Source organism: Acinetobacter sp. CWB-B33 (assembly GCF_039655955.1).
Taxonomy (GTDB): Bacteria; Pseudomonadota; Gammaproteobacteria; order Pseudomonadales; family Moraxellaceae; genus Acinetobacter; species Acinetobacter bouvetii.
The window spans coordinates 55640-113310 of record NZ_JAGFEU010000008.1; the positions used below are offsets into that span (position 1 = coordinate 55640).

The 57671-nt window shown below is 45.4% G+C and carries 50 protein-coding genes and 1 tRNA gene (2 of these 51 running past the window's edge); 26 read left to right on the top strand and 25 right to left on the bottom strand.

The genetic code is table 11. From position 1 onward, the window contains the following. The 8 genes from secF to queA all read right to left on the bottom strand — a co-directional run. Positions 1-553, bottom strand: partial view of a protein translocase subunit SecF gene (secF, locus tag JZ784_RS16605; protein WP_171065536.1) — the 5' portion only. The gene continues 425 nt to the left of window position 1, outside the view; only the first 553 of its 978 coding nucleotides appear in the window; the start codon lies at positions 551-553; its stop codon lies beyond the left edge, outside the window. Positions 554-561: 8 nt separating this feature from the next. Continuing rightward, positions 562-2460, bottom strand: a complete 1899-nt coding sequence (secD, locus tag JZ784_RS16610) for a protein translocase subunit SecD (RefSeq protein ID WP_005012621.1) — start codon at positions 2458-2460, stop codon at positions 562-564. Between the two features lie 54 nt (positions 2461-2514). After that, on the bottom strand, positions 2515-2844 hold the full coding sequence (gene yajC, locus JZ784_RS16615; RefSeq protein WP_005012622.1) for a preprotein translocase subunit YajC: 330 nt from the start codon (positions 2842-2844) through the stop codon (positions 2515-2517). 103 nt (positions 2845-2947) lie between these two features. Then, entirely contained in the window at positions 2948-4078 is a 1131-nt protein-coding gene (gene tgt / locus JZ784_RS16620; RefSeq protein ID WP_005012625.1) for a tRNA guanosine(34) transglycosylase Tgt, read from the bottom strand. 162 nt (positions 4079-4240) lie between these two features. Further along, positions 4241-5089: a DUF4303 domain-containing protein gene (locus tag JZ784_RS16625; RefSeq protein ID WP_346315659.1), complete on the bottom strand. Its 849-nt coding sequence runs from the start codon at positions 5087-5089 to the stop codon at positions 4241-4243. Positions 5090-5134: 45 nt separating this feature from the next. After that, a complete protein-coding gene (locus JZ784_RS16630) occupies positions 5135-5701 on the bottom strand; it encodes a LemA family protein (protein WP_130146235.1) in 567 nt (188 codons plus the stop codon). A gap of 51 nt (positions 5702-5752) precedes the next feature. After that, complete coding sequence (locus JZ784_RS16635) at positions 5753-6781, bottom strand: hypothetical protein (protein WP_346315660.1); 1029 nt, start codon at positions 6779-6781, stop codon at positions 5753-5755. Between the two features lie 15 nt (positions 6782-6796). Further along, positions 6797-7837, bottom strand: coding sequence for a tRNA preQ1(34) S-adenosylmethionine ribosyltransferase-isomerase QueA (gene queA / locus JZ784_RS16640; RefSeq protein WP_346315661.1), 1041 nt, complete (start codon positions 7835-7837; stop codon positions 6797-6799). Between the two features lie 177 nt (positions 7838-8014). Here queA and JZ784_RS16645 point away from each other — a divergent pair. Further along, positions 8015-8101, top strand: a tRNA-Leu gene (locus JZ784_RS16645). Between the two features lie 172 nt (positions 8102-8273). Further along, positions 8274-8957: a hypothetical protein gene (locus tag JZ784_RS16650; RefSeq protein WP_346315662.1), complete on the top strand. Its 684-nt coding sequence runs from the start codon at positions 8274-8276 to the stop codon at positions 8955-8957. 81 nt (positions 8958-9038) lie between these two features. Here JZ784_RS16650 and JZ784_RS16655 read toward each other — a convergent pair whose 3' ends face one another. Further along, positions 9039-11273, bottom strand: a complete 2235-nt coding sequence (locus JZ784_RS16655; protein ID WP_346315663.1) for an NADP-dependent isocitrate dehydrogenase — start codon at positions 11271-11273, stop codon at positions 9039-9041. A gap of 1007 nt (positions 11274-12280) precedes the next feature. On the opposite strand from JZ784_RS16655, the gene JZ784_RS16660 reads away from it, so the two are divergent. The 8 genes from JZ784_RS16660 to JZ784_RS16695 all read left to right on the top strand — a co-directional run bounded on the left by JZ784_RS16660 (position 12281) and on the right by JZ784_RS16695 (position 22092). Next, complete coding sequence (locus JZ784_RS16660; RefSeq protein ID WP_346315664.1) at positions 12281-13558, top strand: HAMP domain-containing sensor histidine kinase; 1278 nt, start codon at positions 12281-12283, stop codon at positions 13556-13558. 84 nt (positions 13559-13642) lie between these two features. Beyond that, a complete protein-coding gene (gene glnE, locus JZ784_RS16665) occupies positions 13643-16402 on the top strand; it encodes a bifunctional [glutamate--ammonia ligase]-adenylyl-L-tyrosine phosphorylase/[glutamate--ammonia-ligase] adenylyltransferase (protein ID WP_346315665.1) in 2760 nt (919 codons plus the stop codon). Between the two features lie 18 nt (positions 16403-16420). Further along, the gene (locus tag JZ784_RS16670; protein ID WP_130146248.1) at positions 16421-17347 is read left to right on the top strand and encodes a branched-chain amino acid transaminase; all 927 of its coding nucleotides are present in this window, start codon (positions 16421-16423) and stop codon (positions 17345-17347) included. A 90-nt stretch (positions 17348-17437) separates the two neighbouring features. Next, positions 17438-18331: an ELM1/GtrOC1 family putative glycosyltransferase gene (locus tag JZ784_RS16675; RefSeq protein WP_346315666.1), complete on the top strand. Its 894-nt coding sequence runs from the start codon at positions 17438-17440 to the stop codon at positions 18329-18331. A 176-nt stretch (positions 18332-18507) separates the two neighbouring features. Next, positions 18508-19536, top strand: coding sequence for a glycosyltransferase (locus JZ784_RS16680; protein ID WP_346315667.1), 1029 nt, complete (start codon positions 18508-18510; stop codon positions 19534-19536). Then, positions 19533-20288, top strand: a complete 756-nt coding sequence (locus JZ784_RS16685; RefSeq protein WP_346315715.1) for a polysaccharide deacetylase family protein — start codon at positions 19533-19535, stop codon at positions 20286-20288. The genes JZ784_RS16680 and JZ784_RS16685 overlap by 4 nt, the downstream gene beginning before the upstream one ends. After that, on the top strand, positions 20285-21058 hold the full coding sequence (locus JZ784_RS16690; protein WP_346315668.1) for a glycosyltransferase family 2 protein: 774 nt from the start codon (positions 20285-20287) through the stop codon (positions 21056-21058). The genes JZ784_RS16685 and JZ784_RS16690 overlap by 4 nt, the downstream gene beginning before the upstream one ends. Further along, a complete protein-coding gene (locus JZ784_RS16695) occupies positions 21055-22092 on the top strand; it encodes a glycosyltransferase (protein WP_346315669.1) in 1038 nt (345 codons plus the stop codon). The genes JZ784_RS16690 and JZ784_RS16695 overlap by 4 nt, the downstream gene beginning before the upstream one ends. A gap of 9 nt (positions 22093-22101) precedes the next feature. On the opposite strand, the gene JZ784_RS16700 is transcribed toward JZ784_RS16695, so the two are convergent. The 3 genes from JZ784_RS16700 to JZ784_RS16710 are packed head-to-tail and all read right to left on the bottom strand — an operon-like array spanning position 22102 to position 24985. After that, complete coding sequence (locus tag JZ784_RS16700; protein WP_346315670.1) at positions 22102-22992, bottom strand: hypothetical protein; 891 nt, start codon at positions 22990-22992, stop codon at positions 22102-22104. A gap of 38 nt (positions 22993-23030) precedes the next feature. Further along, positions 23031-24134, bottom strand: a complete 1104-nt coding sequence (locus JZ784_RS16705) for a glycosyltransferase (protein WP_346315671.1) — start codon at positions 24132-24134, stop codon at positions 23031-23033. A 2-nt stretch (positions 24135-24136) separates the two neighbouring features. Beyond that, positions 24137-24985 (bottom strand): glycosyltransferase family 25 protein, encoded by an 849-nt coding sequence (locus JZ784_RS16710; RefSeq protein WP_346315672.1) that lies wholly within the window; start codon positions 24983-24985, stop codon positions 24137-24139. A gap of 271 nt (positions 24986-25256) precedes the next feature. Between JZ784_RS16710 and rfbB the strand changes: the two genes are divergently transcribed. From rfbB to JZ784_RS16740, 6 genes are read left to right on the top strand one after another with little or no spacing between them, the layout of a single operon-like run. Further along, positions 25257-26315: a dTDP-glucose 4,6-dehydratase gene (gene rfbB / locus JZ784_RS16715; RefSeq protein WP_346315673.1), complete on the top strand. Its 1059-nt coding sequence runs from the start codon at positions 25257-25259 to the stop codon at positions 26313-26315. Next, on the top strand, positions 26315-27214 hold the full coding sequence (rfbA, locus tag JZ784_RS16720; RefSeq protein ID WP_346315674.1) for a glucose-1-phosphate thymidylyltransferase RfbA: 900 nt from the start codon (positions 26315-26317) through the stop codon (positions 27212-27214). The genes rfbB and rfbA overlap by 1 nt, the downstream gene beginning before the upstream one ends. Then, positions 27201-28061 carry a WxcM-like domain-containing protein gene (locus JZ784_RS16725; protein WP_346315675.1) on the top strand — a complete coding sequence of 287 codons (861 nt, stop codon included), beginning with the start codon at positions 27201-27203 and terminating at the stop codon, positions 28059-28061. The genes rfbA and JZ784_RS16725 overlap by 14 nt, the downstream gene beginning before the upstream one ends. Beyond that, on the top strand, positions 28058-29107 hold the full coding sequence (locus JZ784_RS16730; RefSeq protein ID WP_346315676.1) for an acyltransferase: 1050 nt from the start codon (positions 28058-28060) through the stop codon (positions 29105-29107). The genes JZ784_RS16725 and JZ784_RS16730 overlap by 4 nt, the downstream gene beginning before the upstream one ends. Beyond that, positions 29104-30231 (top strand): DegT/DnrJ/EryC1/StrS family aminotransferase, encoded by a 1128-nt coding sequence (locus JZ784_RS16735; RefSeq protein ID WP_346315677.1) that lies wholly within the window; start codon positions 29104-29106, stop codon positions 30229-30231. The genes JZ784_RS16730 and JZ784_RS16735 overlap by 4 nt, the downstream gene beginning before the upstream one ends. After that, positions 30232-31074 carry a glycosyltransferase gene (locus JZ784_RS16740; RefSeq protein WP_346315678.1) on the top strand — a complete coding sequence of 281 codons (843 nt, stop codon included), beginning with the start codon at positions 30232-30234 and terminating at the stop codon, positions 31072-31074. A gap of 55 nt (positions 31075-31129) precedes the next feature. On the opposite strand, the gene JZ784_RS16745 is transcribed toward JZ784_RS16740, so the two are convergent. The 3 genes from JZ784_RS16745 to JZ784_RS16755 form a co-directional block, all read right to left on the bottom strand. Then, complete coding sequence (locus JZ784_RS16745; RefSeq protein ID WP_005012693.1) at positions 31130-31351, bottom strand: hypothetical protein; 222 nt, start codon at positions 31349-31351, stop codon at positions 31130-31132. Between the two features lie 130 nt (positions 31352-31481). After that, positions 31482-33266 (bottom strand): aspartate--tRNA ligase, encoded by a 1785-nt coding sequence (aspS, locus tag JZ784_RS16750; RefSeq protein ID WP_346315679.1) that lies wholly within the window; start codon positions 33264-33266, stop codon positions 31482-31484. Positions 33267-33408: 142 nt separating this feature from the next. Further along, complete coding sequence (locus JZ784_RS16755) at positions 33409-34206, bottom strand: DUF4184 family protein (RefSeq protein WP_346315680.1); 798 nt, start codon at positions 34204-34206, stop codon at positions 33409-33411. Positions 34207-34354: 148 nt separating this feature from the next. Between JZ784_RS16755 and znuD the strand changes: the two genes are divergently transcribed. Both znuD and JZ784_RS16765 read left to right on the top strand, forming a co-directional pair. Next, positions 34355-36460 (top strand): zinc piracy TonB-dependent receptor ZnuD, encoded by a 2106-nt coding sequence (gene znuD, locus JZ784_RS16760; protein WP_346315681.1) that lies wholly within the window; start codon positions 34355-34357, stop codon positions 36458-36460. A 103-nt stretch (positions 36461-36563) separates the two neighbouring features. Continuing rightward, on the top strand, positions 36564-38027 hold the full coding sequence (locus JZ784_RS16765; RefSeq protein WP_346315682.1) for a phospholipase D family protein: 1464 nt from the start codon (positions 36564-36566) through the stop codon (positions 38025-38027). Between the two features lie 114 nt (positions 38028-38141). Here the strand turns inward: JZ784_RS16765 and JZ784_RS16770 are convergent, their stop codons facing one another. Further along, positions 38142-38600, bottom strand: a complete 459-nt coding sequence (locus JZ784_RS16770) for a hypothetical protein (RefSeq protein ID WP_346315683.1) — start codon at positions 38598-38600, stop codon at positions 38142-38144. Between the two features lie 183 nt (positions 38601-38783). On the opposite strand from JZ784_RS16770, the gene JZ784_RS16775 reads away from it, so the two are divergent. Further along, a complete protein-coding gene (locus JZ784_RS16775; RefSeq protein WP_346315684.1) occupies positions 38784-39224 on the top strand; it encodes an RcnB family protein in 441 nt (146 codons plus the stop codon). 105 nt (positions 39225-39329) lie between these two features. Here JZ784_RS16775 and JZ784_RS16780 read toward each other — a convergent pair whose 3' ends face one another. Next, positions 39330-39827, bottom strand: coding sequence for a phosphate-starvation-inducible PsiE family protein (locus JZ784_RS16780; RefSeq protein ID WP_346315685.1), 498 nt, complete (start codon positions 39825-39827; stop codon positions 39330-39332). Between the two features lie 147 nt (positions 39828-39974). Here JZ784_RS16780 and JZ784_RS16785 point away from each other — a divergent pair, with 147 nt between their 5' ends. After that, a complete protein-coding gene (locus tag JZ784_RS16785) occupies positions 39975-40604 on the top strand; it encodes an FMN-binding negative transcriptional regulator (RefSeq protein WP_346315686.1) in 630 nt (209 codons plus the stop codon). 64 nt (positions 40605-40668) lie between these two features. Here the strand turns inward: JZ784_RS16785 and JZ784_RS16790 are convergent, their stop codons facing one another. The 3 genes from JZ784_RS16790 to JZ784_RS16800 form a co-directional block, all read right to left on the bottom strand. After that, entirely contained in the window at positions 40669-42450 is a 1782-nt protein-coding gene (locus JZ784_RS16790; RefSeq protein WP_346315687.1) for an acyl-CoA dehydrogenase C-terminal domain-containing protein, read from the bottom strand. Positions 42451-42632: 182 nt separating this feature from the next. Further along, positions 42633-44435 (bottom strand): acyl-CoA dehydrogenase C-terminal domain-containing protein, encoded by a 1803-nt coding sequence (locus tag JZ784_RS16795; RefSeq protein ID WP_005012714.1) that lies wholly within the window; start codon positions 44433-44435, stop codon positions 42633-42635. Positions 44436-44731: 296 nt separating this feature from the next. Beyond that, on the bottom strand, positions 44732-45373 hold the full coding sequence (locus tag JZ784_RS16800; RefSeq protein ID WP_346315688.1) for a hypothetical protein: 642 nt from the start codon (positions 45371-45373) through the stop codon (positions 44732-44734). A gap of 134 nt (positions 45374-45507) precedes the next feature. On the opposite strand from JZ784_RS16800, the gene baeS reads away from it, so the two are divergent. The 5 genes from baeS (at position 45508) to JZ784_RS16825 (ending at position 52586) form a co-directional block, all read left to right on the top strand. Continuing rightward, positions 45508-47178 (top strand): sensor histidine kinase efflux regulator BaeS, encoded by a 1671-nt coding sequence (baeS, locus tag JZ784_RS16805; RefSeq protein ID WP_346315689.1) that lies wholly within the window; start codon positions 45508-45510, stop codon positions 47176-47178. A 10-nt stretch (positions 47179-47188) separates the two neighbouring features. Continuing rightward, positions 47189-47875: a response regulator gene (locus JZ784_RS16810; RefSeq protein WP_005012719.1), complete on the top strand. Its 687-nt coding sequence runs from the start codon at positions 47189-47191 to the stop codon at positions 47873-47875. Positions 47876-47988: 113 nt separating this feature from the next. Next, entirely contained in the window at positions 47989-48495 is a 507-nt protein-coding gene (locus JZ784_RS16815; RefSeq protein ID WP_346315690.1) for an N-acetyltransferase, read from the top strand. A 193-nt stretch (positions 48496-48688) separates the two neighbouring features. After that, positions 48689-50044, top strand: a complete 1356-nt coding sequence (locus JZ784_RS16820) for an amino acid permease (protein ID WP_346315691.1) — start codon at positions 48689-48691, stop codon at positions 50042-50044. Between the two features lie 337 nt (positions 50045-50381). Further along, positions 50382-52586, top strand: a complete 2205-nt coding sequence (locus tag JZ784_RS16825) for a TonB-dependent siderophore receptor (protein ID WP_346315692.1) — start codon at positions 50382-50384, stop codon at positions 52584-52586. Between the two features lie 128 nt (positions 52587-52714). Here the strand turns inward: JZ784_RS16825 and JZ784_RS16830 are convergent, their stop codons facing one another. From JZ784_RS16830 to JZ784_RS16850, 5 genes are all read right to left on the bottom strand, one after another. Next, a complete protein-coding gene (locus JZ784_RS16830; protein ID WP_346315693.1) occupies positions 52715-53086 on the bottom strand; it encodes an MmcQ/YjbR family DNA-binding protein in 372 nt (123 codons plus the stop codon). Positions 53087-53130: 44 nt separating this feature from the next. Continuing rightward, the gene (locus JZ784_RS16835) at positions 53131-53736 is read right to left on the bottom strand and encodes a L,D-transpeptidase family protein (RefSeq protein ID WP_346315694.1); all 606 of its coding nucleotides are present in this window, start codon (positions 53734-53736) and stop codon (positions 53131-53133) included. A 112-nt stretch (positions 53737-53848) separates the two neighbouring features. Then, positions 53849-55294 carry a protein adenylyltransferase SelO family protein gene (locus JZ784_RS16840; protein ID WP_346315695.1) on the bottom strand — a complete coding sequence of 482 codons (1446 nt, stop codon included), beginning with the start codon at positions 55292-55294 and terminating at the stop codon, positions 53849-53851. Between the two features lie 84 nt (positions 55295-55378). Further along, complete coding sequence (locus JZ784_RS16845; protein WP_346315716.1) at positions 55379-55708, bottom strand: DHCW motif cupin fold protein; 330 nt, start codon at positions 55706-55708, stop codon at positions 55379-55381. 93 nt (positions 55709-55801) lie between these two features. Further along, complete coding sequence (locus JZ784_RS16850) at positions 55802-56965, bottom strand: acyl-CoA desaturase (RefSeq protein ID WP_005012733.1); 1164 nt, start codon at positions 56963-56965, stop codon at positions 55802-55804. A gap of 188 nt (positions 56966-57153) precedes the next feature. On the opposite strand from JZ784_RS16850, the gene JZ784_RS16855 reads away from it, so the two are divergent. Beyond that, positions 57154-57671, top strand: partial view of an META domain-containing protein gene (locus JZ784_RS16855; protein ID WP_346315696.1) — the 5' portion only. Its footprint extends 10 nt past the window's final position; the window shows 518 of its 528 coding nt (coding positions 1-518); the start codon lies at positions 57154-57156; the stop codon falls past the right edge of the window.

Below are 57671 nucleotides of genomic sequence, written 5' to 3' on the forward strand. Positions count from 1 at the left end.
TCACGTCATGCAGCAGGGAAAGCACTGCGCCCAGCGCCAGCTTGAATTCAAAGCGGATTGTGACATAAACCAGCATCAGCAGCATGGCCAATGCCACAGCGCCGCCCGAGCGGATGTACAGTTCGTTGCCGACTTGTCCGCCGACGACATCAACTTTATGCACTTCAGCTTTGTTGCCCGGCAATTGCGCTGCCGTGGTGATTTCTTTGGTTAAGTCCGCAGCTTCAGCCGTTTCCTGGACGGGCATACGCACCATCAAGTCGCGGTTAGAGCCTAAAGTCTGCACCACAGAGTCTTTAAAGCCTGCTTTTGCTAAGGCTTCGGAGACATCCGCGGCTTTTACGGGCTGGCTGTAGTTCAGCTCTGCAGAAACACCGCCGGTAAAGTCTAGACCAAGGTTTAGACCTTTGGTGGCAATAAAGAAAATGCTGGCAACCGTTAAGAGGATAGAAATCACTGCCGCAGGCAATGCAATCTTCATAAACGGAATAACACGTTCATTATCTGGTCGGCCGTATTGCTTCGATTTCAGTTGAGTATTTTCAGTCATCATCGATCTCCTTAAATGCTCAACTTATGCAGGTTGCGTTTTTTGCCGTAAATGAGCTGGACAATTGCGCGGGTTACTGTAATGGCAGTAAACATCGAGCAGACAATACCAATCATCAAAGTGACAGCGAAGCCTTTAATCGGGCCTGTGCCAATGGCAAACAGAATAAACGCCACCAAGAATGTGGTTAAGTTGGAGTCGAGAATGGTGTTGTAGGCCCGGTCATAGCCCGCCACAATGGCCTGCTTGGGCGAGGCGCCCCATTTCATTTCTTCCCGTATCCGCTCACAGATCAGCACGTTGGCATCGACCGCCATACCAATGGTAATCACGATACCCGCAATACCCGGCAGGGTGAGGGAAGCGCCAATCCAAGACATGAAGGTTAAAATCATTGCCAAGTTGAACACGAGGGCAAAGTTGGCGATTAAGCCAAATAGGCGGAAGAACACCACCATCCAGATTGCAACTAAGATAAAGCCGACTTCAACTGAAAGAACACCTTTATCAATGTTCTCTTGACCCAGGCTTGGGCCAATCACGCGTTCTTCAACAAAGTACATTGGCGCAGCCAGTGCACCTGCACGCAGCATCAAGGCAAGCTCTGACGCTTCCTGCGGAGAAGACAGGCCGGTAATGCGGAATTGTGAACCTAATACGGCTTGAATGGTTGCCGCATTAATGACGACAGATTCAGTATAAGGGGTACGGACTTCAGTCTGCGCGCCCGTCTTAGGGTCTTGAACATAGCTGATCTTTTGCTTGTTTTCAATAAACAGCACAGCCATGCGTTTGCCGACAGAATTGCGGGTTGCTTCTGACATTAGCTTGCCGCCAGCAGTATCCAGCGTAATGTTTACTTCAGCGCCGCCTGAATCCTGGCTAAAGCCCGATGATGCATTTTGAACACGCTCACCCGTTAAAATACGGTTGCGCTCCAGCAGCAGCTGACGGCCGCTGTCTAAAGATTCATAGGCAAAAGCTTCTGTGCCTGGCGGCAATGAACCTTTTATCTGACCGGTGTATGGGTCAATATATTGATCATTCAAGTCGGAGACTAAGCGGAATTCAAGGTTTGCAGTACGGCCAAGGACACGTTTTGCTTCAGCTGTATCCTGAACACCTGGAAGCTCCACCACAATGCGGTTGCTGCCCTGCGTTTGAACCAAAGCTTCCGCTACGCCCAACTCGTTAATACGGTTGCGCAGTGTGGTTAAGTTCTGGTTGACTGCATAGGACTGAATTTCCTGCTTGCGGGCGTCAGTATAGGTCAAGCGCAGCGTTGAACCGCTGTCGGTTGCAATCGCCTGCTGCGTATACTCATTGCCGTTTCGGCGCAGGAAGTCCATCACTGCTGAGCGGTCATCATTATTGGCGAACTGAAGGGTAATCGCGTTATTGCTGAGCGATAGGCTGTTGAATTTCAGGTTGCTGTCACGCAGCTGGCGGCGCAAGTCTGCAGCAGATGTTTCCATACGCTGTGAAATGGCTTTATCCATATCCACTTCAAGCAAGAAGTGAACACCGCCGCGCAAGTCCAAGCCGAGCTTCATCGGCTTAGCGCCAATTTTCTGCAGCCATTCAGGCGTGGTTGGCGCAAGGTTTAATGCGACAACGTATTGGTCACCCAAGTCGCGCCGCAAAGCGTCTTTTGCTTTTAATTGTGCTTCGCTTGAATCTACGCGCAATAAGGCTGCATTATTGGTGAAGCTGTTGTCGTGTGTGGCAATGTTTTCACTTTTTAAAATCTGCTCTGCTTTTTGCACGATGCTCTGATCAATTTGAGTACCGGCTTTGGCACCCGAAATTTGAACAGCTGGTTCATCTGGATACAAACTTGGCAGGGCATATAATGTGCTGACCACTAAAACGACTAGGATCAGCAGATATTTCCATGCTGGGTAACGCATTTGTTTTCTTCTTAAAATGAAAAAAGCCGTGCGGATGCACGACTGTTTTTTTGATTAAAGGTTGTTTAACGTGCCTTCAGGTAGAACTGAAATCACACTTGCGCGCTGAATTTTTACTTCTACGCCGCGGCTCAGTTCAACGACAGCAAAATCGCCTTCAAGTTTAATGATTTTGCCCATTAAACCGCCGGCAAATACAACTTCACTGCCGACGCCCAGGCTTTCAACCAGCGCGCGGTGTTCTTTTGCGCGCTTAGATTGCGGACGCCAGATCAAGAAGTAGAAGATTGCAACAAACACAGCAATCATTAAGATGTTGGCCATCATACTTGGCTGTTGCGCTGCTTCACCTGCTGCATGTGCAGTAGAAATAAAAAGGCTCATTTCAATTTCCTAAACTAATAAAACGGTATATCAATAACATGATAATAAATTGGCTTGTTCTGCAATTTACCTTGTCTTTTTCCTCAGCGCAAATGCTGAAAGATTAATCTTGCGGACAAGGCGGCACTTCTAAGCCGCGGCGGGCATAAAAGTTCTGAACAAATTCATCAAATGTGCCATTGTCCAGAGCATCACGGATATCTTGGGTAAAACGCTGGTAATAGCGCAGGTTATGGATGGTGCCCAGCATTGAGCCCAGCATTTCACCGCATTTTTCTAAATGGAACAGATAGGCGCGGGTGAAATTTGTACAGGTGTAGCAGTCGCAATCAGCATCCAGCGGACTTTGGTCGTGGCGGTATTTGGCATTGCGGATGCGCACTAAACCGTCTGTCACAAAATAGTGGCCGTTGCGTGCGTTGCGTGACGGCATCACGCAGTCAAACATATCGACACCGCGGCGGATGCCTTCCACAATATCTTCAGGCTTGCCGACGCCCATCAGGTAACGCGGCTTATCTTCAGGCATTTTCACAGGAAGATAGTCCAGCACTTTGATCATTTCTTCTTTCGGCTCGCCCACAGACAGGCCGCCAATGGCATATCCGTCAAAGCCAATGTCCAGCAGGCCATTCAGAGACTCATCGCGCAGGTCTTCGTACATGCCGCCTTGAATGATGCCGAATAAAGCATTGGTATTGTTGATTTCATCATGGTGATGAGTTTTGCAGCGTTTTGCCCAGCGCAACGACAGCTGAAGCGATTTTTGCGCTTCTTCATGCGTTGCAGGGTAAGGCGTGCATTCATCAAAAATCATCACGATATCTGAATTCAATGTTTTTTGAATGTCCATTGAAATTTCAGGAGATAAAAATACTTTAGAGCCGTCAATCGGTGAGCGGAAGGTCACGCCTTCTTCTTTGATTTTACGCATTGCGCCAAGGCTGAAGACCTGGAAGCCGCCTGAATCGGTCAAAATCGGCTTATCCCATTTCATGAATTCATGCAGGCCGCCGTGTTCCTGAATGACTTCCAGGCCTGGGCGCAAGTAAAGATGGAAAGTGTTGCCTAAAATAATTTGCGCTTTAATTTCTTCAATATCGCGCGGGAGCATGCCTTTTACCGTGCCGTAAGTCCCGACGGGCATAAACACAGGCGTTTCCACCACACCATGTGCAAGGGTAAGACGGCCGCGGCGCGCGCGTCCAGACTGACCTAATTTTTCAAACTTCATACAGGTTCCAAATCAAGGCGAAAAAACAGTTCGCTGATCATTAGTGCTAAAAGTACGCTATTTTCCTTGATTCCGCTGCTAAACGCCAGCGTCAGAGCGTACTGAGGCTGTAAATTTCTCATGGATTTGCATTCACATTTGCGCAAGGCCGCGGAAGCGCTTTCAGCTGGCGGGCTGCGCGGTGAAATTGGAAGAATGATAAAACTGATTGATGCGCGTTAAGATTTCATCTTTTTGCATGGCGCAGCTGTCTTTGCTGCCGGTTGCCATTGCTGCAATGGTCTGCACCAGTTTTTGAATATAGGCATTGGTATCCATAAAATTGGACTCAAGCGTCAGCAGATACGCTGCGTGGGCGACCTGAAGCTCGTTATAAGGCTCCACTTTCGCCAGCTGTGCTAAATCAATCAGCAGGTCTTTATCGGCCTGCGAAAGCTTAAAGCGGTTTGAATGCTGAATGGCCTGCTGCTTTGGCGTGCGGTCATGCAAAAAGGACTGCAGCCCGCCGCTGGGCGGATTGAGATACAGCGCGGACTGAATTTCTAGCTCAGGCTGAGAGGGCAGGCCGATAAAAAATAAAATCTGATGCAGATCTTGGCCATGTAAAGTGACCAGCGCTTCTTTGGCCTGCTTAAAGGCATCCAGCAGCGTTTGCAGATTGCTGCTGGACTGACCGGACGCTGCCTGCTGCATGGGGGTGCTGAAACTGTGCTGAGATGCTGCGCTTCCAGCCAGAATATCCCGAAAGCTGTGCAAGGCGGAGCTTTGCGCAGGGCGCAATCTGCTGCGCCACTTGCGGATATTCCAGCGCTCCAGTTCAGATAAATACTGGGCGCGGTCTTCATGCTCTGCATAAATGCTGCGCTGAGTGGAAATGGCTAAATAGTCAATTTGCAAATATTCATTAAAGACCAAGGCGCAGGCATAAATATCATCATTTTTATAGTGCTGATAAAGCTGCTGAAATTCTTCTATTAATACTTGTTTTAATAATGTTGTATGTTCTGGCATGGCCTAAAATCCATAGCGCGGCGCAGGAAAGCCCTGCGCCTGAAATTAAAAGTTTGGCCTATAATCAAAGCTCTGCGTTACGGCATTGTCTTTAAAAGGACGAATTGTTTTTTTGCCTAAAGTCATGGTGTTGACGATATTGTTTGGAAACACTTGAATATGATTGTTGAACAGTTCGACATTGCGGTTGAAAATCGTAATTGCCGCGCCGACATTTTCATTTTGCTCTTCAATTTCATTCATCATTTTCAGATAAATTTCATTGGCCTTTAATTCTGGATAGTTTTCTACCACGACATTCAGGCTGCGCATCAATTCTTTATTTAACGATTCAATGTGCTGCAGCTGCGAAACATCAGCATTTTGCAGGTTCAGATTCATAATGTTTTGACGCAGTTCAGTCACTTTTTCCAAAGTGCCTTGTTCAAAACCGGAGTACTGCTCGACCAGCGGCTGCAAGCCGTCCAGAATTTTGACTTTTTGACGTTCGTAGCTGGCAACATCGGACCATGCGCGGATGGTGGCATTGTGGTGGCGCACAATATTGTTGCGGATGACGATACAGCCAAAAACAGCCGCAATAATCAGTATAAAAAAGATCATCAGCCCCATATTTTATTTTCCCCAAAGATCCTGTTCTTTTGAAAAGCTGAATTTATAAGCTTATTTTAAAAAAATAGTCAGATCTTTTTGCAAGTTCTCTAAAGCAATTAATTTAAACGTTCTTAAATGTCCGCGCAATGCTGAAATATCTTCAATCTTCGATGATTTGCTGGACACTTGAAATAAATCCTGCGGGCCTAAAAAGCACAGGATTTTGCTGACTGGATGAAACATCAGGTCGCCTTGGCGGGACTGGAAAAAATCGGCCGCGCGCAGCACAAAACCGGGGCTCATCAGTTTGGCGGTATTCATTTCATCACTGCCATAGAATTTCAGCTTCTGGTTGATTTGAATGTCGCTGCTGTGCCATGGAAAACTGTAAGGATAATAAAAAGGCGTATTTATGCTGGTAACGGCAATGCCCTGATGCTCAACATCAAAAACAAACACCCCCCATAAGTCTTTATGCACTTCTTTTAAGCGGACTTCGTTGGCATCTTTGTCACGGACTTTAATTTCATTAACGTAGTGGTATTGAAATACCAGCACCTGATGTTGCAAGCCATCCTCATCGTCCCACACTGTACTGGCGTAATTGCTGATGTCATTGGAGATTGAGCCCTGATTAAAGACTGGAAACAGGTTCTTTAAATGCGCCATGAAGTGGGCTTGATTCATTGGAATGGAAATATGCTGCGGCTGGCGGCCGAATTGCAGCTGATACTTCTTGGCAATGCTTTCACGTTCTAAGAATTCAATGACTTCTTCAATGGGGTCATCCTGCTCGTAGCTGATATAGGCCCAAAAAACCATCATCAGCCCGGCAAGAAAACACAGCTGCGCCCAAAAGTGTGAGGCTTGAAAGAATACCGGCACTATGCAGATGATGCCGCAGAGCGCTAAAAGCCGCGGAAGCAGATTTTCAAAGCGCAGGGTGATCGGTGCATTCCATGGATGCAGGCCATCTAAAATATCCTGATGTGAATGGGCTTTGCGCCCAAGATCCCACAGCCGGGCGATATTCTGAAAAACCACAGCATTTTTTTTGCGCCGTATATGGATGGAGCGTTGAACAGAATCGATCGGCATGGGGAGACTCTGAGTTTATTTCACGTTGAGATTGTCAATCAGCATGGCATCGCCATAGCTGAAGAAGCGGTATTGGCTGTCTACAGCATGATGATAGGCATTCAAAATATTGTCGCGGTTTGACAATGCAGACACCAGCATCAGCAGGGTGGATTCAGGCAAGTGGAAGTTGGTGATCAAGCGGTCAACCACTTTAAACTCATAACCCGGATAGATGAAAATTTGCGTATCGCCGGTCCAGCCTTTCAGCTCGCCGCTATTAGCTTGGGCTGCACTTTCAGTGGCGCGGGTCGCGGTGGTGCCGACAGCAATGACTTTATTGCCGCGCGCTTTGGTTTCGCGGATCAGCGCCATCGATTCATCAGATACATCGCACCATTCACTGTGCATGATGTGATTTTCAATATCGGTAGTGCGTACAGGCAGGAAAGTGCCTGCGCCGACATGCAGGGTCACAAAGGTTTTGTTGATGCCTTTGGCTTCTAATTTTTTCAGCAGCGCTTCATCAAAATGCAGGCTGGCGGTTGGCGCCGCGACTGAGGCTAATTTAGTGGGGTCATTAAACACCGTTTGATAGCGTTCGGTGTCAATAGATTCGGCTTCACGGTTGAAGTAAGGCGGAATCGGCAGCGCGCCGTATTTGTCTAGGACATCTAAAATAGATTGTGAAAATTCAACAATAAATAAATTTTCATGACGGCCTTTGACGGTCACTTTCACTTCGTCTGGGCCAATAAACAGTTCGGCGCCTTCTTTCGGCGAGTTGCTGGCTTTGATGTGGCAGTGCGCCACAAATTTGTCCATCATACGCTCAACCAGCACTTCGACAGCACCGCCTGTAGCGCGTTTGCCTTTTAAGCGCGCTTTCATCACTTTGGTGTCGTTCAGCACCAGCAGGTCACCCGGCTGCAGCAGGTCTAAAATATCGGTAAAGTGATAATCGTGATACTGGCCTTGAACATCGAGGTGCAGCAGGCGGGAAGCGCTGCGGGTTTCTAATGGATAGCGAGCAATCAGCTCATCTGGGAGATCAAAACTGAAATCAGAAAGTTGCATGAGAAATGTATAAAACAGTAGGGGAATAAATTGCGCCCATTATATGCGTTTTTCAGTTTTTCGGCTGTTTTTGCTCACTTTTAAGACGAAAAAATATTGATTGATTTAAAAGTAATCAAACACATATATCTGTTGTTGACAGTGCTGTGAAATAGCGTATTATAGCCCTCATCCACTCCCGAGGTGGTGAAATTGGTAGACGCGGTGGACTCAAAATCCACTGTCAGCGATGACGTGTCGGTTCGAGTCCGACCCTCGGGACCAAAATTTAGAATCTTAGGATTCTTGAAAAACCCCAAGCTTATTAAGACTTGGGGTTTTTTATTGCCTGATAATAATAGATAATTTAATTTTATTTGAATAAAAGGTACTTCACATTCTTTAACTCTAGTGATAAATCATAGATTTAGCTTAATTAATTGCTTAGTGAAAATAAATGGAAATAGATTGGAAGCTTGCTGCACCTATCGCTGGCATCATAATAGCGATTATTACTTTATTTCTAAAAAGGCATGAAATAACGAGTCTAAAGCATAAAAAAATTTCAGATAGACTTGCTTCGAGTATCCAATATTTTGAAAAGTATTATGAGCGTGGGCAAACAAATCAGCTTGTTTTGGATAGAGCAGCGCAAGATCTTGCGAAAAGCCCGAATGTAGACCATAACTTGGTCAATAAACTTATAGAACTTCATCAGAATTATTTAATTAATTTTGATCGAATGATTTTTTTATTTGATGACGGTATCCAGTATATTTCTTATCAAAAAGGACAAGCTGTCGATTTGTCGAAGGATTTATTGATTAAACCTTTTTTATATCTTAGTCCAACGCCTAGACGCTATGTATTTATGGTGGGATATTTTATTTTTGCCTTTTTGGGAGGGATGCTCTTTCTTGTTGTAATTAATTCTACTGGTATTCAAGTTGTCATTAACCTTGGATTTCTTGTTATTTCTTTAGCTTTTATTGCATTGGCGTTCTTATGCTTGGTATTGGAGGATAGGCTGAAAAATGCATCTGATTTTATTAAAGAATTAAAGGAAGCTGATGACAAATATAAAGCAATGGAAAGACCTAGAACTATAATTTTGTTGAGCGGGAATAATAAGAAATTCTGAAATTATTGGTTTGCCATAAAAAAAACCAGCGCCGAAGCGCTGGTTTTTTATTTCACTAACTGACGTTAGCTAAGCATTAACTTATTGAGCCGCTGCAAGCGCTGCATTTAACGTTGCGCTTGGACGCATCACTGCATTTACTTTTGCTGTATCAACTGCATAGTAACCGCCGATATCCGCTGGTTTGCCTTGAACGGCAGCAAGTTCAGCAACGATCTTGTCTTCGTTTTCATCCAATGCTTTCGCAAGTGGCGCAAACTTCGCTTTAAGATCTGCATCTTCATCCTGAGCTGCCAAAGCATCTGCCCAGTATTTCGCTAGGTAGTAGTGGCTGCCGCGGTTGTCTAGCTCACCTGTACGGCGTGAAGGAGACTTGTCATTGTCTAAAAGCTTGCCGGTAGCTTGGTCAAGTGTCTTCGCAAGAAGTTTTGCACGAGCATTGTTTTCTTTAATGCCCATTTCTTCTAGAGATACAGCCAACGCCATGAACTCGCCTAAAGAATCCCAACGCAAGTGGTTTTCTTCTACCAGCTGCTGCACGTGTTTCGGTGCTGAACCGCCTGCGCCAGTTTCGTACATGCCGCCGCCCGCCATTAACGGAACGATAGACAGCATTTTCGCTGAAGTGCCCAATTCCATGATCGGGAACAAGTCAGTGAGGTAGTCACGCAAGATGTTGCCGGTTACTGAAATTGTATCCAGGCCGCGCGCAACACGCTCAAGCGTATAACGCATCGCACGGACTTGAGACATGATTTGAATGTCTAAGCCGGCAGTGTCATGATCTTTCAAGTATTTTTCAACTTTCTTGATCAATTCATTTTCGTGCGGGCGGTACGGGTCAAGCCAGAAAATTGCAGGCATGCCAGAGTTGCGCGCGCGCGTTACAGCCAGTTTTACCCAGTCGCGAATCGGTGCGTCTTTCACCTGGCACATGCGCCAGATATCGCCTTCTTCCACGTTTTGTGACATCAATACTTCGCCGGTTTCAAGATCAACGATGTTTGCAACACCATCTTCTGGAATTTCGAAAGTTTTGTCGTGTGAACCGTATTCTTCAGCTTTTTGCGCCATCAAGCCAACGTTAGGAACTGTACCCATGGTACGCGGGTCAAAGTTGCCATTCCATTTGCAGAAATTGATCATTTCTTGGTAGATGCGCGCAAAAGTTGACTCAGGCATTACTGCTTTACAGTCATAAGGTTTGCCGTCAGCGCCCCACATTTTACCGCCGCCGCGGATCATTGCAGGCATAGAAGCATCTACAATCACGTCGTTTGGTGAGTGGAAGTTGGTGATGCCTTTTGCTGAATCCACCATTGCAAGCGCAGGGCGGTGCTCTTGGCAAGCGTGCAAGTCGGCAATGATTTCTTCACGTACAGAAGTCGGCAGAGCTTCGATCTTTTCATAAAGGCCGGCCATGCCGTTGTTTACGTTTACGCCAAGCTCATCAAACAATTTGCCGTGTTTTTCAAAAGCGTCTTTGTAGTAAATTTTCACACAGTGGCCGAAAACGATCGGGTGTGAAACTTTCATCATGGTTGCTTTCACGTGCAAAGAGAACAAAATGCCCGCTTCTTTACAGTCATCCAGTTCTTTTTCATAGAAATCGCAAAGCGCTTTCTTGCTCATGAACATTGAGTCGATGATTTCGCCGTCTTGAAGCGCAACTTTTGGCTTAAGAACAATGGTTTCACCAGACTTGGTGATCAATTCCATCTTCACATTGCGGGCGCGGTCCAAAGTCATTGACTTTTCACCATGGTAGAAGTCGCCTTCATTCATGTGTGAAACGTGAGTTTGTGACCATTGCTTCCATTCGCTCATTGAGTGAGGGTGCTTTTTCACATAGTTTTTAACCGCAGCAGGCGCGCGGCGGTCTGAGTTGCCTTCACGCAATACTGGGTTTACAGCAGAGCCTAGGCATTTGCTGTAACGGGCCTTAATGGCTTTTTCTTCGTCAGTTGTTGGGTTTTCCGGATAGTCAGGAAGCGCATAGCCTTTAGACTGAAGTTCCTTAATGCACGCTGTCAATTGACCAACAGATGCGCTGATGTTCGGAAGCTTGATAATATTCGTGTCTGGATCTTGTGTGAGACGGCCAAGCTCTGCAAGCGTGTCCGGTACCTTCTGTTCATCACTTAGGCAGTCTGCAAATTCTGCAAGCACGCGTACAGCTACAGAGATGTCACTTTTAACGATCTCAACGCCAGCTGGCTTAGTAAAGGTCTCAATGATCGGCAGCAGAGAATAGGTCGCTAACAGTGGCGCCTCATCGGTCAAAGTGTAAATGATTGTTGACTTTCCACCAGCCATATATAGCCCCTTGCTTTGATTGATTTTGTCTGGACCGAGCTTTTGGCTCAGTCCTGAGAACCGGTTTGCTTAAATAAAACATTTAAAGGTATTGGTGCTTTCTGCACCTCAGTCAAACGGCAATATCGCATATTGGCCGCTGGCTGAAAATGTATAGATCGATGCTGTTCACCGATGGCAATATTCTACGTGAAATTTAGCTGCTTTTCGAATTTGGCGAGCAGCAGCAGCTGTCTGGCGGAGGAAAACGTCATGAATGCGCTGAAATGCTGATTGATGTATTTATTTTATTTTAATTGTTATTATTCAAAATCTTACGTTTTATTTTTTGCTTAAACCCCATGAATTTCTGTTTGGCTTTGCGGGTGAAATAGCAAGCTAATTTCTGGCAACATGTTGGGTATCATGGAAATAAATTATTGTACAGGGAAAATCAGCGTTTTTTTATGCCCCAGCCAGTCACCAAAGTTGTCATTAAAATGCAGGCTGTACACTTGAACTTTTATTCAGATAGGCAGAAGGAGTTTTAGATTTGCACAGCAGTTTTTTGATTATTCTTTAAGCGCCTTTTTTAGTTTGGGCGCATCTGCAGGCTGCGGTGATCCCATGGCATTTGGTGTTGGCCAAATGCATCAAAAAAGTGCAAACAGCTTGGTATGAAGTACTGCTAAATGCATTGAATCCAGCAATGGATAATATTCTGTAATTTCAGTCCTGAAGCTTGAAAGCATATTATAGAAACTGTGAACTGAATCATTTTTCTTACAATCTTTTTGTCGGAAGACCTGGCTCTTTTTATGAAATTCTGGATTGCTTATATTATTGATATTTAAGTTTTTGTTTTAGATTTACGCCATTTTGTCTGTTTTTTATAAAATAATTGAATAATTTTGTCAGTTATTGTTGTTGAGATGTTTGTTGAATTTTGTTAATTAAAATAAAATATAAGAATTAAAGTTGAGCGCAAAAGGCGGTTTTACGTTTTGCGCAAACGCAGGTGAAGCGCTATGGCGATACAATTGCTGGAAATTGGCACACAGACGGAACAGTTGGCCGCGTGCAGATTGGCTTTACTGATGGGTGTATTCACCAAAGATAACCGTGTGGCGGAATTCCTGAAATTTTCGAGAAGCATGCTGCAGGCGGATCATGCTGTTTTGGTTTTTCAGAATGAGCCGTATATCTGGTTTTCTTCAGCCGACGGGTGCAAGCCTTTTCTTGCCAGTGGTCAAGCGCAATTAGAGCCCTATTTTGAAGGTGCGGACTGCATTGATCATGCGCACCCCAATTATTCAAACTTTTCTCAGCATATTCAAAGATTGGGCGCAGGCCATACCCGTTTGCTTGCATTTAACCTGACAGATGACGAACTGCCGATAGGGCAGGTTTTATTATTTGATGAGCAGAGCAGCGCTTTTGATGAAAAGCAAAAAAACGTGGTGCAGGAGTTTGTCTTTAGCCTGATTGGCAGCATTAAATTGCGGGCAGAAAATACTGAACTGAAAGAGCTTTATGAGCAGCAGTCGGCGCTGAATTTCAGTAAAACCAAATTTTTTCAAATTATTGCGCATGATCTGCGTGCGCCGTTTCATGGCTTGCTGGGGTTTTCTGAAGTATTGGCGCAAGAGCGTGAAACTTTGGATGAATCCAGTATTCAAAATATCGCTGACTATTTATTCGATACAGCGCAATCAACCTATAATTTGCTGGAAAGCCTGCTGAACTGGGCCATGGCTGAGGGCGGGCGCTTGGTCTATCACCCGATCAATTTTGAATTGAGCCATGCGGTGAAAATTGTCTGCGATGTTTTAAACAGTCTGGCGGTCAAGAAAAATATTCAGCTGCTGAATGACGTGCCCGAAGGCTTGAAGATCTACGCAGATATCAATATGGTCACGTCTGTTATTCAGAACTTGGTGTCCAATGCGCTGAAATTTACCAATACGGATGGAACGGGAAAAGTAACGCTGCGGGCCTGCATGGCTGCAAATGGGGTCTGCCTGTCTATTCAGGACACCGGTTTAGGCATGACGCAGCCTCAGATTGAACAGCTGTTCGATCCTAAAATCACCGTCAGTGTGAAAGGCACCGCAGGAGAAAAGGGCACCGGATTAGGCTTGATTCTTTGCAAGCGCTTTGTCGAAATGAATCATGGTGAAATTAAGGTCGAATCCAAGGAAGGGGCGGGAACCCTTTTTAAAGTCACTTTCCCTTTTGCGCTGAGCCATCATCATGCTTTGGAAATAAGCAGCCAGCACGGCGATAAGCCGGAAGAAACAGCTTAATCTCATGATTAAAATCTTAAATTCTTTTCCGCTATGGGTTTTCAGCTGATATAACTAGAAAAAAACTGGATTATGGGTTTGAAAATGAATGTGGAACAATTGCAGAAGACCTTGCGTGCCAGCCAATATGCCGAGCAAGTGTTGGGGATACACCGCAATTTAATCGAACAGGATTATGCCGTTGACCAATTTTTAATTCCTTTGAGCACTGAGCAAATTCAGGCTTTTGTCCAAGCGGCTTTAAATAATATTACGAATGAAAATGCCTGGATGCGCGAAATGCGCATTCTGCGGGCGCGCCTGATGTTCCGCTGGATTTGGCAGGATGCCAATGCGCTGACTGATGTGGTGACACTGACACGTGAACTTTCCGATTTTGCGGATGCCTCAATTTGTGAAGCGAAAGCTTTCGCTTACCAGCCTTTAGCTGCTAAACATGGCGAGCCGATGGGCTATAACGGCAAAGTGCAAGACTTGATTGTCATTGCCATGGGCAAGCTGGGCGCGCAGGAATTGAACTTGTCCAGCGATATTGATTTGATTTTTGCGTTTGATGAGCAGGGTGAAACCAACGGCCGAAAATGCATTGATGTGCAGCAGTTCTGCATTTTGTGGGGGCAAAAGCTCATCTATTTATTAGACCACATGACTGCAGATGGCTTTGTGTTCCGTGTGGATATGCGCCTGCGCCCTTGGGGGGACGGCTCGGCCTTGGCGATCAGCCATGCGGCTTTAGAAAAATATTTGAGCCAGCATGGGCGCGAATGGGAGCGCTATGCGTGGATTAAAGCGCGGATTGTCACAGGGGGCAAAGAAGGCGCTGAACTGCTGGGCATGACCCGTCCATTTGTATTCCGTAAATATGTCGATTACACCGCTTTTGAAGCCATGCGCGAAATGAAGGCGATGATTGAGCGGGAAGTGCAGCGCCGCAATATTGAAGATGATATTAAGCTCGGGGCGGGCGGCATCCGTGAAGTGGAGTTTATTGTTCAGGTGTTCCAGCTGATTTACGGCGGATCAAAACTGGAATTGCAAGACCGTCAATGCCTGGTGAATCTGCATCATTTGGGTGAGGTCGGCCTGCTGGATCCAAATGTAGTTCTGGAGCTGGAAGATGCCTATTTATTCCTGCGCCGTGTCGAACATGCGATTCAAGCGCTGAATGATCAACAGACGCAGTCTTTGCCGCATGAAGCGGAACCGCGCCAGCGCATGCTGGATACCTTGGGCTATGCCTCATGGGAGGATTTCCTGCAGGTGTTAAATGAAAAGCGCGCCAAAGTCATTTATCAGTTTGAACATTTAATTAAAGAAAAAGAACCCGATCCATTGGTTGAAAGTTTTACGCAACTCGAAAAACAGCTGAACGATGTTTTGGATGAAAACGCAAAAAATCTGGTCCATGAATTTTGGTATGGGCATGCCCTGAAAAAACTGCCAGCCAAAGCCGTACAGCGCTTAAAAACCTTTTGGCCGCATTTGGTTGAAGCAGTGATTCAGTCGGACAATCCGCAAGTGGCTTTGCTGCGTTTGATGCCGTTGGTGGAATCGGTCATGCGCCGCACCGTGTATTTAGTGATGCTGATTGAAAGCAAAGGCGCGCTGCAGCGTTTAGTCAAAATGGCCACCGTCAGCCCGTGGATTTGTGAAGAGTTGACGCACTATCCGGTCTTGCTGGATGAATTCCTGTCCATGGATTTTGAGCTGCCGAAGCGTAAGGATTTGGAAGATTCACTGCGCCAGCAGCTGCTGCGGATTGAATTGGATGATGTGGAAGACTTGATGCGGGTGTTGCGCTTATTCAAAAAATCCAATGTGCTAACTGTGGCGGCCAGCGATGTGCTGGCAGAAAGCCCTTTGATGAAAGTCTCCGATGCGCTGACGGATATTGCAGAAGTTTCTGTGGCCGCCACGCTGAATCTGGCTTATCAAATTACCGCAAAAAAACATGGCTATCCTCTGGATGCTGATGGGCAGCGCTGCTCACTGGATCATATCGCTTTTGCCGTGGCCGGCTATGGGAAATTAGGCGGCATTGAGCTGGGCTATGGCTCAGACTTGGATTTAGTCTTTATTCACTTTATGGATGAACAGGCGGATACCGATGGCTTAAAACCCATCAGCGGATTTGAATTTGCCATGCGTGTGGCGCAGAAATTTATGTCATTAATGACCACGCAAACGCTAGATGGCCGGGTCTATGAAATTGATACCCGCCTGCGCCCATCCGGTGAAGCCGGCGTGCTGGTCACCAGCCTGAAAGCGTTTGAGCAGTATCAGTTCAAGAGCGCCTGGGTCTGGGAGCATCAGGCTTTGGTGCGCGCGCGTTCGATTGCGGGAGAAGAATCGCTGCGGGCGAAGTTTGAGCAATTGCGCTGCCGGATTTTAACCCAGCCGAGAAATGAAGAAAGCGTGCGCGAAGAAGTGCTGAAAATGCGTCAAAAAATGAAAGATCATTTGGGCTCTTCTAAAGAACAGCAAAAAGACGGGATTTTTCATTTAAAACAGGATGCAGGTGGTATCGTTGATATTGAATTTATGGCACAGTATGCGGTATTAGCATGGAGTGGGGCGAATCCAGATCTCGCTCACTACTCCGACAACGTACGAATCCTTGAAGACGCCGCAAAAGCAAGTTGCTTATCCAGTGACGATGCGACAGCATTGATTCAAGCTTACCTTCGTGAACGAGCCGAGAGCCACCGCTTAGCCCTTGCAAATCAATCAATGCAAGTGAATGCTGCGGATTGGCGCGATACCCGAGAGGTCGTTTGCAAGCTATGGCAAAGATTAATTGATCCAAGCGCAGCTGTTGCCTTGGATAAAAATGACTGTGTATAAAAATTTGGAGTGTGTGCCATGAATTTGGCTGATCGTGATGGTTTTATTTGGCAAGATGGACAATTGGTTGACTGGCGTGAAGCAAAAACTCACGTCTTAACACATACTTTACACTACAGTATGGGTGTGTTTGAGGGTGTCCGTGCCTATGAAACTCCGAATGGAACGGCTATTTTCCGTCTAAAAGAACACACCAAGCGTTTGCTCAATTCTGCAAAAATTTATCAAATGAAAGTTCCATTTGATCAGGCAGCTTTGGAACAGGCTCAAATTGATGTGGTTCGTGAAAACAAATTAGCGTCTTGCTACTTGCGCCCGATTATCTTTATCGGTTCAGAAAAGCTGGGCATTGCGGCAACTGATAATACCATTCATGCTGTTGTTGCAGCGTGGAGCTGGGGCGCTTACCTTGGCGAAGAAGCGATGGCGAAAGGCATCCGCGTGAAAACGTCTTCATTTACACACCATCACCCGAACGTGACCATGTGTAAAGCAAAAGCATCTGGCAACTACACGCTGTCGATTCTTGCGCATCAGGAAGTGGCGCATTCAGGCTATGACGAAGCAATGCTTCTCGATCCTCAGGGCTATGTATGTCAAGGTTCTGGCGAAAACGTATTCTTGGTGCGTGACGGCGTGATTCATACCCCTGATATCGCAGGCGGCGCATTGGACGGCATTACCCGTCAAACCATTATCACCATCGCTAAAGACCTTGGCTTTGAAGTGGTTGAACGCCGTATCACCCGTGATGAATTCTACATTGCGGATGAAGCGTTCTTTACGGGTACAGCGGCTGAAGTAACGCCAATCCGTGAATATGATGACCGTCAAATCGGTGAAGGCGTTCGCGGCCCGATCACAACGCAAATTCAAAAAGCATATTTCGATGCTGTACAAGGCAAAGACCCTAAATATGCGCACTGGTTAACTTACGTAAAATAAGCTGATCGGTTAAGATGAAAAGGCGGAATGGAAGTTCCGCCTTTTTTATTGAGATCAGTGTTTATCTTGGCGGAATGGAGCGGTGGCTTTATGCATATTGTCTATGTGAGTGATGGAAAAGCTGGACACCGCTCTCAGGCTGTGGGCTTATATAAAGCCATTCAGCGCAACAGTGCGCAGTCAGCCAGTTTTCAGGAAATTTCCATTGCGCAATTGCCAATACTTGGCCTGTGCGTGGGCATGTTCACTCATCGCATAAATGCCGTGAGCCTGGCGCCGGATTATATTATTGGAGTTGGCAGCCATACCCAGTTGAGGGTGCTGCTGCTGGGTAAAGTTTTTCCGCAAGCCAAAACGGTCATTTTAATGAAGCCGAATTTCCCTTTCAGCTGGTTTGATCATGTGATTATTCCAGAACATGATGGCGTGGCTGAGCTTGGTAATGTGGTTTTAAGCAAAGGGGCGCTGAACCCAATTATCAATGAACAGCGCCATCACCCGAATCGGATTCTAATTGCTTTAGGCGGATCGTCTAAACGGCATCAATGGGATAATGAAAAAGTTCTGCATGCTGCTCAGCAAATTGCAGAACAAAACCCGCAGGCAGAAATTATTTTAACGACCTCGCGCCGTACCCCGACAGATTTTCTGGATCTTTTAAATGAGCAGCCTTTTGCCGGACAGCTGCAGATTTTTCCAGTTGAGCAAACGCCGCAAGGCTGGATTTTTGAAGAAATGCAGCAGGCGGAAGCTGTTTGGGTGACTGAAGACAGTGTCTCGATGATTTATGAAGCTTTAACCGCAGGGTGCCGGGTCGGCGTGATTCAGATTGACCGCTTAAAACAAGACCGGATTGTTAAATCGGTGGATGCGCTGCTGGAAAAAAACATCGTTTCAAAGCAGTTTGAAATCGCGCAGCTTGCAGAAAATACACCGTTTGAAGAGGCGCAGCGGATAGCGCTTAAGCTTTTGCAGCTCAGCTAAAATTTTGTAAAGTCTCAGCATGTTATTCAGTGCGGTGTCTTGCCGCTGCATGGCTTGGCCGCCTTGGAGATGGAAGTTTACTGCTGTCTGCATGGGTGCTTTATGCTATCCTTTTACCCTGAATATTAGAATATGCCGGCTTGGCAATACTACAGTTGATTGTATTTGAGTGATTTATGAAAATCTTACACATTGCGAATTTTGGCTTTAATAAACAGGGCGCCCATTTTTATTGCACAGACCGTAAAATTTCGGCTGGCTTAACTGAAAATGGACATTTTGTTTATGATTTCAGCTTCCGCGATATGGCGCGCATGGGCACAATTTTCAAAACGAAAAAATTAGGCGCCAATTGGGCCAATAAAGAAATTCTAAAAATTGTGAATAATCTAGAGCCTGATTTGGTGCTGATTGGACACAGCGATTTAATGAGCCCCACAGTGCTGAAAGAAATTAAGCAGCAATTTCCGCAGACAAAAATTGCTTTTTGGTATGTCGATCCGCTGTATTTGGAACATAAGCTGGGTTTTGTTCGCGAGTTTTCACCGTATTTGGATGCAATTTTTTGTACAACGGGCGGGGAATATCTGCAGAAATTAAAGCAGCCGCATCTAAAAGTGGCCTATATGCCGAATGTGGGGCACCGCAATGTGGAAGTGCTGAAACAGTTTGAATCAGAGCAGATTAATAAAGAGTTTATTTTCTGCGGTGTGGTGTACAAAGAACCTGAACGCGAAAAATTTCTGAAAGATCTGGCGGCGACCTTGTCAGAGAATAAAGTCCAATATCAATACTATGGCTGTTTTGAACAGCCCGGCGTCTACGGCAAGGGCTATTACAAAGTATTGTCGGAAACCCGCATGGGGCTGAATTATTCACGGAAGAATGATGTGACGCTGTACAGTTCAGACCGTATTGTGCAGCTGACAGGCAATGGCTTGCTGACTTTCAGCCCGCGCATCCCTGGCTTTGACAAACTCTATACTGAGCAGGAAGTGGTGTATTTTGATGACCAGAATGATTTGGCTGCGAAAATTAAGCATTATGCGGATCATCCGGACGAAGCGAAAAAAATTGCAGTAGCAGGCTGGAATAAAACCCGCAGCAGCTTTAATGGCCAGCGGATTACTCAGTTTATGATTGAAGTGACTTTTGATCAGCCTTTGTCAGAAGCGTATGAATGGGCGCACGAGGTGTACGCATAATGTGGTTTTTGTATGCGGTTGCCGGCTTAGCTCTTTTTGCGGCAGTGCTTTATCTGCTGGGCAATTATACCTTTTGGCTGCCGCTGCGCAGCGCAAAATTGCCAAGGGTGGTGATGCTGCATCAGGTGACGCCGCATGCAGAGGCATCAGGCATGAATATGCCGCCGGCTAAATTTGAACAGCTGCTGCAATATTTAGTCAAAAAGAAAGCCACATTTTGCTTTGTTTCTGAACTGGACCAGTATCAAGGTCAGCGCAATGTTTTTGCCTTATCTTTTGATGACGGCTTTTTGGACAATTACCAATATGCTTATCCATTGCTGAAAAAATATAAGGCCAAAGCGACGATTTATTTAGCAACGCAAATAGAAGGCATTGAGAAATTAAATGCTGAACAGATTCGCGAGATGTCTGAATCAGGCGTGATTGAATTTGGCGCGCATACGCAGCATCATGTGAATTTGCTGAAACTGTCTGATGAAGACGCTTTTGCAGAAATGCAGGCATCTAAGCAGGATGTGGAAGCGCTGGTGGGCCGCTGCCCAAGCTTTGCTTATCCTTTTGGCCGTTTTAACGCAAAGCATCAGCAGATGGCGCAAGAAATCGGCTTTAAAAATGCGGTGTCAACGCGCAAAAAAGTAGAAGCCTATACGGCAGAGAATCAATTCAATATTCCGCGCGTTAGTACGCATGGCGCCATGAATGCCCTGCAAATGCGCATTGCTATGGTTAAAGGACGCTATAAATTATGATCCCTTGCAGTGTTTATATTGTGACCTTGAATTGCGGCGCGTGGCTGCAGGATACTTTAGAAAGTGTCCGCGATTTTTCAGAAGTGATTATTCTGGACTCCGGCAGTACCGATGATACTTATGCGATTGCGCAGTCTTTTCCAAATACCCGGATTTTACATCAGGACTGGCAAGGCTATGCAGGTCAAAAAAGCCTGGCTTTGGCGCAATGCAAGAATGATTGGGTGCTGAATTTAGACGGTGATGAAGTGCTGTCTCCTGAGTTAAAAGCAGAGATTGAACGCGCCATTCAAGCCAATCAAATTGATGCGTTAATCACGCCGATTAACGATGTGTTTTTAGGGGTGCCCAACAGCAAGCACACGAAAAAGCATGCCAAAGTGCGCTTTTTCCGCAAAAGCAAAGGGCAGTATGACCTTGAAAATAAAGTCCATGAAAATGTCATTGTCGATGGGCAAAGCATCAAAGCGGAAGGGGACATTTATCATTACGGCGAGTCGAGCATTTTTGTCAAAGTTGAAAAAAATAATCAGTATTCAGATTTAAAGGCCGCTGAAAAATTTCAAAAAGGCAAAAAGCCCAGCCTGCTGAAATTGAGCTTGGTGATGCCCGTGACCTTCTTAAAATCCTACTTTATCCGCCGCAGTTGCTTCAATGGCTGGCGCGGCTTTGTAAACAGCATGATTAACGCCTTCTATGCCTTTTTAAAAGAAGCCAAGCTGTTTGAACAGCATCAGAATGCAGCCAAGAAAAAACAGGGCAAGTCATGAAGATTGTACAGGTTCTGGCAACCAGCGGCGGCATAGGCGGTTTAGAGCAGCATACCTTCAATTTAGCCAATGAAATGTCTTTGCAGCATGACGTGCATATTTTGGCGCATCCCTGCTATGCAGAAAAATTCAATCAACGGGTGCATTTCCATGCCGTTGATTTTGCCCGCAGCCGCTGGAATCTGTTTCTGCTTTGGCAATTAAAAACACTGATTAATCAAATTCAGCCGGATATTGTGCATGCGCAGGCGGGCAAGGCAGCGGAACTCCTGTCCAAAATCCGCAGCTGGCTGAAACCGGTAAAATTTGTCACCACCGTGCACGGCACAAAAAAGAATAAAGCGATTTATGCAGCAGGGGATGCAGTGATTGCGGTGAGTCAAGCACTGACACAAGGCATTCCTGCCGAAAAAGCGCATGTGGTGTATAACGGTGTCTATGCGCAGCCGGCGCTTTCGGATCAGCAAAAACAGTCGCTGAAAGCAGAAATTTATGCACAGCATGCTGAAATGGACCGCACTCAAAAAATCGTCATGTGCATTGGCCGCTTAGAGCCGGTTAAAAATATCAGCCTGCTGTTAAAGGCCATGCAGGGGATAGATGCCAATCTTTGGATTGTGGGGGATGGCTCGTTGCGGGCTTCCCTGCAAGCTCAAGCGGTACAGCAGCAGATGCAGCATCAGGCCGCTTTTTTGGGATTCCGTACCGATGCGCGTGATTTGATTCAGGTTGCAGATATAGTGGTGCTTTCATCAGACCGTGAAGGCTTTCCGCTGGTGATGGTCGAGGCGCTGCAGGCGGATAAGGCCATGGCGTCTACCAAAGTGAATGGGGTGATTGAGTGGCTGCCTGAAGCGTATTTGGCTGAAATTGGACAGGCGGATCAATTGCATCAGGCGATAGAAAATGCGCTGTCTGAACAGGCTAAAAGAGATTATGCTCCTTTATTTTCCCGCGCCAAAAATGAATTGACGGTAGCGGCGATGACGCAGCAAACGCTCAAGATTTATGAGCAGCTGCTGCAGCACGCTTAACCCTTCGAATTATTTTTTGGCTGAAAGCCGGATGGCGTCCAGCACCACAAAATTTTCTTCGGTATTGATGGTATGGCAGCCATCATCTTCAGCATTCCAGTCTGGCAAAACCACTTCTAAAAGCTGTTCTTTGTAGGCAGTTGGACTGAGTTCTAAAATTTCTTTCAGTTCAATATTGCCGCCATAGCGCTTTAATGAGTCTTGGCTTGGACGGACCAGTTTGCCATTATAGATAAAGGGCTTGCCTGCCATGCGGAACTGCTGATGGCCTTGACACACCGGGTTTTGCGGATGCTCTTGCCAGTTGGGATTGAGAATGTCTTCGGTAAAGAACAAATCTAAACGGTCGCCAAACTTTTTACAATTGCGCCGCGTCGATGTAAATAAGTACCACAGGCCTTCATGAAAAAATGGCGTGGTATCGACGGCGTCTATGCCTTCCAAAATATTGGCGTGTTTTTCCCATTTCAGTGGAAACTCAACACATTTCCACAGTTCAACCGTTCTCTTGGCACTGGTTTCTGGAATCATGTACCAGTCATTTTCAACCTTGAAGACGCATGGATAGGAAAGATGGTAATCCAGTTTGAGAATGGTTTGCGGTTCGGTATAGGTGCCGTCTTTAAAGATTTCCAAGACAGATAAAAAGCCGACGGGATGAACATCGTCGACTTCTTCAAAAAAAATGAAATGGCGGTTCTCTTCCTGTGCATAGAAACAGTCAGCAAAAGTGAATTTGCGCGGCGAATGAATTTCAAACAGGTTCTTGAGGTGTTCTTGGTTTTTCAGCGGCTGATCCAGCCAGCCAAAGCGTATGTACCAATGTGAATCAAATTTCTTGGCTTGCTGTTTTTGCTGGTGTTTATACCATTTTTTTAATAATGCGCGTGATAAAGACATAATTTAAAACTCAGTTTGAAGAATGCAATTCAGTTCATTCACAGTTTTTCGAACTGCTCGATCATTACATCCATTCCTAAACGTTGCTGATCTTCTAGGGTAATGCAATACGGGGTTTCAACAATAGACTGAAGCTGCTGGGCAAGTTCCTGTAAATCATTCAAAGGAACGAGGCCGCGCTTCAGTTCTCCAGACGCAAGCTGGTATTCCACGCCTTCACAGCAGTTATAGGCAACAACCGGGGTGCCTAAAATGAGCGCTTCAGGAACGATGAGCGGAGAGCCTTCAGTTCTTGACGATAAAATTAAACAGCGGCTTTGCCGAATAAACTGGCTTGGATGGTTTTGCCAGCCTAAAAAATCCACACGGTCTGCAAGCTTCAGCGCGGCGGCTAATTGTTTTAAATCATGCAGCATCGGGCCATCGCCAACAATTGCCATGCGTCCAGTCAGCTGGGTTTGCGCAAATGCTTTTAAAGCGGCTTCAGGCTGTTTCTCTTCAGATAAACGGCCTACAAAAATGGCATCCCATTTTTTTTCAGAGGGGCAGTGCAGATCAATATTTTGCGTTAGACGCTGAATATGAATGCCGTTATGAATGACTTTTACGGCGGCATTGGGGACATGCTTATGCAGTAAGTCGGCAATATCTTGGTTCACAGCAACCACTTGCTTGCCTTGGAACAGGAAGTTGCAGGCGCGTTTACACTGTATAAATTTTTTCAGCGCTTCCAGATATTTAAAAAAGCCGCGTCCCTTTTTCATCACAAGGCCTAAAGTATCGCCATGCACCCAGTACCAGACATTGCCCGATAAAATAGGAGAGAGCCAAAAAGCGTGAGAATGCCCTGCAAAAATAGTATCCGGTTTTAATTCAGCAATGATGTCCTGCAGCTTTTGCTGCTGTTCTGCACTGACTTTTTTTAATTTATTTTTTTTAATGCTGCCTTGCAAAAACTCAGGGGCAATGTTGAATTGAATCAATGGCAGGTCAGCAGGGCATTGTGTGCGGATCTGAGTGCCATCCAGCAGCAGGACGGTGACTTCATGCCCGCGCTCTTTTAATCCCGCAGCCGTATCAATGCAAATCTGTTCTGCGCCGCCGCCATGCAGATGATCCTGTATAAATAAAAAGCGTTTCATGTTCAGTCCTGATGAATCTTTTTAGGCTCGGCTTTTTTTAAAGCGTTCTTTGGGTTTGAAAGAAAACTTGCTAAGCGGACAATCTTTTTGAATAGAAAAAGAGAAATAATGCGGGAAATGACATCATTTTTCATTTTTCTAAAGTTTTTCTTAAAGCGGTTTGGCTTCTTCATGAAGATTTGGCGGTCAGGCGCAATATTGCTTTCCATATCATCATTGTGCTCAAAACAATAATAGTAGGGAGATGTTGCTTTGCCTTGAAGCAGATAAGTCCAGTCATCTAAATAGGTGAGTTTTTTAATCTGCTTTTCAATGAAGTGCTTCGCAGTTTCAGGGGTCAAGGAATATGCATATGCGCCTGTGTATAAATCTTTAGGCCCGGCTAAGTTGAAATACAGCCCATCATCGCTGCTGTAGCCGCGGATTCGGCGCCGTGAAGGTTCAGTATTGCCGCTTAAAAATGCAAACTCAGGATTGGTGTGGATCAGCGATTTTAGTTTTTCATTGATGTAGTTTAAATTCACCATGACATCATCTTCAAGGATGATAACCCGGTCATAAGCGACATAATCGCCTTGGGACAGGCGCTGCCAGATTTTCATATGGCTTAAATAGCAGCCGAACTCACTTGGGCCTAAGGCATGTTCACATTGTCCTGCAAATTGACGGCTTAAATCTAAAAATACGATGTATTCAGGCGGCAGCTTTTTTCCGTAGACGGCATCGAAAAACTGAAAATCGACTTGAATATCTGGAGCTGCTTTTTTCAGCGCTTCAATTTGCTGAGCAATATTTGATTGTCTTTCAATGCTGTCTTTTAAGGTAATGCATAGAATTAAGATTTTAGCCATGTGAATGTCGAAGGTTTATTGTTTGCTATGGCGTATTCTATAATTTTTAAGGGGCAATTAAAACCTGTGGGAAAATATATAACGTATTGATTTTATTCATGCGAATAAAGCTGAATAGGATGGAGGATTTTGATGCAGGAGAGGAAAGAAGCATTTAAAAAATAAGGAAATAAAGTATTCTATCCATATAAACAGATTATAAAAAGTTATAGAATGCACAGCCAAATATCACATATTTATGATGCTCATAACGTGTCAGGATAAGCACAGAATGAAATACTTAATTACTGGTGGAGCAGGTTTTATTGGGTCTGCCGTGATTCGCTATATAATTAATCATACAGAAGATGAAGTTTTAAATATTGATAAACTGACTTATGCAGGCAATTTAGAGTCTCTTATAGGCGTAGAAAATAATGCGCGCTACTCTTTTCAACAAATAGACATCTGTGATGCAGCAGCATTAGAACAAGCTGTTTCAGGCTTTCAGCCAGATATCGTTATGCATTTAGCCGCTGAATCACATGTCGACCGTTCAATTGACGGTCCAGCCGAATTTATCCAAACCAATATCGTCGGCACTTATACCCTGCTGGAAGTCCTGCGCAAATATTGGATGCCGCTGGAAGCTGATAAGAGAAACAGTTTCCGTTTTCATCATATCTCGACGGATGAAGTGTATGGCGATTTAGAAGGCACAGACGATTTATTTACCGAAACGACTTCCTATGCGCCAAGTTCTCCATATTCGGCCAGCAAAGCCAGTTCAGATCATTTGGTTCGCGCGTGGCATAGAACTTATGGCTTGCCGGTGATTGTGACGAATTGTTCAAATAATTACGGACCCTACCATTTCCCGGAAAAATTGATTCCGCTGATGATTCTGAATGCTTTAGAAGGCAAGGCTTTGCCAGTCTATGGCAATGGCCAGCAAATTCGGGACTGGCTCTTTGTGGAAGACCATGCACGCGCACTCTACCGCGTTGCCTCGCAGGGACAGGTCGGTGAAACGTATAATATTGGCGGGCATAACGAAAAGCAGAATATTGAAGTGGTGAAAACCATTTGCGCGTTGCTGGATGAATTGCAGCCGCGGGCAGATCAGCTTTCCTATGCATCCTTCATTACCTATGTAACAGACCGCCCAGGGCATGACTTGCGCTATGCAATAGATGCTTCCAAAATTGCCAAAGAATTAGGCTGGAAACCCGAAGAAACCTTTGAAACCGGTCTGCGTAAAACCGTGCAGTGGTATTTGAATAATTTACAGTGGTGCCGACGCGTACAGGACGGCAGCTATCAGCGTGAACGATTAGGTGTGCAATCATAATGTCAATAAAAACCAAAGGAATCATCCTCGCAGGCGGTTCAGGAACACGTTTATATCCGATTACTAAAGGCGTATCTAAGCAGCTTTTGCCAATTTATGATAAGCCGATGATTTATTATCCGCTGTCTGTGTTAATGCTGGCAGGTATTCAGGATGTCCTCATTATTACAACACCTGAAGATAAAGACAGTTTTGAACGTTTGCTGGGCGATGGCTCGCAATTGGGCATCCGCCTGCAATATGCGGTTCAGCCGAGTCCAGACGGTTTAGCTCAAGCTTTTATTCTTGGTGAAGAATTTATTGGCGGCAGCAATGTCTGCTTGGTGCTTGGCGATAATATTTTTTACGGTCAAGGTTTTACCCCAATGCTGAAACAAGCGGTTGCGCGCGGCAAAGGCGCAACAGTATTCGGCTACCAAGTGAAAGATCCAGAGCGTTTTGGCGTGGTTGAGTTTGATGAACAGCACCGTGCCGTGTCTCTGGAAGAGAAGCCAAAGCATCCTAAATCTCATTTTGCGGTTACAGGCCTGTATTTTTACGATAATGACGTGATTGAAATCGCCAAACAGGTGAAACCTTCCGACCGCGGTGAACTGGAAATTACCACAGTCAATCAAATGTATCTTGAGCGCGGCGATTTAAACGTTGAGCTATTGGGGCGCGGTTTTGCCTGGCTGGATACAGGCACGCACAGCAGTTTGCTGGAAGCAGCTCAATTTGTTGAAACTTTGGAAAAGCGCCAAGGCTATAAAGTGGCCTGCCTAGAAGAAATTGCATTTAATCAAGGCTGGTTAAGCAAGGAACAGGTTTTAGCAATTGGCCAAAGCATGAGTAAAAATGATTATGGCCAGTATTTGATTTCTTTGGTGCAAGACGGAGCTGGCAATGAATTTAATTGAATGGGTTGAATTGCCGGATTTGGGCGATCAGAGAGGTGCTCTGGTTGTAGCAGAGTCAAATAAAAATATCCCTTTTGAAGTGAAAAGGCTCTATTACATTTTCGATACTCAAGCCGATGTTCCCCGTGGCTTTCATGCGCATAAAGCGCTTCATCAAATTGCTTTCTGCTTAAAAGGGAAGTGCAAAATGGTGATGGATAATGGTAAGCACAAAGAGGAAGTCTGGCTGGAAGGCGCCAATAAAGGACTGCGGATTCCACCTCTGGTTTGGCATGAAATGCATGACTTTTCAGATGACTGCTTATTATTGGTTTTGGCCAGTGATCATTATGATGAGTCTGACTATATCCGCAGCTATGAGGCTTTCTTAAAAGAAGTCCATAAGCCTTTTATTCATCCTTTAGCGGATGTGCAGACACAAAAAATCGGCATGGATACACGTGTTTGGCAATATAGTGTGATTTTGGCGCAAGCTCAAATCGGAGCAAACTGCAATATTTGTGCTCACACTTTGATTGAAAATGATGTGCTGATTGGTGATGGCGTCACTGTGAAGTCTGGGGTATTTATTTGGGACGGCATTACCATTGAAGATAATGCTTTTATTGGCCCATGCGTTGCTTTTACCAATGATAAGCATCCCCGTTCAAAGCAGTATCCGGAAGAGTTTTTAAGAACAGTGGTAGAAGCCGGCGCGAGCATTGGCGCGAATGCCACTATTTTGCCTGGAATCCGAATTGGTAAAAAGGCAATGGTGGGGGCAGGAGCTGTAGTGACTAAGGATGTCCCTGATAATGCAATTGTTGTCGGTAATCCTGCGGTGATAAAGGGTTTTGTTGAAAAATGATAAAACCGCTCACCTCATTAAGATTTTTTTTTGCATTATTTGTGTTATTGAGTCATCTTTCTTTTTTAAAAGGTGATGACAATTATCGGCATATATTTGAGAGCATATTTGCTGAAGGCTTTTTAGGGGTGAGTTTCTTTTTTATTTTGAGTGGTTTTATTCTGGCTTATAACTACGAGAATAAGTTCGCAGAGAAAAGAATTACCAAAAAAGAATTTTTCATTGCTCGGCTTGCAAAAATTTATCCGATGCATTTTGTGACTATGCTCGCGGCCTTGATTTTAAGCAGTCTGATTGGCGGCAGCGGGAAATATGTGGCGCAAAATGTATTGTTAATACAAAGCTTTTTCCCGAGCGAGAAAATTTTCTTTTCATTGAATGCACCTTCATGGAGTATTTCAGATGAAATGTTTTTCTATCTGTTGTTTCCTTTTATCCTGCTGCTAAGACAAAAAGCAAAACTCGCGCTATTTGCAACGTTATTCGCAATCATATTGATGCTGAATGTTCTTTTATCCGAAGAGCAGAAGCATTACTGGCTGTATATTTCTCCGCTCATTAGATTTTCAGACTTTCTTTTGGGAATGATGCTGTTTCACGCGTACTTAAAATTGAAAGAGACGTTCAAAGTTAACAGCGGGTCATTAAAGTATTTTGAAATTGCGGCATTGATGATCTTTATTGTATTTTTTGCACTGCATCAATTTGCAGATATGGGCTTAAGATATTCAGTGTATTATTGGCTTCCTATGGTTCTGATCATACTTTCCTTTGCACTGTCCAGTGAGGAAAAACAGCCTGCGTTCCTGAATCGATTCCTCTCCAGTAAGCATATGGTTTGGCTAGGCGAAATCAGTTTCTGCTTTTATTTAATCCATTTGCTGGTGATCCGGACGGCTGAATATGCAGTCATGCAATATGCTTTAAACATTGATGGCTTATTGCTGTCGCTGATGATTATCCTTAGCTCTATTGCGCTGAGTGCGGCAGCATTTAAATATATTGAAAAACCTTTAAATAGAAAGTTGAAAGAGCGGTTTTTATGATTCCTTTTTTAGATTTAAAAACGATAAACCAGCAGTATAGAGCGGAGCTGATAGAGGCATGCACCCGTGTGCTTGATTCTGGCTGGTATATTGGCGGTCAAGAACTGGAAAAATTTGAACAGCATTTTGCCCAGTATTGCGGCGCTGAATTTGCAATTGGCGTTGCCAATGGTTTAGATGCATTAATTTTAACGCTGCGCGCCTGGAAAGAGCTGGGTAAACTGCAAGATGGCGATGAGGTGATTGTTCCCGCCAATACCTATATTGCAAGCATATTAGCCATTACTGCGAACAACTTAACGCCTGTGCTGGTTGAACCGGATGAGCAAAGCCTCAACATCTCTCCAGCTGCCATTCAGGCTGCAATTACAGCGAAAACTAAAGTCATCCTGCCTGTGCATTTATATGGTCAATTGGCGGATATGCCGTCAATCCTGCAAATTGCTCAGCAATATAACTTGCTGGTTCTTGAAGATTCTGCGCAAGCGCATGGCGCCCAAATTGATGGGAAGAAAGCAGGGAACTGGGGTGATGCTTCAGGCTTCAGTTTTTATCCGGGGAAAAACCTCGGCGCATTGGGTGATGCCGGGGCGATTACCACCAATGACGCAGAACTTGCGCAGACTTTAAAAGCTTTGCGCAATTATGGCTCGCACGAAAAATATAAAAATTTATTCTCTGGAGTGAATAGCCGTTTAGATGAAATTCAGGCGGCAATACTGGATGTCAAACTCAAATATCTAGATCAAGAAATGGAAAAACGGCGTCAAATTGCATCGTTATATCTAAATCAAATTCAAAATCCATATATCGGATTGCCGCTGATTCAGGTTGATGCCAGCGCTAATCTGCAGCACGTATGGCATTTATTTGTCATTCAATCTGAATATAGAGAGGAGCTGCAAAACTTTCTCAAAGATAACGGTGTGCAAACGCTGATTCATTATCCAATTCCGCCGCACAAGCAGCAGGCATATCAAGAGTGGAATGATTTAAGTTTTCCAATAACTGAACGTATTCACGCGCAAGTTTTAAGTTTGCCTATGGGGCCGACGCAAACTGAAGAAGAAACGCTAAAAGTGATTGAATTGTGCAATGCATTTATGCCCAAAGGGAGCGCTTAAATGCAGCCTTTAGTTTCGGTCATCATCCCTTGCTATAATCATGAACATTATATTGAAGACAGCATTCAAAGCATTATAGAGCAGACTTATTCTCGTATAGAGCTGATTATTATTGATGATGGTTCTAAGGATAAATCGGTTGAAAAAATTCAATCAATGTTGCCTGCCTGTGAACAGCGCTTTGAGCGTGTTTATTTTAATACACGCCCCAATAAAGGATTATGTGCGACTTTGAATGAAGCATTGACGCACTGTCAGGGCAAGTATCTCAGTATTATCGCCTCTGATGACATGATGCTGCCGAATAAAACGCAGCTGCAGGTTGATTATTTAGAGCAGCATCCTGACGTGACAGGTGTGTTTGCTGGTATTGAATTAATTGATTCTAATAATCGGGTGGTGGATCGAAGAGTATCGACGCGTACTGAATATAGTTTTAATGATATTTTATTAAATCTGCATGACTTGCCCACTTTAACTCAAATGTTTCATTTAAAAGATATTGTTGAGGCTGGCGGTTATGATGAAAGCATTAAAGTCGAAGACTGGTATATGCTGCTTAAGTTAAGCAAGCAGCAGAAAATTTTAAAATATATACCTGAAGTGGTTTGCCAATACCGCATTCATGATGAAAGTTTTTCTCAGAATGGCTTGAAAATGGCTGTAGAAATGATGAAAGTGATTCAACCTTATCATGCTGAAAAAAGTTTTTTAGATGCGGAATTTAAAATCAACCGCTCAATTTTAAAATATTATTATAAGCCTCAAGGCGCTTTTAAATACTATCCAGCAAAGTATCTGACCTATTTAAAATATTTTTTGAATAAACTGATCCGCCGGTAATGCAGGATGGCGCTGCCGTGTTCATTGATAAAATTTTCACGGCAGTACAGTTGAACTATTCTTCCTTATCCGCATTGCCTTTCAGCACCATATAAATCAACCCCACAAAGATCAGCAATGCGCCGCCCAAGCTGCTGACGCAGAAAATCAAAATGCGGTTGTAGGTGGTTAAATTGAACAGCTGATTGTCTACGATGTAGCGCATAAAAACCCATTGCACAACAGCAAAAATAATTAAGACAATTGCACGACGGCGAACTTCAGGACGCATAGCCATAGGAGAGATTCACAGCAAAGTGGAAAGTGGTGGCTATTATGCCACTGATAGGTTTTGATCACAATCCAGCATAAATTTGCAAAAAAAGCCCCGCATTATTGCAGGGCTTTTTTACATGAAAAACTAAATATTATTTAGCTTCTTCCGCTTTTGGCTTTTCACGTAAACGAATACCAAGATCACGCAATTGATTTGGCTCAACTGGCGCTGGCGCTTGAGTCAATGGACATTCAGCAGTTTTGGTTTTCGGGAATGCAATCACGTCACGGATTGAAGATGCGCCGGTCATCAGCATCACCAAACGGTCAAGACCGAATGCCAAGCCGCCGTGCGGAGGCGCACCGAATTTCAATGCATTGAGCAAGAAGCTGAATTTTTCTTCGGCTTCTTCTTCAGAAATACCCAGCGCTTCAAAGATGGCTTTTTGCATTTCAAGGTTGAAGATACGCAGTGAACCGCCGCCCACTTCAGTACCGTTCAATACCATGTCATAAGCAACTGAAAGCGCTTCACCAGGGTTGTTCTTCACTTCTTCAACAGTTGATTTCGGCAATGTGAATGGGTGGTGAACAGATGTCCATTTGCCATCATCAGTTTCTTCAAACATTGGGAAGTCAACCACCCAAAGCGGCGCCCACTCGCAAGTTGCAAGCTTCATGTCGTGACCGACTTTGATACGCAAAGCGCCCATTGCATCGTTTACAACTTTGGCTTTGTCCGCACCGAAGAAGACGATGTCGCCATTTTCAGCGCCAACACGTTTCAACAAATCAAGCACGATTGGCTCGATAAATTTAACGATTGGAGATTGAAGGCCTTCGATGCCTTTTTCAAGTTCGTTGACTTTGATGTAAGCCAAACCTTTCGCACCGTAGATGCCAACGAATTTAGTGTATTCGTCAATCTGGCTGCGCGGAAGCGCGCCTGCACCCGGTACGCGAAGGGCAACAATACGGCCTTTAGGATCTTTAGCAGGACCTGCGAATACTTTGAACTCAACGTCTTGCATCATGTCAGCAACGTCAACCAATTTCAAAGGAATACGCATATCTGGTTTATCAGATGCATAGTCACGCATAGCATCGTTGTATGTCATGCGCGGGAATTTATCGAATTCAACGTTTAGAAGTTCTTTGAACATCTTCACGGTTAAACGTTCCATCAAATCCATGATGTCATCGTCACTCATGAACGATGTTTCAACGTCGATTTGTGTGAATTCAGGCTGACGGTCAGCACGTAAGTCTTCATCACGGAAACATTTCGCAATTTGGTAGTAACGATCGATACCGCCAACCATCAACAACTGTTTGAACAATTGTGGAGATTGTGGAAGCGCGTAGAAGCTACCATTAGAAACACGACTTGGTACTAAATAGTCACGTGCGCCTTCAGGCGTAGCACGAGTCAAAATAGGTGTTTCAACGTCTAAGAAACCATTTTCTTCGAAGTAGTTACGAATCAGGTTAGTAAGTTTAGAACGGAAACGTAAACGATCTAACATTTCTGGACGACGAATATCGAGGAAACGATATTTCAAACGTACTTCTTCAGAAATATTGGTATTTTCGTCATTCAATGGGAATGGCGGAGTTTCAGAAGCGGCAAGAACTTCAATGTCTTTACCCAAAACTTCGATTTGACCGCTGGTAATATTTGCGTTTTCAGTACCTTCGTAACGGCGGCGCACACGGCCTGTAATTTTTAATACGAATTCTGAACGTGATTTGTCAGCTGTTGCAAAAGCTTCTGGGGTATCTGGATCGATAACCACTTGAACAAGGCCGTCACGGTCACGCATGTCAAGGAAGATTACACCACCGTGGTCACGGCGACGGTGAACCCAACCGCATAATGTAACGGTTTGGTCAATTTGAGCTTCGGTTAAAGAACCGCAGTAATGAGTTCGCATCATAGCGTTAGAAATCCAACTATATGGGTTAAGGTCAGCGTATACGTAAACAGCGTACCGCTTTTATACAAAGGGGAAGATTATGCCTCTTTTTGGGCATTTTGTCACAGGGACTTCAGTTTAAAACATTAAAAATTGCCTGCTTTTATTTGTTTGCACGCAAGTTGTCGGGATGGCTTTGAAAAATATCTGACGTTGATTTTAGGATGGCGAAAATAATGCTGCCTGCCGTAAACATGCCCAAAAATGCGCGGAAAAAATAATTAATCGATTTGCCGACATAGGCATATAGGTCATGTGAAAATGCTTCTGAATACACGCTTTCAGCAAAATAAAAATAACTGACGATGCCCGCCAGCAGTGACAGTGCAGACAAAGCATAGACATAAATTTTGATATTGCGATGTACCGCCGGCCGGCTGCGGTAATGCAGGTGGTGCCGGTAGATCATCCAGGCTAAAAGTGGAAGCGCCAGCGCGGACATTCCAATCTGCAGTACACGGTGCAGGGGATAAGTGTGCTGAAAGAGATGAATCGGCTGCATCAGAATATCTTTAAATGCAAAGGTGCGAAAGTCGACATGCGTCAGGCCATCCCAAATCAGGTGTGTGGATGTGCCTACAAGCAGCGCTACGATGAGGCTGATGATAAAACCGCAAAACTGATTTAAGCCGTAAATTTTGAGCGGTTTGTTTAGGCCAAAAAAAGCGAACAGCATTGGGCGGTACAGGACATACCAAAGCAAACATAAAATCAGTCCCAGTATGAGGTTCGGAAAGATTAAACCTGACCACTGATGTGAGTCGTCATAATCAGCATTGGTAAATAAGCGGAACAGATCAGGCGCCATTGTCCCAATCGCTAAGGCGGATATTGGCAAGCGGCCGCCTGTCAGCTTGGACAGCGGCGGCGCAAGAACAGCATGAGAAATGGTGAAAGGCATTGATTTAAAAATGAATCCTGAGGATTAGAGTGAGCAGTCAGCTCAGCAGTGTAATCGATGCAGGTTCTGGGGAATGTTTTTTATTGCAAAAATATTGAAATGTTATATTATAACGTTAATTAAGAAGCAGCCTGTTTGAGCCCTGTCCATGTCCTTTGAAAATATCTTTAAAAAAAATTTAATCACTGCATCCATTCTTATGGCCACAGCGCCTTTTGCTTTTGCAGATGCTGCTCAGGCTCAAGTGCAGCAGCTGGAAACCATTCATGTGCAGGCGCATCCGCTAGAGCAGACCGCAGCGGATTTTGCAGTTGCAGACAGTATTGTCAGTCAAAAAAAATTAGCTGAGCGGCCAGCAACCATTGGCGATGCTTTGGCGGGTGAATTGGGTGTGGCTTCTAATCAATTTGGTGCAGGATCCAGCCGCCCTGTGATCCGCGGTCAGGATGGCCCGCGGGTTAAAGTGCTGCAGCATGCTTCAGAAACCGCAGATGTCTCTGCGCTGTCGCCAGACCATGCCGTGACCGTAGATCCGATTTTGGCAAAACAAGTGGAGATTATCCGCGGCCCATCGACACTGCTGTATGGCGCCGGCAGTGTGGGCGGTTTGGTGAATGTCACGGATCAGAAAATTCCAACGCACATGCCGGATCAAGGCTATGAAGGCCAGGCAGGGCTGCGCTATAACTCGGGCAATGATGAAAAGCTGGCGAGTGCAGGTGTAACAGCCGCCTTAGGCGATCAGTTTGCAATCCGTGTTGAAGGATCAAAGCGCAAAGCCAATAATTATATTGCGCCGGATTATGTGCATACGCATTCACATGAACATGATTTGGGCAATGGCGTGATCGAAGAACATGTCGAGCAGGTGCCGGAGCGGCGTGTAGACAACACTTTTGCAGAAGGGCAAACTGTGAATATTGGCGGTTCATGGATTCATGACCGCGGTTTTGTCGGCCTGTCTTACAGCCGCCGGGAAGATCAATACGGTTTGCCAGGCCATAGCCATGAATATGAAAACTGCCATCCGCATGGCGATGAACTGGATTGCCATGTGCATGCTGCAGGCGGCTCCCATGACCATGATGAGGAAGAGCATGGCGGGCCATGGGTCGATTTAAAATCTGAACGCTATGACCTGCGCACCGAACTGGCGGAACCGTTTAAAGGCTTTCAAAAACTGCGCGCGCATGCCAGCTTTACCGACTATAAGCATGATGAAGTTGAAGAAAGCGAAGTCATGACCACCTTTAAAAGCCAAGGTTATGATGCGCGTTTGGAGTTGGTGCATAATCCAATTGCAGATTGGGAAGGGGTAATTGGCGCGCAGTATAACCGTCAAAAGCTCAATATTACGGGTGAAGAGTCATTGATGAACCCCAATACCACGGAAAAGTGGAGCGTATTCGGGCTAGAGCATAAGCAAATCGGCGATTTTCATGTGGAATTAGGCGCCCGTGCGGATCAGCAGAAAATTGATATTGATTCAATGCAAAAAGATTTTAGCGATTATGCGATTTCCTATTCAGGCGCTGTGAACTGGGCCTTTGCGCCAGACTACACATTATCATTGGCAGCCTCGCATCAAGAACGCTTGCCTTTGGCGCAGGAGCTGTACGCCAACGGCAAGCACTTTGCCACCAATACTTATGAGCGCGGCAATGAAAACCTCGGTGCGGAAAAATCCAATAATCTCGAGCTGGGCCTGCACTATGAAGCGGACAAATTGGATTATCACGTGCATGTCTACCATAACTGGTATGACAGCTACATTTATGCAGCCACGACAGACCAGCATGACAATTTCCGTTTGGTCGATTACACCCAGGATAAAGCCAAATTTTACGGTCTGGAAGCGGAAACCGGCTATCAAGTGAATGAGATGTATAAAATCGGCTTATTCGGCGATTATGTGCGCGGCAAAATTGACGGCGCCAATGCGCCGCGCGTGCCTGCAGGGCGCTTAGGCACAAAAGTCAATGCCGGCTTTGCCGATGGCTGGACCGGCATGGCGGAATATTATCATGTCTTTCAGCAGGATAAATTCGCTGACTATGAGCAGGAAACGCAAGGCTACAATATGGTGAATGTGGGCCTGTCCTATGCTGGGCAATATGCGAAGGGCAATGATTACCGCGTGTATTTCAATGCCAACAACTTGCTGGATGATCAGGTCTATTCACATGCGTCTTTCTTGTCGAATATCCCTCAAATCGGCCGAAACTTTAGCGTGGGCGTTGAATTGGGTTTCTAAATCTTCTTGAATTGGCCTGCAGCCGCAGGCCAAATCACAGAAATCCTCTTGAAAATTCGCATGATAAAACCTAGTCTGAGCGCATTGGATTAGGTTTTTTATTATGCGTATTATTGAGCGAATTCACAGCAAGTTAAATTGGTCACGCCGCCAATACTTTGGTGTTGTGATTGGTTTATTGGCCTTGGGCTATCTTTCTTCTGCAATTTATCAGGTCTATAAGCCCTTGCCGGAGGGTTTGAATTACACAGGCAAATTGAGGCATGCCAAAGTGCAGTTTACCGCGGATCAAAGCTATCTGGATGCTGAAGGCAAGCAGCAGCTCGATCAGCAGATTTTCAAGCAGATGCTGAGCTTGATTGATCAGGCGCAGACCACAATTGTACTGGATATGTTCCTGTTTAATCAGGAAGTTGGAAATTCTAAAATCAAGCATCAGGCGCTGATGCAGCAATTGACGGATGCGCTGATTGAAAAACGCAAATACACTCCGAATATCGAAATCAAATTTATTACCGACCCGATCAACTCTGTTTATGGCGGGGTATACGCTGAACAGTATCATCAGCTGCGTCAAGCTGGCATTGATGTTATTGAAACTGATTTAACGCCGCTGCGCGCCTCAAATCCCGCATGGTCTGGCTTTTGGTATTTATGCTGTCAGGGCATTGGCAACAATGCTGAAAAAGGCTGGCTGCCGAACCCCTTTGGCCGTGAAAAAATTACTGTCCGCAGCTATATGGATTTGTTTAATTTCAAAGCCAATCACCGCAAGAGCATTGTGGTGGATACTACAGAAGGCTGGAAAACCTTAGTCACGTCGATGAATCCGCACGACGGCAGTTCGCGCCATTCCAATGTGGCGCTGACAGTGACGGGCAATACCGCCATTGATGTGCTGAAAACGGAGCAGTCTGTCGGCATCATGTCCAAAGCCAATATGCCTGTGGTGATTATGGGGGAGTTTGAGGATGCAAAAGATCAGCCGCAAGTGCAGGTGCTGACTGAAAAGGCCATCTATGATGCCGTATTGAAATTGATTGATTCTGCGCAGCCCAAAGAGCAGATTGATTTAGCCATGTTCTATCTGTCAGAGCGCAAAATTGTCAAAGGCCTGATCGCTGCGCATCAACGCGGTGTCAATGTCCGCGTGCTGCTGGACCCGAATAAAGATGCGTTTGGCCGTCAAAAAAATGGCATTCCCAACCGTCAGGTGGCGTCAGAGCTGAATGATGCCGGTGTAGCGGTGCGCTGGTGCGATACTCGGGGCGAACAGTGCCACAGCAAAATGATTTTGAAAACGGGCGCGCAGCAGGCGGAATTAATTTTAGGCTCGGCCAACTTTACTGCACGCAATCTGAAAAACTATAACTTGGAAACAGATTTCCGGGTGCTCGGCAAGCCTCAAGATACGGTGTTTAAAGATGCGCAGCAGTATTTTGACAGCTCATGGGCGAATTTGAATAACCGTCAAATCAGTGTGCCATATCCTAAATATGCCGACGAATCGAAGCTGAAATATGCGCTGTACCGCTTTATGGAGTGGAGCGGGCTGTCGACGTTTTAATTTTTCCCTCATCCCAACCTTCGCCCAAAGGGAGAAGGAGTTCCTTCTCCTGAGCAAGCTTTAAATTTGCTCAGGGAGGAAAGTCCCTCTTTTTAAAGAGGGATTTAGGGAGATTTAATTCTTCGGCTCAGGATTGGGCGGCAACATCTGATCTAAGTCTTTGTCGCTGATTTTGTCCAGTTCATGCAAATCGGTTTTGATTTTCCACTTGCTTTCATCTTCCACTGGATTGGGCAGGCGCGCTTCGAGCCAGTCACAGACCACATCTGGCGGGAAATCGGCATGGTTGCATTGAATGACCCAAGCCAGAAACTCTTTGGCTTCACCATTCATATAGGGCGGCGGTGAAACGGGCAAAAATTGTGTCGGCAGGCGTTCATTTTTAGAGATGTAATTCAGGACATGCCCCAATTCCTGCACGGTTTGCCATGCCAGCGGGTGTTCAATATTAATTTGAAATTTGAACCACCAGGCCTTTTGGCCATCGGTGCCATAAGCATCAATTAAATTCTTCTGCACACTTGGAACCTTGCAGAAATATTCATACAGCCGATCAAAACTCAGTTCTGCCACAATGGATGACTCAGTAACAAAAATGGCATTCTAGCATAAGCCATAGCATTTCTTAATTTGTCTGCACCGATGAACAGAGTATTTCGCTGCTTTACAAAACTTTGCATTCGCTGGATTTTTATTCACTTTCTATCTTAAACTGGGGAGTAAAATAAACCATAAATACAGTGTTTGGAGTTCCGCATGAAAGCAACAATTGCATGGGCTGCCGGCTGCTTAATGTTCTTAGGCGCATCCGCTTCAGCAATGGCGGAAAATCAATGGGGGAATTACCGCGGTGTGGATATTTCAAAGCAGCATCGCCCGCCATTTCATCAAAATGGCTACCCCAATGACCGTCCAAACTATCCAAACCGCCCGTATCCGGGCTGGCCGCCTTACCCAAACCGGCCCTATCCGCCGCAAATCAATAATGGGGTCAGCATTCACTATCAGGCGCCAACGACCATTATTCAAAACTCTCAAAGCTACAGCTGGGTGAATGGAGACCCGAATGTGGCGCATATTGAAAGCTCTACGCAGTCGGTCATTACGGATTGGCGCCGTATCGGGCTGCCGGCGCCGCCTACCGGCATGTACTGGATTTTTGAAAATGGCCGTTATGTTTTGGTGCCGAACCGTTAATTCTGTATTTCTTTTATAATGTTGAAATGACATTTTATAGTGGCATGAAAATTAGCCATTAAATCTCCCCCAAACCCCTCTTTATGAAAGAGGGGCTTCAAAACACTAAGCAAGCTCATCATCCTGCGGGCGCGGGGTTTTGCCTTCTGGAAGCGGTTTGTCTGAATGTTTGTCACGGATCACCGATGGGAAGGTCCATGATGCATAGCGGACGATCAAAATAGCGACGGCTAAAATTAAAATTGAGCCGGTAATAATCACCAGATCCATATCGGCTTTATGATCGTGCTGGATGTCTGAAATCAGCAGGCGGGTCAAGGCGGTAATGGCAATATAGATCAGGAAGCGCACGGGCATATGGTTGGTTTTAAAATAGATGCCCACCATCGCGCCGAGCTCTAAATAAATAAACAGCAGAAGAATATCATCAATGGTTGCGAACTGTTTAACCGTCAATATTTCAAACACGGTATGGCCCGCAGACCAAATGACCATACAGCCAATAATAAATAATGCGATGTAGTGAAAGCTTTCTACGGCAATATTGCCAAAACGGTCGAGGAGGGTTTCAATTTTTTCAAACTTGGGATCACGGTGGGTCATGTTTCCTCCTATTTTTCTTTACGGTTTTCATTCATTTAAACATAAGCAAATTTCATGCACATGAATAGGAAAAGATGTTTTTTTGATATAAAAATCATGTTTTTTAATGTTATTTTGTTGTGGTTTTACCAGTCTTGAGAATAAAAAATGTATTTGCCCGCGCATTTTCAGCAGGAAAATTTAACTGAGCTTTTTGACTGCATTGAAGCGAATCCATTCGCCAGTGTGATGGTGGTGCATGAGGGTGAAATTGAAGCCAATCATATTCCGCTGGAACTGGACCGTTCAGCAGGCGCAAAGGGGATGCTTCGAGGACATATGGCCAAAGCCAATCCCTTATCTGCTTTGCTGCAAAATGCGCTATCGGCTTATGTGATTTTTCATGCTGATCAAGCCTATATTTCTCCAAATTGGTATGAAGGTAAACAGGAGCATCACAGTGTAGTGCCGACGTGGAATTACCGTGTGGTGCATGTGAAAGGCATGATTCGTAAAGTCACGGATGAAAAACATTTGCGCGGGATTTTGGCGCGATTGACCCGCAGGCATGAAGCCACTCAGCCTGTGCCGTGGAAAATGGGCGATGCGCCAAATGATTTTATAGCAGAGCAATTAGAGAAGATTGTTGCAATTGAGATTGAAATCGCTTCAATCATCGGCAAGTTTAAGGTCAGTCAAAACCGCAGTGCTGTGGATGCTGAAAGGGTAGCGAAGGCTTTGGAAACATCAAATCCTGAAATGGCGGAGTCGGTGAGGACGTTTTACCCAAAGGAATAATCATACCGTTAAAAAAACGCCCGACGTATCGGGCGTTTTTTAACTTCGCAGACTTGGATGAAAATTAAGCCTGATTGGTGAAGTAATCTTCAGAGAAGTTCATGATGACTTCTGGGCCAGCTTTTATTTTGGTAATGCGCATTGCCAATTCAGGCAGAATGCGCTGTACAAAGTACAAGGCAAGCGACAGTTTGTTTTGATAGAACTCGCCGTCTTTATCTTTCGCTGCATTGGCAATGCGGGCAAACATATAAGAGAAGCTCAATAGGCCGACAGCATGCAGGTAATCTACCGCTGCAGAGTTAGAGAACTCGATGTTTTCACGCGCTGCAGACAATACATACTGCGTTACCGACTCTACTTCAGCCGCTGCATCTAAAGTCGCATCTTTAATAAAGTTCAGATCAGCATCTAAGCCGTTGGTGAAATCACGGATTTCCTGAATATATTCCGCAATAAATTCGCCATTGCACTTAATGGTCTTACGGCCGATTAAATCCTGTGACTGAACGCCGTTGGTGCCTTCGTAAATCTGTGCAATACGCAGATCGCGAACACACTGTTCCATGCCCCATTCACGGATAAAGCCGTGGCCGCCAAAGACCATCTGCGCATCAATCACTGCGTCAAAAGCGGTGTCTGTCAAATATGCTTTCGCAATTGGCGTAAGCAATGCAACGCGGTCATTGGCTTTTTTCACCGCTTCAGCATCTGTAGAGAACTTGGTGATGTCCAGCTGCTGGCCGACATACACAGCAAATGCGCGTGACGCTTCATTGTTGGCACGCGCATTGAGCAGCATGCGGCGCACATCGCCATGAACCAAAATGCTGTCCGCAGGCTTAGCAGGCGATTGTACACCAGACGCGCTGCGGCCCTGCAGGCGGTCTGTCGCATACTGCGCTGCATTTTGATAGGCAAACTCAGATGCGCCTAGGCCTTGAATACCCATCGACAGGCGTTCGTAGTTCATCATTACAAACATGGCCGCCAGGCCTTCATTTTCTTTGCCCACCAAGTAGCCTTTGGCGCCGTCAAAGTTCATCACGCAAGTTGCAGACGCTTTGATGCCCATCTTGTGTTCAATCGAACCCGGGCCAGCCGCATTGCGTTCACCTAAAGAACCGTCAGCATTGACAAGGAATTTCGGCACAATAAACAATGAAATACCGCGTGAACCCGCAGGCGCATCCGGCGTTTTCGCTAAAACCAAGTGAATGATGTTTTCAGCAAGATCGTGGTCACCGCCGGTAATAAAGATTTTGGTGCCTGTAATGTTATAGGTGCCGTCTTCATTGCGTTCAGCTTTGGTTTTGATAATGCCTAAGTCTGTACCTGCATGCGGTTCCGTTAAGCACATGGTGCCTGACCATTCGCCTGAGTAAATTTTTGGCAGGTAAGTTTCTTTTTGCTCTTGCGATGCATAGCTGTTTAAGGCCATGCCTGCGCCGACAGAAAGCAGCGGGTAGAGCATGAATGATGGGTTGGTTGCGAACAGCATTTCATCTGCAAGCACGGTCAGCATTTTCGGCATGCCTTGGCCGCCCCATTCTTCGTCAGCCGCCAAGCCAATCCAGCCGCCTTCCGCATATTGCTTAAACGCTTCTTTAAAGCCAGCAGGTGTGGTTACATTGCCATTGCTGTATGTTGCGCCTTCTTCATCGCCCGTACGGTTCAGCGGATGAGTCACATTTTGAGCAAACTTCGCCATTTCTTCAAGAATTGCTTCAGCAGTGGCGGCATCGACATGCGCAAGGTTTTCATTGGCTTGCCAGAACTTTTCTGCATTAAAAACATCATTCAAGATGAACTTCATATCAGCAAGAGGCGCGTTATAAATTGGCATAGTGTCACCTGTTTATTGTTTGATTCAATTCGGTCTAATACATGAAACTTCATGCTGTCAGACAGCGGAAAGTTAAATTTTGATATCTTTATAAAGAAAAAGGACTGCCAAAGCTATGACCGTCCTTTCTCTATTTCTGCACTGTTGAGTACAGTTTTTTGAATATTGTTCAGATATTCAGCTTAGAATGCGAAATGTTCCGCATCTAAAGACATCAGCGGCTCTACACCACCTGCAATCACGTCAACATGTGAGCGAACGCGAGGCAGGATTTTCTTGAAGTAGAAGCGTGCAGTCGTGGTTTTTGCGTTGTAGAAATTAACGTCAGTGGTGCCTGCCGCCAGTGTTTCCTGCGCTACAAGCGCCATGCGCGCCCAAAGGTACGCAAGCGTGACATAGCCGGAGAAGTAGAGGTAATCGACTGCAGCAGCGCCGACTTCTTCCGGATTTTGCATTGCTTTCATGCCAATTTGCATGGTTAACTCACCCCACTCTTTATTCAGAGCAGCCAGCGGTTCAACAAATTCTTTCATGGCAGCGTTGTCTTTGTTTGCATCGCAGAATTTGTGAATAATCTTGGTGAAGTCTTTCAGCATTGCGCCTTGAGTGCCCAAAACTTTACGGCCTAACAAGTCAAGCGCTTGAATTTCAGTGGTGCCTTCGTACAAGCAAGAGATGCGTGTATCACGTACGATCTGCTCCATGCCGTGCTCTGAAATAAAGCCGTGGCCGCCAAACACTTGAACGCCGTGCTTCGCAGATTCAGAACCTGTTTCAGTCAAGAATGCTTTAGCAATCGGGGTCAGCAATGACAAAATGTTGTCCGATGCTTTGCGTTCTTCTTCCGTTGCGCCTTGCTCTACGATATCTGCATGGAAAGACAGCAGGTAAACTAATGCGCGCGCGCCTTCCGCAAATGATTTTTGCGTCAGCAGCATGTTGCGCACAGCAGGGTGGACAATAATCGGATCTGCATCTTTTTCAGGCGCTTTCGGGCCGGAAAGTGAACGCATCGCCAAACGGTCTTTTGCATATGCAAGCGCACCTTGGAAGGCGCCTTCAGAAGCTGATAAGCCTTGAACAGCTGTGCCGATACGCGCAGTGTTCATGAACGTGAACATGCAGTTTAGGCCGCGGTTTTCAGGTCCGATCAGGAAGCCTTTTGCATTGTCAAAGTTAATGACGCAGGTTGCGTTGCCGTGAATCCCCATTTTGTGTTCAATTGAACCGCAGCGCACAGCATTGCGCTCGCCGATGGTGCCGTCAGCATTTAAATTGAATTTCGGCACGATGAACAGTGAAATCCCCTTGGTGCCTTTAGGCGCGCCAGGAAGACGGGCAAGTACAATGTGGACAATGTTCTCCGCCATGTCATGTTCACCGGCAGAGATAAAGATTTTCTCACCAGTAATGGCATAGCTGCCGTCCGCTTGCGGTTCAGCTTTTGAACGGATAATGCCGAGGTCAGAACCTGCATGAGATTCAGTTAAGCACATTGTGCCTGTCCAAACACCTGAAACCAGATTCGGCAGGTAGGCATCTTTTTGTTCTTGAGAACCATGATGTTCTAAAGTACGGACTGCACCGTGTGACAGGCCAGGGTACATGCCCCAAGACCAGTTTGCAGTACCGACCATTTCTGAAATCACGTTGCCCAGCGAAACAGGCAAAGCTTGACCGCCGTACTGTTCTTCAGCAGAAAGAGACGGGAAACCGAGTTCGATATATTTTTGATACGCTTCTTTAAAGCCTGTCGGCGTAGTGACCACGCCATCATTCCAAGTACAGCCTTCGCGGTCGCCGCTTTGGTTGATTGGGGACAATTCGTTTTCACAGAAGTCAGCAGCAGCTTCTAAATATTGGTCAACCAATTCACGGCTTACGGTTTCCTGAAATGCAGGCAATTTAGAATAGTGCTCTTCTGCATTCAATAGCTCATGCAGTACGAATTGCATATCACGTAAGGGCGCTTTGTATTGTGGCATATCGGTTTCCTCAATACTGGTTTAACCAGTTTATAATCCTAAGAAACATAAAAAACGTGTCTTCATTGACACGGATTGGAATGGCTTAATCGTGCAACATCTTCTAATAAGGTACAAGCTTTTCTAAGGGTTTTCTTGGTGACTGTAAAGTCAAAGATTTATGTCTTGAAAATGCTAAGTGTCTTGAGTGTAAACGGTTTTGGATGAATTGAAATGACACAAATAGTCAAAAAACGTAAAAAGTTATGTCCACTAAAAAAGGCGCATAAAGCGCCTTTAATTTTTGCCAGCAGCAATTATGATGCTTTTACTGGAGCAGGGGCAGCCGGCTGAGCAGGCATTTGGGGCTGGAAGCGGACTTCGCATTTGCCATTGATGGTTTGCGCGCCTGCTTTGATTTGCACCGCTGCGCCATTGGCTTTGCCTAGGCAGGCTTTAGCAATTGCCTGCTGTTTTGCCTGGCGCTCTGCAAGGCGCTGATCGAATTGCTGGGTTAACTCTGCACGCTTAGCATCAGTCAGCGGTTCGCCGCGCTGCATGTGCATGCCGCGGAATTCACCACGTTCAGGCTGATCGGCGCCCATTGGACCGTGTTCGCCGCGCTTGCCGCTATATTCGTCGCGTTCAGGCTTGTCCATGCTGAATACCATGGCGCACGTGCCGTTAATGGTTTGGCCGCCCGCTTTGACTTGTACCGCAGCGCCTGCAGCTTTGCCATCACAGGCTTGCTTAATTTGAGACATCACTTCATGGCGTTCAGCGCGCATTTCTTGCATTTGTTCGCGCTGTTCCGGCGTCATATGGCGTTCATGCTTTTGCCCGTGCATTCTTTGCGGATGGTCAGTGTCTTTTGCAGTATTTGTCGATTGGCATGCAGTCAGGGCGCCCATAGATAAAATGCCGGCAGCGGCTAAAGCTATTTTTGTCATGTGATTCATTAGATGGTCTCCAACGCGGGATGAGTATTATTTGCTGCAGATAAGATTAAATAATAAAGATGAAGAAACAATGGAGGGTTTTTTGAAGCCGTGTTCGCTACAATAATCAAGATAGAAAAAATAGAGTAGCTCTTTTGAACATCCGCCGTGTGCCTATTGCCTTGCGCTTATTTCTGACTGTACTGCTGACGACTTTGCTCATCACTACGGTCAGCTTAGGCGTGCTTCACTGGAACATGCAGCGCAACTTCACCAAATATGTGGCGGATGTGGAAATGCAGAAGCTGGACGGGCTGATTGGCAATTTGGCCGATGTCTATGTGGTTTATCATGACTGGGGCAATGCCATTCAGGCGCAAATTCTGCAGATTGAGGGTGAAGCCGGCCCTGATGACTATGACAAGCTGTCACACTGGTGGCTGCGCCGCCAGTACGATATCGCACTGCAGCAGCGCTATTTTAAAGAGCACTCAATGGCTGCAGGCACCGTTCTGAACAACGCGGCAGATCCAGCCAGAAGCGCTGCAGACGCAGAAGAGCAGCTGTTTATTGAACGTAATTTGCCTACGGCATTTCAGCCTTTTGAAGGCTTGAAATTTCCGCTGAGCGCAAATCAAAATGTTTTCCGGCCGGCAGATCCGAAAGAGGCGAAAAAGAGCGGCAATATTGCGCTGCCGCAAAACAGCGGCGGCAAAAAACAGTTTATTCAGATGCCAGACCGTTTGGGCCTAAGTTCACGCTTATCTTTGTATGACGCCAAGCGTCAATTTGTGGTCGGTGAGCCGACGCAGGAACAGATTTCTTATCGGCCGATTCTGGTGAATAATCAAGTGGTCGGCTATCTTGGCTTAAAGCCTGTACTGAATCAGGATGATGCAATCAGCATTAACTTTTTCAGCAAACAGAAGCGCTATCTGCTGCTGGTGTATGGCTTATCCTTTTTTGCCAGCCTGATTGCATCCCTGCTGCTGGCGACTTATTTTAAAAAGCCGATTCAGCGCTTATTGAACGGTACGCGTGAGTTAACCAAAGGCAATTATCAGCATCAGGTGAAGGTCAACCGCAATGACGAGCTGGGTGATTTATCCAATGAGCTGAATCAGCTGGCGGTTATTCTGGATCAGCACGAAACATCACGCCGTCAATGGGTGGCGGACACCTCGCATGAACTGAAAACGCCGCTCGCTGTTTTACAGGCGCAAATTGAAGCCATGCAGGACGGCATCCGCAAGCCGACGCCAGAACATTTTGCCTCCATGCTGAGGCAGGTCAACAGTTTGAAAAAATTGACCCAGGATTTGGCAGATTTGGCGCAGGCGGAAGCGCAGCAGCTGCAGTGCTATTTTGCGGAGATGAACCCTTGGGATGCTGTACTGCAGGAAATTGAGAACTTTAAGCCGAAGTTTGAGCAGGCCGGCTTAAGCGTGACGGCCGAAGGCCAAGGCGCCGTATTGCAATTGGATATAGACCGCTTTAAGCAAATTATGGTGAACTTGCTGGGCAACAGCATCCGCTATACTGAAACAGGCGGCGCAGTGCATGTGCATACTGAGCAGGATGCTGTGCAGTGGACGGTATATGTGGATGACAGCCCATTCGGTTTGACGGATGAACAGCTGTCATGCTTAGGCGAGCGTTTTTACCGTGTTGATGATTCCCGCACCCGTGCAACGGGCGGTACAGGCTTAGGCTTGGCGCTGTCTGTCAAAATGGCGAAAGCCATGGGCGGTGAATTGAGTTTTGAGCATTCACCCTTGGGCGGTTTGCGCTGCAAGCTGACTTTTCCGAAACAGATGAAACATTAAGGATATCTACATGAAACACATCATGCTGGTTGAAGATGAAGTAGAACTTGCACAACTGGTGCGTGATTATTTAGAAGCTGCTGGTTTTGAAGTCAGCATGTTTCATGATGGTCAGGACGCATATGACAGCTTTACGCAGCGTAAGCCGAGCTTGATGATTTTAGATTTGATGGTGCCGCGCATGGACGGGCTGACCATGTGCCGCAAAGTGCGCGAGCAGTCTGACCTGCCGATTATTATGGTCACGGCGCGCACCGAAGAAATCGACCGTGTGCTGGGCTTGAATATGGGTGCGGATGACTATGTCTGCAAGCCGTTCAGTCCGAAAGAACTGGTTGCCCGCGTGCAGGCGGTGCTGCGCCGTTTAGAGCGAAAGGCTGAACCCGAAAGCAATGATTTATTCCGCATGGATAAAGGCCAGCAGCGCATTTGGTATCAGCAAAAGTCATTGAATTTAACGCCTACGGAATTCCGCCTGCTGGAGCTGTTTTTAGAGCATGTCGGGCAGGTGTACTCACGTGCGCAATTGCTGGATCATATTAATCCGGACAGCTTTGAAGTGGCGGACCGGGTAATTGACAGCCACATTAAAAACCTGCGCCGTAAAATCTCTGATGCCGCTGAAACCGGCAACCGCCATGAGTGGATTCAAGCGGTGTATGGGGTTGGGTACCGTTTTGAATATCCTGAAGATTGATTGTATTTAGGGTCATGATGAAAAGCGGATTGGGGGGAAAACTGATCCGCTTTTTTGTTAGAAGAATGTTAAAAGAAAAAGGCATGAACGAAAAACTTGTACAGGAGAATACAATGAATATAACCATCCGAGATGAAACATTGGCTGATATTGCAGCCATTGAAGCGCTCACAAAATCGGCTTTTTTGCATGCAGAGCACACCAGCCATACAGAGCATATTATTGTGAATCAGCTGAGAAATGCGCAGCAATTAACCGTGTCTTTGGTTGCAGAAGAAGAGCATGCGATTGTCGGGCATGTTGCCGTTTCACCAGTTCGTATTTCCTCGGGGGAAACAGGCTGGTATGGTTTAGGGCCAATTTCAGTGTTGCCCGATAAGCAGGGTTTAGGCATCGGCTCAATGCTGATGCATGCAGCTTTGCAGCGCTTGAAAGCTTTAGGCGCAAAAGGCTGCGTGCTGCTGGGTGATCCGAATTATTATGCACGCTTTGGCTTTAAACCTGTTTCGGGATTGATTTTACCCGATGTGCCGCAGGAGTATTTTCAGGCGATTTCTTTTACGGGGACTTTTCCACAAGGCGAGGTTGCCTATCACGATGCTTTTAATGCGGCAGAGTAGGGATTTCAACTTTATTCGTTCAGCAACAATTTAATTGATGAGGAAACGGTTTATTTGAATATTTTTAACTTATTTATTTAAAACAATATTTTTAAGAATTGAGCAAAAAGCAGGCATTCCTTAAGATTAGCGGACTAGGCCGTAAGGCGCTTAGTATTTACAATTCACGTGTTATCCACGATTAGAGTTTGTTTTGAACAGCGAAACACCCCAACTTCAGCGCCGCTTGAAGAATCGCCATATCCAATTGATTGCCATGGGCGGTGCCATTGGCACAGGACTGTTCCTAGGCTCAGCGCATATTATTGAGTCTGCTGGCCCATCAATTATTTTGGGTTATATGATTGGCGGACTCATTGCTTTTTTGATTATGCGCCAATTGGGTGAAATGATTGTACATGAGCCTGTAACGGGTTCATTCAGCTATTTCGCCTTTAAATATTGGGGCAGATTTTCAGGCTTTTTAACCGGCTGGAACTACTGGATCCTTTATATATTGGTGGTGATGACCGAACTGACGGCCATTGGCAAATACGTCAATTACTGGTGGCCGCATATTCCAGCATGGGTATCAGTCCTGGTGTTTTTTGCAGTCATCACGCTGTCTAACTTAGCCAATGTCAAACTGTATGCGGAATCTGAGTTCTGGCTGTCAATGATTAAGGTGGTGGCAATTGTCGCCATGATTCTTTTCGGTGTTTATTTGCTGATGACGGCGGATGCCGGTTCAACGGCATCCATCAGCAACTTATGGACGCATGGCGGATTTTTCCCGCATGGTTTTGAAGGGCTGTTCTATATGCTGGCCTTTATGATGTTTGCCTTTGGCGGCATTGAGCTGATCAGCATGGCCGCCGCTGAAACAGAAGATCCTGAAAAGAACATTCCTAAAGCGGTGAATCAGACGGTCATTCGGGTGTTCCTGTTTTATATCTGTTCTTTAGCGGTATTGCTGTCACTGGTGCCGTGGAATCAGCTGGAATTGGGCGGTTTAGATCATAGCCCGTTCGTGATGATCTTTCAGCAGATGGGGATTGACTGGGCGGCGCATTTGCTGAACTTTATTATTTTGACGGCGTCCGTGTCAGTCTGCAACAGCGGGATGTATGCCAATAGCCGGATGCTGCTGGGCTTGGCGGAGCAGGGCAATGCGCCAAAAGTGTTTACGCAGGTGAATCAGCACGGTACACCAATTGCGGCGGTTTTATTTTCTGCCTTATTGATATTTGGCTGTGTGCTGCTGAATTATTTCTTGCCTGAAAAAGCATTGAGCTATCTGATTTATATTGTGGTTGCTGCGGCGGTACTGAACTGGATGCTGATCAGTTTGATTCATTTAAAATTCAGAAAAGCCATGAAACAGCAGGGTATACAGACCAAGTTTCCGGCATTATTTGCGCCGTTTACCAATTACTTTGTTTTGGCATTTATGCTGATGATTCTCTACATTATGTGGACGCAGGGCTTTATGCTGTCGGTGCTGATGCTGCCGGTGTGGATTTTACTGCTGTTTGTTTTGTTTAAAATCATGCAGGCGAAGAAGGCTTAACAGCAATAAAAATGGGCTCATGGATGAGCTCTTTTTTTGTACATTAATGGATGCTCAATCGCGCTAATGAAATCTTTTATAAATTGTTATTAAATAAAGCATATTATTTCAATATTCGTGTAAATTCCGTTTCAGCATGCGGTTTTTTTGGTGATTATATGCAGGTCATTGTTATTAAAATAAAATATCAATAAACCCTTATATCATTCATTATTTTAATCATAGAGAAACTTCAAAACTAAGTTATAGATCCAATAACAAATCAGAAGCAGTCTATTGTAATTGTGTAGTAAATCTTAATATAATTGATAATAATTCTCCTTATCGTTTGTGACTTATGCCTTACGCCAAAAATACTTTAGCCTTGATGATGATTTTTTCAGGGTTTCTTTTTGTCTCTTCTGTAACATTGGCTGATACAGAGAATGTCAATCTTAAAGCATCAGCAACTCTTCCCACGATTGTTATTGAAGCCATGGCGGAGGGAGATCCTATAAAAACCTATGTGGACTATAAACAAGCCAATGTCACGCGGAATGGTTTAGATAAGAAAGATATTCCACAAACGGTAGATACGATTGATGTGTCTAAATATAAATTATATGGCGCAAACGATTTGAGTGTGATGCTGCAGGGAACACCGGGTGTTTCAACCAGTTATGATGCCCGAAATGATGGAATTTCTATCCGCGGCTTCAATGCCGATACCAACGATATTTATCGGGATGGCGTTCGTGAAAGCGGTCAATATCGGCGCAGTACGGCAAATGTTGAGCGGATCGAAATTTTAAAAGGTCCAGCTTCAGTACTTTATGGACGCAGCGCTGGCGGCGGTGTGATTAATATGGTCACTAAGGTTGCCAATTTTGATTCGCCAAGTTCAGTCGGGGCGTATGTTGGCTCTTATGACAATGTGGGCGGAACCATTGATATCAATAAAGCGCTGAATGATAACTGGGCTGTGCGTTTAGTCGGCGAAAAATCGGACAGCAATAGTTTCCGTTCCGGGATTGGCTTTCAGCAAGAAATGTTATCGCCAAGTGTCACATATCGCAGTGATGATGAAAAACTGCTTTGGACCACTGAATTTACTTACGACAATTTAAACAGAACGCCTGATCGCGGGCCAAGTTATGAGAACTTGCCTGCTGGTGTTTCGATTAAAACCGGTTTTGCCGGAAACAATGATAATATTGTTGATGAAACAAAATCCGTTCGAACCGATGTTAAATATGAGTTTGCGCCGGATTGGAAATTTCATTGGGCATTAAGCCATCGTGAATCTTTTCAAGATTTTGATAACTTTTTCGGCGGAACATGGTGCTCAGCCGCAGGTCTGCTGAGTGATGGCAAGACATGTGATTGGAAAGGCAAAATCCGTCAAAGTTACGCTTGGCAGCAAACAACCAATAAAACACTCATGAATACTTTTGATATTACTGGGCTGTTTAAAACAGGCGTTCTTGAACATAAAGTTATGTTCGGCAGCGATTGGTCAAATGAAAAAAGAGAGCCAATTCTTGGAAATTATTCAAGCGGTGACAAAGCAGGGCTCTATTATCGCTATGTCAATCCATTCAATACTTCGGACAGCTCTTTATCTTCTGGCTGGAAAACACTCAACGGCTCACGCCCAGCAGAAACTTCACACAGTCAAACTGATGCAAACTCCCTAAGCTTCTTTCTGCAAGATTTAATTTCATTCAATGAAAAATATAAAATGATGTTGGGTGTCCGCTACGACAGTTATGATTTTTCGACCAATGATGTGCGCAATCAGAGTAAACGCTCATATAGCGATGACAGTTTAAGTCCAAATATTGGTTTTGTTTGGCAACCGGTTGAAAGCCAAAGTTTTTACACCTCTTATAGTAAAAGCTTCTCCCCTTATGGCGGCCGCGGCCTGCTCGGGGTGAGTGCAAGTATAGATCCAAGCCTGTATGACGCTGAGCCGCAATTTAATGAACAATATGAAATTGGGGTGAAGAGTGACTGGCTGGATGGCCGTTTAAATACGCAGCTTTCTGTATATGACATTACGAAAAATAATATCCGCTACCAGCCGGATGCTGTAGAACGGCCAAATGATTGGGAAGTTGGGCAACAGCAGCAGTCTCAAGGCGTCGAGTTCAGTTTTATTGGCCAAGTATTAGATAATCTATATGTGCGGGGCGGCTATGGTTATACCGATGCCACATGGAAAAGTGATAGCCGCACCACGGTCAAAGAAGAAGAGCGTTTAAAAGGAAAAAAGCTACCTGGAATATCTGAAAATACAGGAAACTTATTTGTACGTTATTTACCTGTGGAAAAATGGTATGGCGAATTAGGCGCAACCTATGTGGGTTCTTATTTCACATCGGATAAAAACACCACAAAAATGCCAGGCTGGACACGCTTAGATGCCGCTGTTGGCTATAAGGATGATAAGTGGGGCGCGACAATTGCTGTGAATAATTTAACGGATAAAGAATACTGGCGTTCGAATTCAATGCCTGGAACTCCGCGAAATTATTTATTAAGAATGAACTATTATTTTTAATAAATAATAGTAAAAATGAGAGCTTAATACTTTAATTTTTTACTATCGTTCCTAAGTAGAAATGCCCGTATAGGGTATTTCTACTTAGTTATTAGGTATAAAATTTCTGCTTAGAAATCAAAATTCATTCATATCCTGCGGAGCAGGGCAATTCTGTTCTGCTCAGCTTTTTTGAGCTTTGACACCACCAATTCATAAGAATTCAGCACCAAATCTTGCACTAAGCCCTCATCTAATTCGTCATGTTCAAAGACTGAAATCCAATGCTGCTTATTCATATGCCAGCCCGCATGGATGTAGGGATAAATATCTTTCAGCATTGCGCCATGGTCTGGCCGCACTTTTAAATTGATGGCCGCTTTGCCTTCTAAATGAAAACTCAGCATAAAAACTTTATCCATGACTTTATACACATCACAGCCTTCACCAAAGGGCTGGCTGCATGCGGTTTCGGGCAGGGCAAGGGCAACTTCCGCTGCATATGTATGTAATTCGGTCATAATTATTTTTCATTTAAAGATGAATATGCCATGAGTTAAAGTCATTATGGATGGATTTCAATCACCGTGTCATTATTCACCAATTGCCAAATTTCATCTATATCCATATTGCGCACAGCAATACAGCCCCACGTCCAATCTTTTTGCGGGAAATAACCCATCAAGTTGGGCAAAACCTTGACTTGTCTAGCCGTGGCGGAACCATGAATCATGATGTCTCTACCAGCGGAAACCCCCAGCTGCTGCGCCTTTAGCTGATCTTTGGCATTGGGGTAGGAAACGTGGAGTGATTTATAAAAAGCGCTTTGAGGATTGCGCCAATCAATGACATAGCGCCCTTCAGGCGTTTTTCCGTCACCTTCTTGGACTTTGTGGCCCGTAGGCGCAAAACCGAGGCGGATGGGATAGCGGCGAACGATTTTATTCTGATGCTGCAAGACCAAATAGCGCTGACTTTTGTAGACATGAATGCTGTCAATTGGGGTATTTTGACGAATAGACTGTATTTGTACCGCAGTGAGCGGTGCAGGAAACGAAACTTCACCGGCTGATGTCGGCAGGTATTTATTGTATTTTTGATAAACGGCATAGGCTGTAAATAAGCAAATGAGCAATATGCCGGCTAAAATAAAGAGATGCTTTCTGTTCATACTGGCTATTTTAATTTGATCCGTCCAAGCGCTATGAGTTAGGTTGATTGTGGATAATGTCTAAATTATCCACAATTCTGACCTGATTTAGCGATGTATTTGTGGATAAATGTTAAGAAGAACAGCTCACCATCACTTCAGGCACATCGCTTGGCAGCGGTCCTAAATCAGCTGTGCTTTCTAGCTCAGGCTGTTGGGTAAATGGCTGGCTCAGCAGCGTAAATAAACGCTCGACTTCAGAAAAATCATTACGTTCCGCAAGTTCAATGGCTTTCTGCGCCATATGATTGCGCAAAATATAGTGCGGGTTGGCTTTCGCCATTGCGGCATCCAGCGCCTCAGTATCTTGGTGGTCACGGATAGATTCGTACTGAGTTAAGAATAACTCAAATTGATGGCGGTCTAGGCAGTCATCTTTTATGGCTTCGTATTCTTTATTTTGCAGGCGGATAAAGCTTTGCGTGTAATCCAGCTGTTCACTTTGCAAAATCCGTAAAAAGGCCATGGCGCAGTCAAAACTGTCTTGATGGAAGCTCGGCAGGCCCATTTTCTGTGCCAAGCCCATTTTATAATGTTCTAAGAAAGTCGGCTCATAATGCGCTAGGCATTGCGCCAAATCTTCTTTCCACTGCTCTTTGTCATAACCGGCAGGGCAGAGCGGAATCAGGTTGTTCAGCCATTGCCATAAGTTCCAATGCCCAATGCTCGGCTGCTGCTGATAGGTATAGCGCCCTTGGTAGTCTGAATGGTTGTTGATCCAGTTCGGACGGAAACGCTCCATAAAGCCATAGGGGCCGAAATCCAAAGTCGAGCCGGTAATGTTTAAATTATCGGTATTCATCACGCCATGCGCAAAGCCCGCCAGCTGCCACTTGGCAATCATCACGGCAGTACGCTGAATGACTTGCGCGGCAAAAGCCAGTATCGGCTGTTCGGCTTTCAGGCAGTCCGGATAATGCCATTCAATGCATTTCTGGGTAAACTCAGGCAGCAAATCGCCCTGATATTGATTGATCCATTCAAAATGGCCGAGACGGATATGGCAGTCAGAGGTGCGCAGCATCATCGCGCCCAGCTCTAATTTTTCACGCTGTACACCTTGTTCAGAACTGGTGAAGCCGACGGCATTGCTGGAAGGAATGCCTAAGCTGTTTAAGGCATGGCCCGCCAAATATTCACGGATCACAGAGCGCAGAACCGCGCGGCCATCGCCCATGCGTGAATAAGGCGTAGAGCCTGCGCCTTTAAGATGCAGGTCAATGGTTTGATTGTTTTGATCTAAAATCTGTGCAATCAGCAGTCCGCGGCCATCGCCCAACTGACCGGCCCATTGCCCGAATTGATGGCCTGCATACACCATGGCCAGCGGTTCAAATTCAGCAAAGGTCTTTTGACCGCTGCAGATTTCAACCCACGACTTTTTATCTTCTTTAGACCACTGCAACTGATCTGCTAGCGCTGTGTTGAAATGGCCCGCCTTAGCGCCTTTTAATGGCAAAGGCTGCTGATGGTGATACAGTTTGGCTGGAAGTAATGAATAGCGTGAATTGAAGTGCATAGAACAAAAGGGCAAGAGAGCTGTGTATTTTTCAACTATAGCAAAGCTTCAGCCAGGATGCGCTGTAAAATGGTGAATCTGCGCTTAGTCCACAATAAATAAACGCGCGCCGGTTTGAGAATAGGAGCGGTGCGCTTCCGCATTATCTGCCACTTGATAGCTCATGCCCGCCGTTAATGTGAACTGGCGGCCATCTTTCAGTTCGGTCAGCAGTTCACCTTCCAGGCAAAATAAGATGTGGCCTTTGCTGCACCAATGGTCTGCCATATAGCCTGCGGAATATTCCACAATTCTGACCCGGATTGTGCCAAAGCGCTGGGTGCGCCAAAGCGCATAGCCGTTTTCACCTTCATAGCGTTCGGTTTCTACTGTGTCCCAGTTGGTTATTCCAAAAGGAATATTGTGCATTTCCATAGCCGTGCGCTTTTTCATATGTTAATCATCATATGTACCTTGAATTTCACACAAAAAAAAGCCCCCATCGGGAGCTTTTTAAATAAATTCAATTTAGTTTGCAGTTTTCTTTTTAAAGTTGCTGACTAAAAGATTCAGGGTTTGACGGTGATGCGAAAGGCGCTGTTCAACCAGCTGGAATTCAACTTTCAGCTTGTCATCCATTTGGTGAATTTTTTCAGCAACTGCAGTTTTCTTCGCCTGGATTTCTTGCTCTTTCAGCTTTGCCCAATCATTCAATGTTTGCGAGAAGGCATCATATTCCTGAGAGATGCGCAGCTTTGCATTTGCCACATCTTCAGAGACATTCAGGCCGTAAATGGCAAGATCCTGTTCAGCGTATTTAAACTTCATTGCCAATTCAGCTTTTTTGATATTGAAGCTAGGAATGCGGCGCAAGTTTTTCGCAAGGCCTAATTTAGAGCAGCTCCAAATCAGCCATTTGGTTGGGTCATACTGCCACCATTTCACACCGTTGCGGTAATCATACTGGAAGATGTGATGATAGTTGTGATAACCCTCACCCCAAGTCGCAATGGCCAATACAAAGTTGTCGCGCGCCGTGTTTTCGTCAGTATATGGACGCGAACCCCACATGTGGCATAGCGAGTTGATGAAGAACGTTACGTGATGGCTCAGGATAAGGCGCATTAAACCGCCCAGAAGCAAGACGCCCCACATATCGCCGACAGCCCAGCCGATCGGCAATAAGATGCCTGCATGCACGGCAATCACCAGCGGCACATAATACTTGTCTTGGAACATCACTAATTTATTGTTTAATAAATCGGGTGCATTTTTATAATTGGACGCGCCAGATGGATAGTCGCGGAGCATCCAGCCAATATGCGCAAACCAGAAGCCGCGGTTAATTGAATACGGGTCCTGCTCAACATCATCGACATGGCGGTGATGCGTGCGGTGGCCTGAAGCCCAGAACAGAATGCTGTTTTGAACGGCGAAAGTGCCCATAATCATTAAAATAATCTGCAAAGGCAAGGTCGCTTCATATGCGCGGTGCGCCCATAAGCGGTGGTAGCCTGCGGTGATGCCCAAACTGCTGACGCCCAGCAATACGAACATGCTGATCCAGGCAGCTAAGCTGAAATCATGATGGTAGGCATACAATGGAATTGCAATAACTGCGACGATTGGCAAAAATATCAATGCGAAGACAGCAATCCAGTTGACTGGGGCTTTGGGTAGGGGAGCGGTCATCTCCAGCAGTACTCCTAGAAGCTTTGGGAAGCTTAAATAGAAAATAACCCATATCGTTTTTATGGATTAAGGCCACGGCATAATAGCATGTGCTAAAAGCGGTTCACAGTAGTTATTGTACAGGTGTATTGTACTAAACAGTAACAGAATAAAACCGGCAATTTATTGATTTTATCGAAGGTTAAAACATGTTCATAACAGTTGTTCGATGCTGCAGTGAAAAGAAGAAAAAATATACTCAAAAAAGTGGATTGGCGGTCATGTTTATGTGCGCTGTTTTGCTGAGCGCTTGTCAAAATTCAGGGCAAAAAACAGCTTCAGTCACAAAAGGAAATCCTCAATCCGCAGCACACCCCTTGCAGCTGATGCACAGCATGGATGGCGTACAGGACGTGCATTGGGAACTCACGCAAATACAAGGTGAAAAAGCTCAGTTTTTTTACAGCCAGCCGTATCTGCTGTTTAATACCCAGCTTAAGCAGGTGCAGGGCAATACAGGGTGCAATGCGCTGTCAGGGAGCTATGAAATGAATGTGCCGATGCAGACCTTGAATATTCAAGCGCGCGCAGGCCATATGAGCTGTGAACATGCGTTGGCGCAAGAAGCGGTATTGATGGATATATTAGGGCAGGCGGTGAATTTTCAAGTCAGCGGCAATCGGCTGACGCTGCGCAATGAAAGCGGTCAAGTTCTGCTGCAAGGCAA

Bases quoted from the DNA above. Each gene is read 5' to 3' on its own strand.
- secD (WP_005012621.1), bottom strand. From the start codon at position 2,460: ATGCGTTACCCAGCATGGAAATATCTGCTGATCCTAGTCGTTTTAGTG.
- yajC (WP_005012622.1), bottom strand. From the start codon at position 2,844: ATGAGCCTTTTTATTTCTACTGCACATGCAGCAGGTGAAGCAGCGCAA.
- tgt (WP_005012625.1), bottom strand. From the start codon at position 4,078: ATGAAGTTTGAAAAATTAGGTCAGTCTGGACGCGCGCGCCGCGGCCGT.
- JZ784_RS16625 (WP_346315659.1), bottom strand. From the start codon at position 5,089: ATGCCAGAACATACAACATTATTAAAACAAGTATTAATAGAAGAATTT.
- JZ784_RS16630 (WP_130146235.1), bottom strand. From the start codon at position 5,701: ATGGGGCTGATGATCTTTTTTATACTGATTATTGCGGCTGTTTTTGGC.
- JZ784_RS16635 (WP_346315660.1), bottom strand. From the start codon at position 6,781: ATGCCGATCGATTCTGTTCAACGCTCCATCCATATACGGCGCAAAAAA.
- queA (WP_346315661.1), bottom strand. From the start codon at position 7,837: ATGCAACTTTCTGATTTCAGTTTTGATCTCCCAGATGAGCTGATTGCT.
- JZ784_RS16650 (WP_346315662.1), top strand. From the start codon at position 8,274: ATGGAAATAGATTGGAAGCTTGCTGCACCTATCGCTGGCATCATAATA.
- JZ784_RS16655 (WP_346315663.1), bottom strand. From the start codon at position 11,273: ATGGCTGGTGGAAAGTCAACAATCATTTACACTTTGACCGATGAGGCG.
- JZ784_RS16660 (WP_346315664.1), top strand. From the start codon at position 12,281: ATGGCGATACAATTGCTGGAAATTGGCACACAGACGGAACAGTTGGCC.
- glnE (WP_346315665.1), top strand. From the start codon at position 13,643: ATGAATGTGGAACAATTGCAGAAGACCTTGCGTGCCAGCCAATATGCC.
- JZ784_RS16670 (WP_130146248.1), top strand. From the start codon at position 16,421: ATGAATTTGGCTGATCGTGATGGTTTTATTTGGCAAGATGGACAATTG.
- JZ784_RS16675 (WP_346315666.1), top strand. From the start codon at position 17,438: ATGCATATTGTCTATGTGAGTGATGGAAAAGCTGGACACCGCTCTCAG.
- JZ784_RS16680 (WP_346315667.1), top strand. From the start codon at position 18,508: ATGAAAATCTTACACATTGCGAATTTTGGCTTTAATAAACAGGGCGCC.
- JZ784_RS16690 (WP_346315668.1), top strand. From the start codon at position 20,285: ATGATCCCTTGCAGTGTTTATATTGTGACCTTGAATTGCGGCGCGTGG.
- JZ784_RS16695 (WP_346315669.1), top strand. From the start codon at position 21,055: ATGAAGATTGTACAGGTTCTGGCAACCAGCGGCGGCATAGGCGGTTTA.
- JZ784_RS16700 (WP_346315670.1), bottom strand. From the start codon at position 22,992: ATGTCTTTATCACGCGCATTATTAAAAAAATGGTATAAACACCAGCAA.
- JZ784_RS16705 (WP_346315671.1), bottom strand. From the start codon at position 24,134: ATGAAACGCTTTTTATTTATACAGGATCATCTGCATGGCGGCGGCGCA.
- JZ784_RS16710 (WP_346315672.1), bottom strand. From the start codon at position 24,985: ATGGCTAAAATCTTAATTCTATGCATTACCTTAAAAGACAGCATTGAA.
- rfbB (WP_346315673.1), top strand. From the start codon at position 25,257: ATGAAATACTTAATTACTGGTGGAGCAGGTTTTATTGGGTCTGCCGTG.
- rfbA (WP_346315674.1), top strand. From the start codon at position 26,315: ATGTCAATAAAAACCAAAGGAATCATCCTCGCAGGCGGTTCAGGAACA.
- JZ784_RS16725 (WP_346315675.1), top strand. From the start codon at position 27,201: ATGAATTTAATTGAATGGGTTGAATTGCCGGATTTGGGCGATCAGAGA.
- JZ784_RS16730 (WP_346315676.1), top strand. From the start codon at position 28,058: ATGATAAAACCGCTCACCTCATTAAGATTTTTTTTTGCATTATTTGTG.
- JZ784_RS16735 (WP_346315677.1), top strand. From the start codon at position 29,104: ATGATTCCTTTTTTAGATTTAAAAACGATAAACCAGCAGTATAGAGCG.
- JZ784_RS16740 (WP_346315678.1), top strand. From the start codon at position 30,232: ATGCAGCCTTTAGTTTCGGTCATCATCCCTTGCTATAATCATGAACAT.
- JZ784_RS16745 (WP_005012693.1), bottom strand. From the start codon at position 31,351: ATGGCTATGCGTCCTGAAGTTCGCCGTCGTGCAATTGTCTTAATTATT.
- aspS (WP_346315679.1), bottom strand. From the start codon at position 33,266: ATGATGCGAACTCATTACTGCGGTTCTTTAACCGAAGCTCAAATTGAC.
- JZ784_RS16755 (WP_346315680.1), bottom strand. From the start codon at position 34,206: ATGCCTTTCACCATTTCTCATGCTGTTCTTGCGCCGCCGCTGTCCAAG.
- znuD (WP_346315681.1), top strand. From the start codon at position 34,355: ATGTCCTTTGAAAATATCTTTAAAAAAAATTTAATCACTGCATCCATT.
- JZ784_RS16765 (WP_346315682.1), top strand. From the start codon at position 36,564: ATGCGTATTATTGAGCGAATTCACAGCAAGTTAAATTGGTCACGCCGC.
- JZ784_RS16775 (WP_346315684.1), top strand. From the start codon at position 38,784: ATGAAAGCAACAATTGCATGGGCTGCCGGCTGCTTAATGTTCTTAGGC.
- JZ784_RS16780 (WP_346315685.1), bottom strand. From the start codon at position 39,827: ATGACCCACCGTGATCCCAAGTTTGAAAAAATTGAAACCCTCCTCGAC.
- JZ784_RS16785 (WP_346315686.1), top strand. From the start codon at position 39,975: ATGTATTTGCCCGCGCATTTTCAGCAGGAAAATTTAACTGAGCTTTTT.
- JZ784_RS16790 (WP_346315687.1), bottom strand. From the start codon at position 42,450: ATGCCAATTTATAACGCGCCTCTTGCTGATATGAAGTTCATCTTGAAT.
- JZ784_RS16795 (WP_005012714.1), bottom strand. From the start codon at position 44,435: ATGCCACAATACAAAGCGCCCTTACGTGATATGCAATTCGTACTGCAT.
- JZ784_RS16800 (WP_346315688.1), bottom strand. From the start codon at position 45,373: ATGAATCACATGACAAAAATAGCTTTAGCCGCTGCCGGCATTTTATCT.
- JZ784_RS16810 (WP_005012719.1), top strand. From the start codon at position 47,189: ATGAAACACATCATGCTGGTTGAAGATGAAGTAGAACTTGCACAACTG.
- JZ784_RS16815 (WP_346315690.1), top strand. From the start codon at position 47,989: ATGAATATAACCATCCGAGATGAAACATTGGCTGATATTGCAGCCATT.
- JZ784_RS16825 (WP_346315692.1), top strand. From the start codon at position 50,382: ATGCCTTACGCCAAAAATACTTTAGCCTTGATGATGATTTTTTCAGGG.
- JZ784_RS16830 (WP_346315693.1), bottom strand. From the start codon at position 53,086: ATGACCGAATTACATACATATGCAGCGGAAGTTGCCCTTGCCCTGCCC.
- JZ784_RS16835 (WP_346315694.1), bottom strand. From the start codon at position 53,736: ATGAACAGAAAGCATCTCTTTATTTTAGCCGGCATATTGCTCATTTGC.
- JZ784_RS16840 (WP_346315695.1), bottom strand. From the start codon at position 55,294: ATGCACTTCAATTCACGCTATTCATTACTTCCAGCCAAACTGTATCAC.
- JZ784_RS16845 (WP_346315716.1), bottom strand. From the start codon at position 55,708: ATGGAAATGCACAATATTCCTTTTGGAATAACCAACTGGGACACAGTA.
- JZ784_RS16850 (WP_005012733.1), bottom strand. From the start codon at position 56,965: ATGACCGCTCCCCTACCCAAAGCCCCAGTCAACTGGATTGCTGTCTTC.